This is a genomic window from Cupriavidus mimosae, assembly GCF_023952485.1.
Taxonomy (GTDB): Bacteria; Pseudomonadota; Gammaproteobacteria; order Burkholderiales; family Burkholderiaceae; genus Cupriavidus; species Cupriavidus taiwanensis_C.
Genome location: NZ_JALHRY010000004.1, coordinates 284381 through 341745, shown reverse-complemented (window position 1 = coordinate 341745; position 57365 = coordinate 284381). Strand labels below are relative to the sequence as shown.

Sequence of the window (57365 nt, the reverse complement as noted above, 5' to 3'; positions counted from 1 at the left end):
CCGCTGCGCCAGGCTGCGCAGCATCGTGCAGGCGCGCATTGCCTGCCTGCTGCCGCCGGCCGTGTTCATGCACTGGATGGCCGCGGCCGACCTGGTGGTCATCACCGCGCTGCCCGCGGGCGTGCCCGACCCTGGCCAGGTGGCCAGCCGCGTGGCCGACGACCTGTCCCGGCCTTTTGCGCTGGACGGCTTCGAGCTGCATCTGTCATGCAGCATCGGCGTGGCTAACGACCATGCCGACATTCCGGCCGAGCGCAGCCTGCAGCAGGCATTCGACGCCATGCTGCGGGTCAACCGCCAGGGCGGCGCCGGCCTCGCGCGCGCCGACAAGCCGCTGTCCCCGCCCGCGGCCCCGTTGCTGGCGGCGCTGCCCGACGCACTGCAGCGCGGCGAGCTGAGCCTGCAACTGCAACCGCGCGCCGAGCTTGCCGGCGCCGCCGTCAACGGCTACACGGTGCGGCTGCGCTGGCAGCATCCGGTGCTCGGCCGCGTCGCGCCGCAGGACTTCCTGCCCGGCGTCGAAGCACTCGGGCTGGTCGGCCGCATCGGCAACTGGCTGCTGGAAAGCGTGCTGCCGCTGGTCCGTGCCGCCGAGACCATCGCCCCGCTGCAGTTCACCCTGCTGGCCTCGAGCGCCCAACTGCATCGCCCGCAAATGGTCGAAGCCCTGGCGCAGGCGCTCAATGCGGGCGGCATCACGCCAGAACACTTGTGCATCGAACTGCCGGCCAGCACCGTGCCGACCGACGCCGAACTGATCGACCGCTTTGCCGCGCTGCGCCGGCGCGGGCTGCAGCTGGCGCTGGGAGATTTCGACGACAGCCCGGCCTCCCGCGCGGCGCTGGCGGCGCTGCATCCGGACGCCGTCACGCTGGACGCAAGGGGCCTGGGCCATGCGCGCGAGGCCCGCCGCCGTGCCGACAGCCTGCGCGAAGCCTGCCGCGCGGCGCGGCGCGCCGGCGCCTCGGTCTGCGCCAAGGGCATCGAAACCCGCCAGCAGCTGGAAGCGGTGCGCGCCTGGGGCTGCCACAGCGTGCAGGGCTACCTGCTGGCGCAGCCGTTTCCGGCCGTCTGGCTGCTGCAGACCCATGCGGCGATGCAGCAGCGCGCCCGCGCCTTGCTGGCGCCGCCGGACTGACCAGCAGCCCCGTGCGTGGGGTTGCACGATTTACAAATTGCGACATACCGGCTATCAAAGCCGCGCGCAGCAGCGGTAAAATCTGCGTCAATCCCAAACTCGGAGAATCGCTCGATTCTCAGCCCTATCGAAAGGAGCCCGGCGTGAAGAAAGGTTGGATCTGGTGCGTTTTGTTTGCCACTCTGTTGGCCGGTTGCAACACGATGGCGGGGCTCGGCCAGGACATTCAGCGTGGCGGCCAGAAGCTGGAAAGCTCGGCAGACCGCCACAAGTAAGCCGGCCAGGCTGCATCGACAGCAAAACGGCACGCCCGATGGCGTGCCGTTTTGCTTTGCAGTTTTGCTTTGCTGCGCGCCGGCTCAGGGCTTGTTGCGCAGGGCCCTGGCCTGTTCCGCCAGCGCGCGGATGCGGCCCCAGTCGCCACCGGCAACGGCATCCTTGGGCACCACCCACGACCCGCCCACGCACACCACGTTTGGCAGCGCCAGGTAGGACGGCGCCAGCGCGGCATCGATGCCGCCGGTCGGGCAGAAGCGCAGTTGCGGCAGCGGCCCGCCCAGCGACTTCAGCATCGGTACCCCGCCCGCGGCCTGCGCGGGGAAGAACTTGAGGAAGGTGAAGCCGGCTTCCAGCGCCGCCATGGCCTCGCTGGCGGTGGCAACGCCCGGCAGCAGCGAAATCCCCGCGCCTCGCGCGCCCGCGGCCAGCGTTGGCGTCAGGCCCGGCGAGACCGCAAACTGTGCGCCCGCGTCGCGCACCGCGTGCAGTTGCTCGACGTTCAGCACCGTGCCGGCGCCTACGCAGGCTTGCGGCAGCGCCGCGGCGACGGCCCGGATCGCCTCCAGCGCCACCGGGGTGCGCAGCGTGATCTCCAGCAGCGGCAAGCCACCGGTCACCAGCGCCTCGCTGACATGCAGGGCCTCGTCGACCGAGTGGAATTCCAGCACCGGGATCACCGGCACGTCGGCAAGGCGTTGAAGCAGCGGGGAAGTCTGGTTTGACATGGCGATCTCGCGGTAGGTAGGTTCAGGAAAACATCAGGGTCGGGCAGCGGCTCAGGCGATCACCGATACCGACTGCGCCAGCCGCGCCAGCACGGTCTGCGCATCGGGAATCGGCGCCACCGCGCCATAGCCGGTGGTCGACAGCGCTGCCGCCACGTTGGCATAGCGCGCGGCCTCGAACGGATCGGCGCCCGCCGCCAGCCGCGCGACGAAGCTGCCGCCGAAGCAGTCGCCCGCGCCCGTGGCATCGACCGGCTTGACCGGATAGGCGGGCACCAGGCTGCGGGAGTCGGGCGTGGCGATGTACGAACCCTCCTCGCCCAGCTTCAGCGCGACCAGGCCGATGCCGCAACCGAGCAGGTAGTCGGCGATGGCGTCGCGGTCGTCCAGCCCCGTCAGCACGGTGATGTCGTCCCAGCTGGGCAGGCATACGTCGGTCATCCGGAACGCTTCGCGCATGATGCCGCGCGCGCGCGCCAGCGACCACAGGCGCAGCCGCAGGTTGGTGTCCAGCGTGACCTTGGTGCCGGCCTTGCGCGCATGCTCCATCGCATCCAGGCCGGCATCGCACGCACTGGTGCTGATGGCGAGGCTGATGCCGGACAGATGCAGGTAGCGCGCCGCGGCGATGGCGCCGAGCGGCAGCTGTTCATGCTGGTAGCGACTCGCGGCCGAGCCTTCGCGCAGGTAGTCGAAGCGATGGCCGTGGCTGTCGTGCGAGACAAAGTAGACACCGGTGGGAGCACTGGCGTCGACGTGCACATGCCGCGTGTCGACCCGCTCCTGCGTCCATAATGCGCGCAGGCGTTCGCCGAAGGTATCGGCTCCGACCGCGCAGATATAGCCGGTGCTCGCGCCCTGGCGCGCAGCGGCAATGCAGAAGTTGGAGGTATCGCCGCCAAAGCCCTGCAGGTAGCGCGACGGATCGTCCGGCTGCTGGTTGAATTCGACCAGCGGCTCGCCATAGGCCAGGATGTCGATGCTCATGGGGCCGTTTGCCTCAGAAAAAGGTTTGGACGATGTCGATCACGCGCAGGTCGCGATCCAGCACCGGGATATGGCGCCACTTGTCGAAGGTCAGGCACGGGTGCGAGATATCGAAGGCGATCATGTCGCCGACCTGGATGTCGTCGCCCGGCCGGACCTGCAGGTAGGCATGCTGGTCCATCATGCCGGTGACCTCCCAATGCGCGGGCACGTCCACCGGCGCCTCTTCACCGGGACGGTAGCGGCGCGCCGGGATCGGCATGCCGGCGTCGAAGGCGGCATCGCGCTTGCCCATGCCGATGATGACGCGGTCGGGTTCCGGAATCGACTGGACATAGGCCCACAGCTGCAGCGCCGGCAGCAAACCCTCGCGCATTTTCTGCGCGACCGGGTTGCTCGCCAGGATGCGCTGCTGCGCGGCGCGGTAGATGCCCACATCGTGCGTCAGGTAGCAGCCGGGGCGCAGCACGATGTCGATCGGCGCGCCGATGTCGGTGCGTGCGAATTCCTCGGCCACCACGTCGTACCAGGCCGAGCCCGCGCCCGACATCACCACCGGGCTGCGGCCGAAGCGGCCTTGCGCGGCCAGTTGCTTCGTCACCGCGACGGTGCGCTGGAGGAACTTGCGGATATCGGCTTCTTCCTTGAGCACGCCCTCGTAGATTTCCACGCCGGCCAGCGATAACGCGTCGGGCCAGCGCGCCAGCGCGTCGAGCACGGCTTGCTGCTGCGCGTCGTCGCGCACCCCGGTGCGCCCGCCTTCGACGCCCAGCTCGAGCAGCACCTGCAGCGTCTGTCCACGCTGACTGAAGAACTTGCCCAGTTGGTCGACCAACTCGGCCGAATCCACCAGCGCGAAGAATTCAAAGTCGGGATCGCGCAGCAGGTCCGCGATGATTTCCATATTGCGGCGGCCGACCAGCTGGTTGGCCATCAGCACGCGCTTGACGCCGTGCGCATGCGCCGCCGCGGTCTGGTGCGCGGTGGCCAGGGTGATGCCCCACGCGCCGGCGCCGAGTTGCCGGGCAAACAGTTTGGGCGCCATGGTGGTCTTGCCGTGCGGCGCCAGCTGCACGCCGTACTCGTTCATGAAGCGGCGCATCCACTCCAGGTTGTGCGAGAGCCGGTCTTCATAGAGCACTGCGGCCGGCAGGCTCAGTTCTTCCTGCAACAGGTTCCAGCCGGTCTGGCCGGCCGCATCCGGGGCGATCGGTCCCTCCATCCGGCCCAGCGCCTTGTTGAGCGGATCGATCACACCAGCCTGATACTTTATTTCACGCATGCCTGTCATCACCCTGAAAAAATCTGATTGACGTAATGATAGCCCTGAAAATAAGATATTTCATCCCTGTTATAAAGTAACAAACGGGCTGCGGCCGCAACCGTGCGCTGCCGGGAGGGGCTCTCACCATCAGGTACCAGTCACTGTTATAGCCCCTGCCCGCGCTGACTGCAGATTTCGTCACATAACGATTCGAAGCCGCTTCGCCACTTCGCCCCCATTACCGAACATGACCGCGCCCTTCGACATCCTGACCCGCATCGCCGAGCGCGGGCCCGCCCTGCGGCTGGCCGAGCAGAAGGTGGCGCAGGTGGTGCTGGAAGATTTAGCCGGCGCGGCGGCGGCGAGCATCAACGAGCTGGCCCGCCAGGCCGGCGTCAGCGAGGCCAGCGTGACGCGCTTTGCCAAGGCCATCGGCTGCCGCGACGTGCGCGACCTGAAGCTGCGCCTGGCCCAGGCGGCGGCGGTGGGCGCGCGCTTCCTGCAGCCCGGCAACGTTCCCGCCGCTGAAGCCGCGCCTGCCACGCTTGCCGACAGCATCCATGCCGACATCCTGGCCGCGCTGGACGCTAACCGCGGCCTGCTCGATACGCAGCGCATCGAGCAGGCCGCGCGCCTGTTGCTGGGCGCACGCATGGTCTACGCTTTTGGCATGGGCGGGGGCTCGTCGTTCCTGGCCGATGAGGCGCGCCACCGCCTGGCGCGGCTGGGCCTGCCGGTGGCCAGCTACCAGGATGCGCTGCTGCAGAAGATGGTGGCGGCCACGCTGGACCGCGATGACGTGGTGCTGGCCTTCTCGGCCAGCGGCCGCGTGCCGGAGATGCTGGCCAGCTGCGATATCGCGCGCGAGTACGGCGCCCGCCTGGTGGCCGTGACCGCGCTGGGATCGCCGCTGGCCGCGCGCGCCGACGTGCTGCTGCCGGTGCGCACGCTGGAGACGGATTTCATTTTCAAGCCATCGGCCTCGCGCTACGCCATGCTGATGGTGCTGGACGTGCTGGCCACGCAGTGCGCACTGTTGCAGCCGGACCAGAGCAAGGAGCGCCTGCGCCGGCTCAAGTACGTGCTCGACAGCCATCGCGGCGACAGCGGCCCCGGCAAGGGCCCCGACAGCCGCCAGCCGCTGGGAGACTGACCATGCCACACCTGTTCGATACCCTGATCCGCTGCGTCACGCTGATCGACGGCTCCGGCGCGGCCGCGCGCCTGGCCGACGTGGCCTTGCGCGATGGCCGCATCGCCCGCATCGATGCCCCCGGCGCGATCGACCCCGATGCGGCCGCGCACGTGGTCGAAGGCGATGGCCTGGTGCTCGCACCCGGCTTTATCGACGTGCATACGCATGACGACACCAACGTGGTGCGCCAGCCGGAGATGACGCCCAAGCTGTCGCAGGGGGTGACCACGGTGGTGGTCGGCAATTGCGGCATCAGCGCCGCGCCGGTCACGCTGGCAGGCGATCCGCCCGACCCGATGAACCTGCTCGGCCATGCCGATGCCTTCCGCTATCCGGACTTCAAGGCCTATGTCGATGCGGTCGAGGCCGCGCAGCCCGCGGTCAATGTCGCCGCGCTGGTCGGCCATACCGCGCTGCGCAGCAACCATATGGACCGCTTCGACCGCGCCGCCACGCCGCAGGAAATCGAGGCGATGCGCGCGCAGCTGGAAGAAGCGCTGCGGCACGGCGCGCTGGGCCTGTCGACCGGCCTGGCCTATGCCAACGCCTTCAGCGCGCCGACCGAGGAAGTGCTGGCGCTGGCCGAACCGCTGGCCAAGGCTGGCGCGCTCTACGCCACGCACTTGCGCAGCGAGTTCGCCGAGATCCTCGAGGCCATGGACGAGGCCTTCCGCATCGGCCGCCATGCGCGCGTACCGGTGGTGATCTCGCACCTGAAATGCGCCGGCGTGGCCAACTGGGGCCGCAGCACCGAAGTGCTGGACGCGCTCGACGGCGCGCAGCGCTGGCAGCCGGTAGGCTGCGACTGCTACCCCTACACCGCCAGCTCGTCCACGCTGGACCTGAAACAAGTCACCGGCGACTTCGACATCATGGTGACCTGGTCCGAAGGCGCGCCGGAGATGGGCGGACGCCTGCTCGCCGACATCGCCGCCGAATGGCAGGTCGACCTGCACGAAGCCGCGCGCAGGCTGATGCCCGCCGGCGCGGTCTACCACTGCATGGAAGACGCCGACGTCGACCGCATCCTGAGCCATCCGGCCACGGTGGTCGGTTCGGACGGGCTGCCCAACGACCCGCTGCCGCACCCGCGCCTGTGGGGCGCGTTCCCGCGCGTGCTGGGCCACTATGCGCGCGACCGCGAGCTGTTCCCGCTGACCGTGGCCGTCAACAAGATGACCGGCATGTCGGCCGAGCGCTTCGGCCTGCACCAGCGCGGCTTCGTGCGCGAAGGCTATTGGGCCGACCTGGTGCTGTTCGACGCCGCCACCATCCGCGACGCCGCCAGCTTTACCGATCCCATGCAACCGGCCGAGGGCATTGCCTCGGTCTGGGTCAACGGCGAGCTGTCATGGCAGCAGCGCCAGGGCACCGGCGTGCGCGCCGGCCGGTTCCTGCCCCGCGGTGCGGACTGACCCGCACGCACCGCCGCTTCCCACCCCTATCCAACTCACTCCAGGAGTATCCATGGACATCAAACGATTCGGCGTCGAAGGCGGCACCGGTACCGGCGGCCAGCACATGCCCTTTGCCCGCGCGGTCGCGGCCGATGGCTGGCTCTACGTCTCCGGCCAGGTGCCGATGGTCAACGGCGAGGTCATCGACGGCGGCATCGTGCCCCAGACCCACCAGGCCATCAAGAACGTGCTGGCGATCCTGGCCGAGGCCGGTTACGGCCCCGAGCATGTCGTGCGCTGCGGCGTATGGCTGGACGACACCCGCGACTTCGCCTCGTTCAACAAGATCTTCAAGGAATACTTCGGCGCCAACCCGCCCGCGCGCGCCTGCGTGCAGTCGAGCATGGTGGTCGACTGCAAGGTCGAGGTCGACTGCATCGCCTACAAGAAGCCGGCAGCCTGAGCCGGCTGCCTGCCTGATTCACTGCTTCGCCACTGTTTGCTCCCCTCTCCCGCACGCGGGAGAGGAGCCGGGGGAGAGGGCCGGCGCCATCACAAGGTGAGTCGCCAAAGTGCTTGCCACGCATGTCCTCTTCCCCACCGACTCTCCCGCACTGGGAGAGAAACAAGAAAGCCAAACCTCTGCTGCCGCCACAAGCGGCTCTTTTCCACGCAAGGAGACAATATGGGTGCCGTCACCGGAACCACGCTCTTGGTGTATGCGCTGATCGCAGTGATCGCACTGGTGGTGCTGATCGCGCGCTACAAGCTCAACCCCTTCATTACCCTGGTGGTCGTCTCGGTGCTGCTCGGCTTTGCCGTGGGCATGCCGATGAGCGAGATCGTCAAGTCCTTTGAAGCCGGTGTCGGCGGCACCCTCGGCCATATCGCGCTGGTGGTGGGACTGGGCACCATGCTCGGCAAGATGATGGCCGAGTCCGGCGGCGCCGAGCGCATCGCCAACACGCTAATCGATTTCTTCGGCGCGAAGAACGTGCATTGGGCCATGGCCACCATCGCGTTCATCGTCGGCCTGCCGGTGTTCTTCGAAGTGGGTTTCGTGCTGCTGGTGCCGATCGCCTTCAACGTCGCCAAGCGCACCGGGACGTCGATGGTGCTGGTCGGCATCCCGATGGTGGCAGGACTGTCGGTGGTGCACGGCCTGATCCCGCCGCATCCGGCAGCGCTGCTGGCGGTGACCGCATACGGCGCAGATATCGGCAAGACCATCATGTACGCGCTGATCGTGGGCATTCCCACCGCGGCGCTGGCAGGCCCGCTGTTCGCCCGGCTGATGGACCGCTACGTCAAGCTGCCCGAATACAACCCGCTGGCCGAGCAGTTCACCGAAGAGGATGAGCGCGTCAAGGAATCGCACGAGCTGCCGGGCTTTGGCATCACGGTGTTCACCATCCTGTTGCCGGTGGTGCTGATGCTGATCGGCAGCTGGGCCGACCTGTTCACCACGCCCAAGACCTTCGCCAACGATTTCCTGAAGCTGATCGGCAACTCGGTGATGGCGCTGCTGATCGCCGCGCTGGTGAGCTTCTACACCTTCGGCAAGGCGCGCGGCTTTAATCGCGAGACCATCCTCAAGTTCACCAACGAGTGCGTGGCGCCCACCGCCATCATCACGCTGGTGGTCGGTGCCGGCGGCGGCTTCGGCCGCATCCTGCGCGACTCGGGCATCTCCACCGCGATCGTCGACGTCGCCACCGGCGCCAATGTCTCGGTGCTGGTGCTGGGCTGGCTGGTTGCGGTGATGATCCGCATCGCCACGGGCTCGGCGACCGTTGCCATGACCACCGCAGCGGGCATCGTCGCGCCGATTGCCGCCAGCGTGCCCGGCACCCGCCCGGAACTGCTGGTGCTGACCACCGGCGCCGGCTCGCTGATCCTGTCGCACGTGAACGACGGCGGCTTCTGGCTGGTCAAGGAGTACTTCAACATGACCGTGGCCCAGACCTTCAAGACCTGGTCGGTCTGCGAAACCATCATCTCGGTGGTCGCGCTGCTGCTAACGCTGGGCCTTGCCACGCTGATCTGACGACGGACCGTGACCGGGGGCCACGCCGCGGAGGCTCCGGCACCAGGCCTGCCCGGCCCGGAATGCGACATCTCTCATCGACGCCCTGGTACCGGCAGCCAATACTGCAAGCGTGTCGGCAGCATCCGGACCGCGAGCGATTGCGGCCTTGCCCTGATTCCGTTTTTGATGCATATTGTCATCAAACCTGATTCAAGGAGCCTGCGATGCGCACGACTGTCACGATCGATGACGCTCTGTATGAACAAGCACTGGAGATGGCGGACCCCGGCATGGACAAGGCAGACCTGTTTCGCGAGGCAATCAAGACATTCGTTCGGGTGCAGGCCGCCAAGCGCCTCGCGGCCCTCGGCGGCGCAGCGCCCGGCATGCAGGACGTACCGCGCCGCAATCCCGAACCCGACGTCAAATGAACGTGCTCGTCGACACCTCGGTGTGGGTGGGCCATTTCCGGCAGCGCAATGACGCCCTCATCCGCCTCATGGAGGCGGACCAGGTGCTGACCCATCCCCTGGTTGTGGCCGAACTGGCCTGCGGCACGCCACCGGCGCCGCGGGCGCAGACGCTCGGCGACATCGGGTTGCTGCAGGCCGCCAGGCAGGCAACGCTGGGAGAAGTCATCGCGCTGGTGGAGCGCGAGCAACTGTATGGGCTGGGCTGCGGCCTGGTGGATGTCACCTTGCTGGCTTCGACCCTGATCACCCCCGGTGCCCGCCTCTGGACGCTGGACCAGCGCCTGAGCGCCTTGTCCGTCCGGTTTGGCGTGGGATATCGTCCTCGCCTGCACTAGGGATTGCGCCGCGCACGCAACGGTTTACACGGCCGGGCTCAACGCCTAAGGTCAACCAGTCAGTGACTCGCCGGGAACCCCCATGTCGATCGACCGTCGCTCATTCCTCGGCCTGGCCGCCGGACTGGCCGCCACCGGGATCGGTCCAGCGCCGCCGGCCCATGCCGCCACCGTTGCGGCGCCCCTGCGCCGCACCATTCCCGGCACCACCGAAGCCCTGCCCGTGATCGGCATGGGCACCGCCGACACCTTCGACGTCGGCACCGGCCCCGATGAGCGCAAGCCCCTGGCGGAGGTCATGGGTCTGTTGCTGCAGACCGAAGGCTCGGTGATCGACACCGCGCCCAGCTACGGCAGCGCCGAAGCCGTGACCGGCGATCTGCTGCGCGCGGCCAATGCGCGCAACCGGGTCTTCCTCGCCACCAAGATCTCGGCCCGTTCCGGCACGCCGGCGCAGGCGCAATGGGAACGGTCGCTGGCCGACCTGCAGGTCGACAAGGTCGACCTGCTGCAGATCCACAACCTGATCGACTGGCAGGGCAACCTGCGCTGGCTGCGCCAGCTGAAGGAACAGGGCCGCATCCGCTACCTGGGCATCACCCATTACCGCGACGACGCCCACGAGGCGCTGGAGAGGATCGTGCGCGCCGAGCGTGTGGATTTCGTCCAGATCAACTACTCCGTGGGCGAGCGCAATGCCGAGCGCACGCTGCTACCGCTGTGCGAGGCGCGCGGCGTGGCGGTGCTGGTCAACCGGCCATTCCAGGACGGCCGCCTGTTCCGCGTGGTCAAGGACCGCGCGCTGCCGCCATGGGCCGGCGACATTGACTGCGGCTCATGGGGCCAGCTGTTCCTCAAATTCGTCGTCAGCCATCCGGCCGTGACCGCCGCGATCCCGGCCACCTCCAAGCCGCGCAACATGGCCGACAACCTCGGCGCCGCGCTCGGCCGCATGCCCGATCCCGGCCAGCGCGAGCGCATCGCGGCGCTGCTGCGCTGAGCCGCCCCGCCGTGGATAAGCCCGCTCGCGACGCATCCACCGGTGGCCTGGCCCGCCTGCGGCACGGCTTCGGCGTGCGCAGCGGCGAAGGCGGCGCCGTGGTGGCCGGCTTCCTGTTCTTCTTCTGCCTGTTCGCCAGCTACTTCATGCTGCGTCCGGTGCGCGAAACCATGGGCATCGCCGGCGGCGTAAAAAACCTGCAATGGCTGTTCACCGCCACCTTTGTCGTAATGCTGGTAGCGATCCCGCTCTACGGCGCGGTCTGCGCCTGGCTGCCGCGGCGCCGCTTCGTGCCCTGGGTCTATGCCTTCTTCATTGCCAACCTGCTGGCCTTTGCGATGGCCACGCGCGTCCTGCCCGACAACGTCTGGCTGGCGCGCGTGTTCTACGTGTGGCTATCCGTGTTCAACCTGTTCGTGGTGTCGGTGGCCTGGAGCCTGATGGCCGATGTGTTCCGGCCCGAGCAGGCGCGCCGCCTGTTCGCACTGCTGGCCGCCGGCGCCAGCGCGGGCGGACTGGCCGGGCCGGTGCTGGGCGGCTGGCTGGTGTCCCACATCGGCCTGACCGGCCTGATGCTGCTGTCGGCCGCCCTGCTGGCCGCCACGCTGCCAGGCGTGGGCTGGCTGTTCGGCTGGCGCCGCCGTGCCGGCGCCGGCGTAGAGCCGCCGGACCAGGCTGTTGCCCGCGCGGAGCAGGATCCGGCCGATCCGATCGGCGGCGGGTTGCTGGCCGGGCTTTCGTTGCTGCTGCGCTCGCGCTATCTGCTCGGCATCGCCCTGTTCGTGATTCTGCTGGCCACCGCCAGCACCTTCCTCTACTTCGAGCAGGCCCGGCTGGTCGCCGAGGCCTTCCCCGAGCGCACCCGCCAGACCCAGGTGTTCAGCGCGCTGGATGCCGTGGTGCAGGCGCTGACCATCCTGGTACAGCTGTTCTTCACCGGCCGCATGGCGCGCCGCTATGGCGTCACGGTGCTGCTGACCGCGGTGCCGCTGGCCGTTGCCGCTGGCTTCGTCGTGCTGGCGCTGCTGCCCACCTTCGGCGTGCTGGCCGGCGTCATGATCCTGCGGCGCGTCGGTGAATACGCGCTGCTGCGCCCGGGCCGCGAGATGCTGTTCACCGTGGTCGATGCCGAGACCAAGTACAAGGCCAAGAACGTCATCGACACCGCCGTCTACCGCGCGGGCGATGCGGTCAGCGCCTGGGTCAAGACCGCGATCGATGCACTGTCCGGTCATCCGGCGACGGTGGCATTGGCGGGCGCGTTGCTCGCGGTGGGCTGGGCGGGCCTCGGCTGGTGGCTGGGGCGACGGCATGCGGGCCAGCTTGAGCCGGCAGATGCCAGCCGTGGCCATGCGGCGCGCAATGTGCCGGCACGCTAGCCTCACCATCAAGGGTTTTCCCGGTTGACGCCCCCCCCTGCGAAGTCATACATTGGCCTCGCAGATCCAGATAGAGACCATCTGTAAGATGGTCTCTTCGCGCCTTGCGGTTGCCGCGGCCTCTTACAGAACAAGTAAAAGGAGACCGCCGTGCAATCCTCTGCGATCAAGCTTCGTGGCATCGATGATGTCATTGCCTACATCGATTCCTGCCCCGGGATACGCGGCAGGGCCGGTGTGATCTGGTGGCTCGCCCTGGGCGGGCTGTTCCTCGACGCATTTTCCAATTCCGCGCTGAGCGCGGGCCTCGGGCCGATGACGCGCGACCTCCAGCTCGCGCCCGCCAGGGTTGCGCTGCTGACGTCGTTTGCATCGTGGGTGGCCATTGCCTTCAATCCGATCGGCGGCTGGATGGCCGACCGCTGGGGCCGTGTCCGTCCGCTGATCCTGGCCAAGATCCTGGCGGTGGCCGGCGCGCTGCTGGTGGTGTTTGCGCCCGGATTCGAGGTGATCCTGGCCGGGCGCTTCTTTGTCGGCGCGGCCTATGGCATCGACTTTGCCATCGCCATGGCCGTGCTGGCGGAGTTCACGCCGGTAAAGCTCAAGAGCCGGCTGAACACATGGCAGGGCATGTGGTACACGGCCGTCTGCGCCAACCTGCTGCTGGCGCTGCTGTTCTACTCGTGGGACGTCGGCGATGCGATCTGGCGTTACTCGGTCGCCGCCACAGCGGTGTTCGGTGTTGCCATCCTGCTGCTGCAGGCCTTGTTCCTGGTCGAAAGCCCGACCTGGCTGGCGCGCAAGGAGCGGCTCGAGGCCGCCGCCACCGCCATGACGCGCATCTACGGGCGCGCCTTCGTTGCCGCGCCGCCGGCGGAGCGGATCCGCGTCCTCAACCAGGCGCGCCGCGGCCTGGCCAACGTGCTGCTGATCTTCCGCGGCACCTATCTGCCGCGCACCGTTCTCGCGGCCGCCGTGCAGATCGGGCAGTCGATCCAGTATTTCGCGATCGGCTGGTACCTGCCGCTGATCAGCGCCGCGCTGTTCGGCAAGGACTTCGTCTACGCGACCATCGGCGCGCTGGTGTTCAACGTATGCGGCATTGTCGGCGGCTTCCTGTCGCCGCTGGTCGGCCGCACGCTGGGCCTGCGCCGCGCCTCGGCATTCGGCTTCGCGGCGGTGTTCGCCATGCTGCTGATCCTGGGGCTGTTCAACGGCAAGATGCCGATGTGGGTGGCCGTGGTGGTGCCGTCGCTGTTCATCCTGTTCCACTCTGCCGGGCCCGGCGCCAATGGCAAGAGCCTGTCGTCGCTGTCGTTCCGCAGCGAACTGCGCGCGGGCGCCAACGGCATCATCGGCGCGCTTGGCGCCATCGGCGCGGCGCTGGGCCTGCTGGTGTTCCCGCTATTCCGCGCGCAGTACGGGCTGGAAACCACTTTCCTGATCCTGTCCGTGGTGCCGCTGCTGGCCAGCCTGGTCTGCTTTTCGATCCGCTGGGACCCGACCCGTACCACGATCCATCCCGACAACGAAGCGGATGCGCCGCAGTTCAAGGGCGATATCGCCGACGCGTCCGCCCTGATGCATCCCGTCATCGAAAAGGCCCGGCCATGACCCAGCGCAGCGACGTCATCCTTGCGATCGATGAAGGCACCTCGGGCACGCGGGCCGCGGTGGTGTCTGCCGACGGCCATGTGCAGTGCCTTCATTACGCCACGCTCGAGATCCACAGTCCGTGCCCCGGCGTGGTGGAGCAGGACGCCAACGCCTTGCTCGAGCGCACCCTGGCAGTTTGCCGCGCCACGCTGTTGCAGGCGGCCGGCGAAAACCTGAACGTCGTCGCCCTCGCCGTCGCCACCCAACGCGCCACCGCGGTGCTGTGGGATACCGGCACCGGGCGCGCGCTGGTACCCGCGATGGTGTGGCAGGACACGCGCTATGCGGCGGAACTCAACCAACTTGCGCCGGCATGGGACCCGATCCTGCGCCAGACCGTCGGTCGCCCGACCGGCGTTCGCTCGCCATACCTGTGGGCCGCACGGCACCTGCGCGACACACCTGGGGTAGCCGAAGCGTTCCGTGCGGGCAGGCTCGCCTTCGGCACCATCGACACCTGGCTGCTTTGGCACTTGTCGACAGCGCGCGCGTGCCTGACCACGCCGACCAATGCCACGTCATGCAATGCCTACGTGCTGACGGGACACCGCTACCAGCTGGACTGGGTCGATGCGCTCGGCTTCCCGCGCGAACTGCTGCCGGAACTGCGCCAGGACGCGGACGATTTCGGTCGCACCCGGCCCGAGGTGCTCGGCATCAACGTGCCGATCCTGGCTTGTGCCGGTGACCAGCTCGCCGGCGCCATCGGCCTGGGATGCCTCGATCCCGGGCAGGCGATGTGCCTGCATGGCACCGGCAGCTTCGTCGACCTGATCGTCGGTCCGCAGCTGCCCGCACGCACCGGCATGTCGGACGGCACCCTGACCATGACGGCGCGCCGGCAACAGGGCATATCGCATTTCTCGGTCGAGACCTTCGTCGCGACCACCGGCTCGGCACTCGACTGGTTCTGCGGCAAGCTGGGCTGGTTCGACAACGCCAGGCAGATCAGCGCGCTCGCCGGCACGGTGGCGTCGGCGCGCGGCGTGACCTTTATCCCGGCGCTGACCGGCCTGCGCGTGCCGCGCATGCAGCCCGAGGCGCGCGCAGCGCTGAGCGGCATCTCGATGGCAACGACGCGCGCCGAGATGGCCTTTGCCATCCTGGAAGGCATTGCGCAGTCCGTCGCCTCATGCATCGACGCCAACCAGGACATTGCCGGCGTGCCGGTGTCGGCGCTGGTGGTTGGCGGCGGCTTGTCCGGCAGCGACGCGCTGCTGCAGATGCAGGCCGACCTCAGCGGCATTCCCGTCCAGCGCATGAAAGAAACTGACCGCGCCACCCTGCGCGGCATCGCCTGCCTTGCCGGCGCTTCGGGCCTGTTGTGGGACTCGATGCAGCAGGCGCGCGCGACTACCACGCCCGAGGCGGTATTCGAGCCGGCAATCAGCGCCGATCAGCGTGCCCAGCGGCGCGCGCACTGGCAGGCACGCGTGGCCTCCGAACTCGACCATGCCGATGCGCTCGCGGCCAGGCCGGCCGCGATGCGCACCCAGACCCATTAACCAGGAGCAACCACAGACATGGTGATTTTTCCCTCCCGCAGCGCGAACCGCGAGCGTGCCGCCATGACCGGCACGGAGCCGTTGCGGCTGGTACGCGCAGACCTGCTCGACCGCCTGGGCACGGATGCATTCGACATCCTCGTGGTCGGGGGCGGCGTCACCGGCGCCTACGCCGCGCTCGATGCCAGCCTGCGCGGCTATCGCGTGGCGCTGGTCGAAAAGAGCGACTTCGCCGCGGGGACCTCGTCCAAGTCGTCGAAGATGGTGCACGGCGGCCTGCGCTATATCGAACAGGGCAACCTTGGCCTGGTGCGCCATTCGCTGCTCGAGCGCCAGCGCCTGCGCCGCAACGCGCGCCACCTGGTGCAACGGCTGCCGTTTCTGTTCCCGGTGATGGAGCGCAACGGCGTCTTCGACAAGCGCTTGGCCAAGGCCTTCGAGAGCCTGCTGTGGACCTATGACTTGGCCGGCGGATGGCGCGAGGGCATCCTGCACCAGAAGCTGACCAAGGCGGAGGTGCTGTCCCACTGCCCGACCTTCAACGAGGAACACCTGACCGGCGGCTACCTTTACTTCGACGCGCGCGTCGACGATGCCCGCCTGACGCTGAACCTGGCGCGTACCGCGGCGTTCCACGGCGCGGCCGTGCTCAACCATGCCACCGTCACCGCGATCACGCGCAACGGGCACGGCAAGGCGGATGGCGCCATCGTCCATGCCGGCGAGCGCGAGATCCGCGTGCGCGCGGGCGTGGTCATCATGGCCACCGGGGTCTGGCTGCGCGACTGGACCGGCCGCAATCCGGGCGAAGCCAGGACGCTGCATATACGCCCGGCCAAGGGCGTCCACATTGCCATCCCGTGGCTGAAGATCCGCAACGACTGCACCGTGACGATCCCGGTACCGGGCCGCAGCCGCCGCGCCACCATCACGCGCTGGGGCAATGTGTCCTACCTCGGGACCACCGACGAAGACTATGACGGCGACCTCGACAACGTGCTGTGCACGCGCCAGGAACTGGATTTCCTGCTCGAGGGCGCGCGCTCCGCGCTCAAGGTCGACCTCTCGCCGCAGGACGTGGTGGGCAGTATCGCCGGGTGCCGCCCGCTGGTGGCTCCGCCCGGCGGCAAGACCCTGGAAATCCGGCGCGACCATGAAATCCATACCGCGCACGACGGGCTCGTGACCATTGTCGGCGGCAAGCTCACCACCTCGCGCCACATGGCCGAACAAACCATCGACGCGGCGCAGAAGGTGATCGGCAAACGCGGCAAGTGCCGGACCCGATCGGCCTATCTGCTCGGCGCGGCCGGCTATGATCCGCAGGCGATCGTCGCGTCCGGCGGCATGGCCGCGCACCTGGGCGAGCGCTATGGCACCGAAGCCCGCTTCGTCAGCGACATCCTGCAGGCCGATCCCGCCCTCGCCAGGCCGATCGTCGAGGGCCTGCCCTATACCGAAGCCGAGATCGTCTATGCCGCGCGCCACGAGCTGGCCGGCACGGTCGACGACGTCCTGTCACGACGCATCCGCGCGCGCCTGATGGCGCGCGATGCCTCCGCCCGCGCCGCGGCACGGGTGGGCCAGATCCTTCAGGCCGAACTGGGCCTGTCCGAAGCCGCCGTGGCGCAGCAGGTCAGCCAATACCTCGCCGCCGTCGCGCACGAAAAATCCGTCCTCATGGGAGACTCAGCATGATCAGCAAAGAAGCCATCAAACGCGGCTACAACCGCGGCCACTACGTCATCGGCGCCCATACCCCGCCCGGGTACGCGGCGAATATCCGCGACACCCCGGACGCGCCCGGCCTGCAGCGCGATGCGGTCGTGGTCAGCGCCGCAGATCTCGTGGCCCTGCGCGAGGTGGCCGACGAAGTGCTGACCGCAACCGCCGACGTGGTGGCATGGACCCGTGACTGGTGGGCCGGCTCCATGATCACCGAGACCGCCGGCAAGCCCCCCACGCCGCGCGCTGTCATCGTGCGCGTGTCCTCCGTCGAACAGGTGCAGGCCGTCATGCGCATCGCCAGCGCGGGCGCCATTCCGGTCACCGTCTCGGCCGGACGCAGCAACGTGACCGGGGCTGCCTTGCCCGTGCGCGGCGGCATCGTGCTCGACGTGTGCGCGCTCAACCGCCTGATCGGGATCGACAAGGAGAGCCAGATCGTCGAGGTCGAAGCCGGCATGTTCGGCGACATCTTCGAGCAGACCGTGCAGCGCGAATTCGGCATGACCATGGGCCACTGGCCGTCGTCGTACGCGATCAGCACGGTTGGCGGATGGGTGGCCTGCCGCGGCGCCGGGCAGCTGTCCACGCGCTACGGCAAGATCGAAGACATGGTGTTCGGCATGGACGTGGTGCTGGCCGACGGCAGCCTGGTCACCGTGGGCGGCTACTCGCGCGCGGCCGTGGGCCCGGACCTGCAGCAGCTGTTCATCGGCTCCGAGGGCATGCTGGGCGTAATCGTGCGCGTGCGCCTGAAGCTGCATCGCCTGCCAGACTACGGGCGCGCCATCGCCTATGGCTTCAGCAGCTTCGCGATCGGCCTGGATGCCTGCCGCGAGATCATGCAGCGCGGCGCCAACCCCGCCGCGCTCCGCCTGTATGACGCGCTCGAAAGCGGGGTCCAGTTCGGCCTGCCCGACACCAATGTGCTGCTGGTCGCCGACGAGGGTGCGCGCGAGATGGTCGATGCCGTGATGACCATCAGCGAACGCGTGTGCCGGGAACTGGGCGAGGAACTCGACAGCGCCGCCATCTTCGAGCGCTGGCTCGACACGCGCTACCTGACCGGCAAGAGTGCCGAGGGCTTCAAGCGCAGCCCAGGCTTTGTCGCCGACACGCTGGAAATGTGCGGACCCTGGCGCGACCTGGCTGCGATCTACGCCGACGTGGTCAAGGCAATCAATGCCGTGCCGGGCACACTGGCCGGCTCCGCGCACCAGTCGCATGCCTACGTCGACGGTGCCTGCCTGTACTTCTCCTTGCGCGGCGAGGTGGCGGTGGAGGACCGTCAGAAGTGGTATCGCCAGGCGTGGGATGCCGCCAATGCGGTGCTGATCCAATACAATGCGGCACTGAGCCACCACCACGGGATCGGGCTGCTACGTGCACCCTACATGGCGTCGTCGCTGGACACGGCGCTCCCGCTGCTGGCGGCGGTCAAGCAGGCACTTGACCCGCAGCATCTCCTGAACCCCGGCAAGCTGGGTCTCGGCGACCGGCTCGCCAATGAAGCAAAGTAATCCGCATGGACAGGTCCCTCGGTGCGCGCCTGACGCGGCATCCCGTCATCGGCACGCTCTACGGTGTCGACCAGATCGACGCCATCCTCGCAAGCGTCGCCGAAGTCTGCATCGTCGCCAACGTCGAATTGCGCAAGCTGCAGCGCGTGATCGCGACGCTGGCCGGCGCCGGCAAGTATGTCATCGTCAATATCGACAGCTGCGAGGGCCTGTCGCAGGACAAGGGCGGCGTCGAATACCTTGCCGACATCGGGGTGACCAGCCTGGTCTCCACACGCGTGGCCACCATCCAGCGCGCCAATCGCGCCGGCATGGTGACGATGCAGAAGGTCTTCGTCACCGACCGTTCCACCTGGCCGCGCAGCGTCAAGGCGCTCGAGCAGAGCGACCCGAACCTGGTGCAGCTGATGCCGGCACCGATGCTGTCGCACCTGCCGCAAGCGGACCGCAAGGCGCTGCCGCCGATCGTGACCTCGGGCTTTGTCTGCAACCGCGACGATATCCGCGACGCGCTTGCACATGGCGCCGTCGCGGTCTCGACCAGCGACCGCAAGCTGTGGAGCCTGGACGCGAAGGCGCTCAAGCCGTGAAAGCCCCGTCGCAGCTCCCGGCCCCGGCGGGGCTTCGCTGACCGCTGATCGGCCAAAGCTGCCCTGCCACCGCTGGAAGATCGTATAGTCATGTCCTCGGCCAGGGCTTGCCGGCTTGCGCTGCGTTCGACGCCGCGCCGCCCCGCAAGCCGCCCCATATTCCTGATCCCGGAGGACCTCCCCATGAAAACCAAAGCCGCCATCGCCTGGAAAGCCGGCGCCCCTCTGACCATCGAAGACGTCGACCTTGACGGCCCGCGCGCCGGCGAAGTGCTGGTGGAAGTGAAGGCCACCGGCATCTGCCACACCGATTACTACACGCTGTCCGGGGCCGACCCGGAAGGCATTTTCCCGGCGATCCTGGGCCATGAGGGTGCCGGCATCGTCACCGATGTCGGCCCAGGCGTGACCTCGCTCAAGCCCGGCGACCACGTAATTCCCCTGTACACGCCGGAATGCCGCCAGTGCAAGTTCTGCCTGTCGCGCAAGACCAACCTGTGCCAGGCCATCCGCGCCACCCAGGGCAAGGGCCTGATGCCGGACGGCACCTCGCGCTTCTCGATCGACGGCAAGCCCATCTTCCACTACATGGGCACCTCCACCTTCGCCAACCACATCGTGGTGCCGGAGATCGCGCTGGCGAAGATCCGCCCGGATGCGCCCTTCGACAAGGTCTGCTACATCGGCTGCGGCGTCACCACCGGCGTGGGCGCGGTGCTGTTCACCGCCAAGGTCGAGGCCGGCGCCAACGTGGTCGTGTTTGGCCTGGGCGGCATCGGCCTGAACGTGATCCAGGCGGCGAAGATGGTGGGCGCCGACAAGATCATCGGCGTCGACCTGAATCCGGCGCGCGAGGCGATGGCGCGCAAGTTCGGCATGACCCACTTCATCAACCCCAAGGATGTCGACAACGTGGTCGACCACATCATCCAGCTCACCGACGGCGGCGCGGACTACTCGTTCGAATGCATCGGCAACACGCAGGTCATGCGCCAGGCGCTGGAGTGCTGCCACAAGGGCTGGGGCAAGTCGATCATCATCGGCGTGGCCGAGGCCGGCGCGGAGATCTCGACGCGTCCGTTCCAGCTGGTGACGGGGCGCGAGTGGAAAGGCTCCGCCTTCGGCGGCGCGCGCGGCCGCACCGACGTGCCGAAGATCGTCGACTGGTACATGGAAGGCAAGCTCAATATCGACGACCTGATCACGCACACGCTGCCGCTGGAGCGCATCAACGAGGGCTTCGACCTGATGAAGCGCGGCGAGTCGATCCGTTCCGTGGTGCTGTACTGAGGGCGGCCCCAACATGGAACTGATCTCGCAACACGGCTGCCACGGCGGGGCGCAGCGTTTCTATCGCCATGACTCGGTGGCGGTCGGGCTGCCGATGCGTTTCTCGGTCTACCTGCCGCCGCAGGCGCAGGCCGGCGCACGGGTGCCGGTGCTGTTCTACCTGGCCGGCCTGACCTGCACCGAAGAGACCTTCATGATCAAGGCCGGCGCGCAGCGGTTTGCCGCCGAGCACGGCCTGATGCTGGTGGCACCGGATACCAGCCCGCGCGGCGCGGGCCTGCCGGGCGAAGCGGATGCCTGGGACTTCGGCGTGGGGGCGGGTTTCTATGTCGATGCCACCGAGGCGCCGTGGCACAAGCACTGGCGCATGGAAAGCTACGTCGCCGAAGAACTGTTCGAACTGGTAACCAGCGCGTTGCCGGGCGATGCCGCGCGCGTCGGCATCTTCGGGCATTCGATGGGCGGGCACGGTGCGCTGGTGCTGGCGCAGCGCCATCCCCAGCGCTTCCGCTCGGTCTCGGCGTTCGCGCCGATCGCCGCGCCGTCGCGCTGCCCGTGGGGCGAAAAGGCCTTTACCGGCTACCTCGGCAGCGACCGCGCCGCCTGGGCGCAGTATGACGCGAGCGAGCTGATGGCACGCCAGCCGGGTGCGCCGTTCCCGGCCGGCATCCTCGTCGACCAGGGCCTGGACGACCAGTTCCTGCAGAGCCAGCTGCATCCGGATGCATTCGCCGCGGCCTGCCAGGCCGTGGGCCAGCCGCTGACGCTGCGCCGGCACAGCGGCTACGACCACGGCTACTACTTCATCACCAGCTTTATCGCCGACCACATCCGGCACCACGCCACGCAGCTGTAGCCGCGCACTCAGCCTTCCGCGACGCGGCGGTAGGCTCCCGGGCGCGATCCGGTCCAGCGCCGGAAGGCCCGGTGGAACGCGCCGGGCTCGGCAAAGCCGAGTTCGGCCGCGATATCGGCGACCGGGCGACCGGAATGGCTGAGCGCCTCGATCGCCAGGTCGCGCCGCAGCGCATCCTTCAGGTCCTGGTAGCTCACGCCCTCCTCCATCAGCCGGCGCCGCAATGACGATGCCGACAGGTTCAGGCTGACGGCCAGGTCTTCGAAGGTCGGCCATTGATCCGGACGCTGGTTGCGCAGCAGGCGGCGCACGCGCGCCCCCATGCTGCTGCGGTCCGAATACTTGACCACCACGTTGTGCGGCGCATCGCGCAGGAACGCCTTCAGGCTGCGCTCGTCCTGGCGCACCGGCTGGTCCAGCAGCGCCGCGTCGAACACCAGCGCCGTAGCCGGCTGCGCGAAGGCCAGCTGGCGCGAATACATGACGCGATACTCCGCGCTGTACTGCGGTTCGGCATAGGCGAACGCCGCCAGCCGCACCGGCACGCGCCGCCGCAGCAGCCAGCTCATCAGGCCATGCAGCATGATCAGCATGGTCTCCTGCGCAAACACGCCGGGCTGCCGCCCCAGGTGCGCGCCCGGCGCGGTCAGCACCAGCGCGGCCTCGTCGCCATGGCGCTCCAGCCGCACGCCGATATCGTCGAGCAGCAGCCGGAAGTACCGCGTGATGCGCTCCAGCGCCTGCGCCAGCGTGCGGCTGCCCGCCACCGCATGGCACAGCATGGCAAAGCTGCCGCACTTCATGCTGCGCGAATCCTGGCCGAAGAACTCGTCATCCAGCGCCGCCGCCACCGCCAGCCACAGCTCGCTGTAGCTGGCAGCCGAAACCCGCGCCTGCGGCACCGTCAGCAGCGCCGGCGCAATCCCGGCGCTGCGCAGCACCGGATCGGGGTCGATGCCGCGCGCGCGCAGCCCCGCAATGGCGTGGTGGACGAAACAGATGGCGACACTGCCTTTTTCCATGGCGCTGGCGGGTGGCAAACGAGTTCACGAAGATTGGCGGATTTTGGCATAGGAGCCGGCCCCGGGCGTTCCTACACTGCCCCCAGGTCAAACGCCGAGCGCGCATTCTGCCTGAGTTGCAGCGCGGCTCCAAACGCCAACCCAATCTGCCATGCACAGCGACTACACCGAAGAGCAAACCATGATCCGCGACAGCGCGCGCGCCTTTGCCACCGAGCGGCTGGCCGGCGGCGCCGCGCAATGGGACCGCGACGGCCGCCTTCCCGACGAGATCGTCGCCGAAATGGGCGCGCTGGGATTGCTGGGCATGATCGTGCCCGAGGAATGGGGCGGCACCTATACCGATTACGTCGCCTACGCGCTCGCCATCGAAGAGATTGCCGCCGGCTGCGCCGCCTGCGCGACCATGATGAGCGTGCACAACTCGGTCGGCTGCGGGCCGATCCTGCACTACGGCACCGATGCGCAGAAAGAGCGCTACCTGGCACGGCTGGCCAGCGGCGAGCTGATCGGCGCGTTCTGCCTGACCGAACCGCAGGCCGGCTCCGAGGCGCACAACCTGCGCACCCGCGCCCGCTTCACCGACAACGGCTGGGTGCTCAACGGCAGCAAGCAGTTCGTCACCAACGGCCAGCGCGCGGGCGTGGCGGTGGTGTTTGCCGCCACCGAACCGGAACGCGGCAAGAAAGGCATCTCGGCATTCCTGGTGCCCACCGACACGCCAGGTTTTATCGTCCACGCCCCGGAAAAGAAGCTGGGCATCCGTGCCTCGGACACCTGCGCCATCACGCTGGAAGACTGCGTGGTCCCGCACGACGCGCTGCTGGGCGAGCCCGGCGAGGGCCTGCGCATTGCGCTGTCCAACCTGGAGGGCGGACGCATCGGCATCGCCGCACAGGCAATCGGCATCGCCCGCTCGGCCTTCGAGGCCGCATGCCGCTACGCGTCCGAGCGCATCCAGTTCGGCCGGGCGCTGCGCGAGCATCCTCCCATCGCCAACATGCTGGCCGACATGGCCACCGAACTGAATGCCGCGCGGCTGCTGGTGCATCGCGCCGCGCGCATGCGCAGCGAGGGGGTGCCGTGCCTTTCCGAAGCCTCGCAGGCCAAGCTGTATGCGTCGGAACTGGCCGAGCGCGTGTGCTCCAAGGCGCTGCAGATCCACGGCGGCTATGGCTACCTTGAAGACTATCCGGTCGAGCGCCATTACCGCGACGCCCGCATTACCCAGATCTACGAAGGCACCAGCGAGATCCAGCGCATGCTGATCGCGCGCAGCCTCTGACCCTCTTCCCTTGCACAACAACATCCTCCGGAGACAACCATGACTGCCGTGCCCAACACCGCCACTGCCGCGCCGACCGTTCCGCTGCTGATCAACGGCGAATGGGTGGACTCGTCCGCCACTGAATTCCGCAACGTGGTCAACCCCGCGACGCAGGAAGTGCTGGCGCGCGTGCCGCTTGCCACCGCCAGCGAAGTCGCGGCAGCCGTGGGCGCCGCGCACCGCGCCTTTGCCACCTGGCGCCACACCCCGATCGGCGCGCGGCTGCGCATCATGCTGCGCTTCCAGGCGCTGATCCGCGAGCACAGCAAGCGCATCGCCGCGATCCTGACCGCCGAGCAAGGCAAGACCCTGGCCGATGCCGAAGGCGACATCTTCCGCGGGCTGGAGGTGGTCGAGCACGCCTGCTCCATCGGCACGCTGCAGCAAGGCGGCTTCGCCGAGAACGTCGCCGCCACCGTCGACACCTACACGCTGCAGCAGCCGATCGGCGTCTGCGCCGGCATCACCCCGTTCAACTTCCCGGCGATGATCCCGCTGTGGATGTTCCCGATGGCGATCGTGTGCGGCAATACCTTCGTGCTCAAGCCGTCCGAGCAGGATCCGCTGTCGACCATGGAGCTGGTCAAGCTGGCGCTGGAAGCCGGCGTGCCGCCGGGCGTGCTGAACGTCGTCCACGGCGCCAAGGACGTGGTCGACGCGCTGTGCACGCACCCGGACATCAAGGCGGTGTCGTTCGTCGGTTCCACCGCCGTCGGCACCCACGTCTACAACCTCGCCGGCGCGCACGGCAAGCGCGTGCAGTCGATGATGGGCGCCAAGAACCACGCGGTGGTGCTGCCCGACGCGCACAAGGAACAGACCCTGAATGCCCTGGCGGGCGCCGGCTTCGGCGCGGCCGGCCAGCGCTGCATGGCCACGTCCGTGGTGGTGCTGGTGGGCGCGGCGCGTGACTGGGTGCCCGACCTGGTAGCGCGCGCCAAGTCGCTCAAGGTCGGCGCCGGCGCCGAGCCGAGCACCGATGTCGGTCCGGTGGTTTCGGTCGCGGCCAAAGAGCGCATTCTCGGCCTGATCGCCGCCGGCGAGCGCGAAGGCGCCACGCTGGTGCTGGACGGTCGCGGCGTGGAAGTCCCGGGATATCCGCAGGGCAACTTCATCGGCCCGACCATCTTCACCGACGTGAAGACCGACATGTCGATCTACACCGAAGAGATCTTCGGACCCGTGCTGGTGGTGATCAGCGTCGACACGCTGGACGACGCCATCGCGCTGGTCAACCGCAACCCGTTCGGCAACGGCACCGGTGTGTTCACGCAGAGCGGCGCCGCGGCGCGCAAGTTCCAGAGCGAGATCGACGTCGGCCAGGTTGGCATCAACATCCCCATCCCGGTGCCGGTGCCCTATTTCAGCTTCACGGGCTCGCGCGGCTCCAAGCTGGGCGACCTGGGGCCGTACGGCAAGCAGGTGGTGCAGTTCTACACGCAGACCAAGACGGTGACGGCGCGCTGGTTTGACGACGCCACGGTGAATGATGGGGTGAATACGACGATCAGCCTGAAGTAAGGGTTCATCGCCGCAGCGCTCTCCATCCCGCCGGTTGGCTCCCCTCTCCCGCTTGCGGGAGAGGGGTTGGGGGAGAGGGCAGGCGCTGGCAGTACTGCCACAACAACACACCGCTGCATGCGAATGCCAGATGGCATTGGACTGCAGCAGTAGCCACTTGATCCTCCCGCCCTCACCCCCGCCCCTCTCCCGCAAGCGGGAGAGGGGAGAAAACACGCGGGACGCGAACAACCGTAGCAAGGAGACACCCATGCATATCGCCTTCATCGGCCTGGGCAACATGGGCGCGCCCATGGCGCGCAACCTGCTCAAGGCCGGTCACACGCTGACCGTATTCGACCTGAACGCCGCCGCGGTGGCATCGCTGTGCGCCGAGGGCGCGGGCAGCGCCGACTCGGCGCGCAAGGCGGTGGCCGAGGCGGAATTCGTCATCACCATGCTGCCGGCGGCCGCCCATGTACGCAGCGCCTACCTTGGCGAAGACGGCGTGCTCGCCGGCGTGCGGCCCGGCGTGCCGCTGGTCGACTCCAGCACCATCGACCCCGCCACCGTGCGTGAACTGGCCGCCGCGGCCGAGGCCCACGGCAATGCGCTGGCCGATGCGCCGGTGTCCGGCGGCACCGTCGGCGCGCAGGCCGGCACGCTGACCTTCATGGTCGGCGCCAGCGAAGCGCTGTTCGCGCAGGTGCGCCCCGTGCTGGCCGGCATGGGCCGCAACCTGGTCCACTGCGGCGGCACCGGCACCGGCCAGGTCGCCAAGATCTGCAATAACCTGATCCTGGGCATCTCCATGATCGGCGTCTCCGAAGCGATGGCGCTGGGTGTCAAGCTCGGCATCGATGCCAATGTGCTGGCGGGCATCGTCAATACCTCCACCGGCCGCTGCTGGGCTTCCGATACCTGCAACCCATGGCCCGGCGTGATCGAAACCGCGCCGGCCGGCCGCGGCTACAGCGGCGGCTTTGGCGCCGACCTGATGCTCAAGGACCTGGGCCTGGCCAATGACGCTGCGCGCAGCGTGAAGCAGCCGCTGTTCCTGGGCGCGCTGGCGCAGCAGGTCTACCAGGCCGTGAGCCACGCCGGCGACGGCCATCTCGACTTCTCCGGCGTGATCCGCCAGTACCTGTCCGCCGCGGACAAGGAGCACCAGCAATGATCGAGTTTGCCCTGCACGGCCACGTCGCCACGCTGACGCTGAGCCGCCCGCCCGCCAACGCGTTCACCGCCGAAGGCCTGCAACAGTTGCGCGAGCTGGTGGCACGGATCGATGGCAACCCGGAAGTCCGCGCCGTGGTCATCACCGGAGCCGGCGAAAAATTCTTCAGCGCCGGCGCCGACCTGAACGGCTTTGCCGAAGGCGACCGCGCCCACGCGCGCGTGATGGCGCAGCAGTTCGGCAGCGCCTTCGAAGCGCTGCAGAATGCGCGTCCGGTGGTGATTGCCGCGATCAACGGCTATGCCATGGGCGGCGGGCTGGAATGCGCGCTGGCCTGCGATATCCGCATTGCCGAGGAGCAGGCGCAGATGGCGCTGCCCGAAGCCGCCGTGGGGCTGCTGCCGTGCGGCTGCGGCACGCAGACGCTGCCGTGGCTGGTGGGCGAAGGCTGGGCCAAGCGCATGATCCTGACCAACGAGCGCGTCGACGCGGCCACCGCGCTGCGCATCGGGCTGGTGGAGGAAGTCGTGCCGCGCGGCCAGGCCCTTGCCACCGCGCTGGCAATGGCCGAACGCGCCGGCAAGGTCAGCCCGCGTGCCGCCGCGCACAGCAAGCGGCTGGTACACCTGGCGCACCAGGGCGTGCCGCGCCAGGCCGCGCTGGCGCTGGAGCGCGAGCGCTTTGTCGACCTCTTCGACGATGCCGACCAGCGCGAAGGCGTCAACGCCTTCCTCGAGAAACGCGCGCCGCAATGGCGCAACGCCTAGGAGCGCGCCATGCGCCTGACCGAAGAAACCAAGGCCGCCAACCTGGATGTGGCTGAGCCGGAGGTGCTGTTCCAGGTAGTCAACGGCGTCGGCATCGCCACGCTGAACCGGCCGCGCCAGCTCAATGCCTTGTCGTACCCGATGATCGTTGCGCTGGGTGCGCAGGTCGATGCCTGGGCCGACGATGATGCCATCCGAGCGGTGGTGCTGCGGGGCGCGGGCCCAAAGGCCTTCTGCGCCGGCGGCGATATCCGCGCGCTGACCGACAGCTACCGCGACGGCACGCCGCTGCACCGGCGCTTCTTTATCGACGAATACACGCTGGACTACCGCCTGCACCGCTATCCCAAGCCGCTGGTGGCGATGATGGATGGCATCGTCATGGGCGGCGGCATGGGCCTGGCACAGGCCGCGCACCTGCGCCTGGTGACCGAGCGCTCGCGCGTGGCCATGCCCGAGACCGGCATCGGCCTGGTGCCGGATGTGGGGGCCAGCCACTTCCTGTCGAAGCTGCCGCTGCCGCTGGCGCTCTATCTGGGCCTGACCGGCGTGAGCATCGGCGCGGCCGACGCCTTGCTGTGCGGACTGGCCGATGCGGCGGTGGACAGCGCCACGCTGGCCGGGCTGGAGCAAACCCTTGCCGGCATCGAGTGGGGCCATGACACGCTCGCGGACCTGCGCCGTGCGCTGGTGCGCGAGCCCGTTGCCAGCGCCGCCGACGCTCCGCTGCTGCAAGTGCTGCCGGCCCTGCTGCAGCATTTCGCGGGACACGCCACGCTGCCGGAGATCCTGGCCGGCCTGGCTTGCCAGGACGACCCCGCCTACACCGCATGGGCCACCCGTACCATCGACGTGCTGCGCACCCGGTCGCCGCTGTCCGCGTGCGCCACGCGCGAGCTGCTGCTGCGCGGGCGCAGGATGGACCTGGCCGACTGCTTCCGCATGGAACTGGCGGTGGTGGTCAACACCTTCGCGCAAGGCGATTTCGTCGAGGGTGTACGCGCGCTGATCGTCGACAAGGACAACGCCCCGCGCTGGCGCGTCACCAGCTATGACGCGGTGGACGATGCCCAGGTCCAGGCGCTGTTGCGCCCGTGGTGGGCGCCGGGCGAGCAGCCGCTGGCCCTGCACCGCTGAGCGGATGCGCTGCCGTGAGCCTCGACGCGCTGCTGGCGCGCAGCCCCTGGGCCGCGGCACTGACACCGGAGCAACGCGACCGCGTGCGCGCCGAGGTGCGCGAGCGCGCGGTGCCGCAAGGCGCTTATGTCATTCGCAAGGGCGACCGGGCCGACAGCTGGCTGGGCGTCGCCGAAGGCCTGGTCAAGGTGCATTGCGCCTCGCCGTCCGGCAAGCGTGCCACGCTCACTGGCGTGCCGGCCGGCGGCTGGCTCGGCGAAGGTTCCCTGCTCAAGCGCGAGGCGCTGCGCTATGACGTGGTGGCGCTGCGCGACTCACGCATCGCCTGCATGCCCGGTGCCACGTTCCGCTGGTTGCAGGAAACCAGCCTGCCCTTCAACCGCTACCTGCTCGACCAGCTCAACGAACGGCTCGGCCTGTTTATCGCCACCGTCGAGCATGAACGGCTGCATGGCATCGAGGGCCGCGTCGCGCGGGCGCTGGCGACGCTGTTCAACCCGGTGCTGTGCCCGGGTCTGGGTCCGGCGCTGCACCTGACGCAGGAGGAAGTGGGACTGCTGGCGGGGATTTCGCGCCAGCGTGCCAATGCCGCGCTCAAGGTGCTGGAGGGCGAAGGCTTGCTGGCGGTCGAGCACGGCGCCGTGCGTGTGCTCGACCTGGACGCGCTGCGTCGCTACTGAGAGCGGCGCCGAATCACGGCTGCGCCGCCGAAGCCGGCTTTACCAGCCCGTCCGCCCGGAACATCGCCTTGATGCCGCGCACCGCCTGCCGGATGCGCGATTCATTTTCGATCAGGGCAAAGCGCACGTACTCGTCGCCATAGTCGCCAAAACCGATGCCCGGCGACACCGATACCTTGGCCTTGGCCAGCAACTGCTTCGAGAACTCCAGCGAGCCCAGCGCGCGGTACGGCTCGGGAATCCGCGCCCAGATATACATCGAGGCCTTCGGGATCTCCACCGGCCAGCCGGCCTCGATCAGCCCGCGCGCCAGCACGTCGCGGCGCGACTGGTATTGCGCGGCGATGTCGCTGACGCATTGCTGGTCGCCTTCGAGCGCGGCAATGGCCGCGATCTGCAGCGGCGTGAAGGTGCCGTAGTCGTGATAGCTCTTGATGCGCGTCAGCGCCGCCACCAGGTCCGGGTTGCCGACCATGAAGCCCACGCGCCACCCCGCCATGTTGTAGCTCTTGGACAGCGTGAAGAACTCCACCGCAATGTCCTTGGCGCCCGGCACCTGCATGATCGACGGGGCCTTCCAGCCATCGAAGACAATGTCGGCGTAGGCCAGGTCGTGCACCACGAAGATATCGTGCTTGCGCGCCAGCGCGATCACCCGCTCGAAGAAGTCCAGCTCCACGCATTGCGCCGTCGGGTTGGACGGGAATCCCAGCACGATCATCTTGGGCTTGGGATAGCTGCCGCGGATGGCGCGCTCCAGCTCGGCAAAGAAGTCGATGCCAGGCACCAGCGGCACCGAGCGGATATCGGCCCCGGCAATCACCGCGCCGTAGATGTGGATCGGATAGCTGGGATCGGGCACCAACACGGTGTCGCCGCGATCCAGCGTGGCCAGCATCAGGTGCGCGAGGCCTTCCTTGGAGCCGATGGTGACGATGGCCTCGGTATCCGCATCGATGTCGACGTCATAGCGCTGGCGATACCAGTGCGAGATCGCGCGGCGCAGCCGGGGAATGCCCTTGGATGCCGAATAGCCGTGCGTATCGGGTCGCTGCGCCGCTTCGGTGAGCTTGGCCACGATATGCGCCGGCGTGGCGCCATCGGGATTGCCCATGCTCATGTCGATGATGTCCTCGCCACGGCGGCGTGCGGCCATCTTCAGCTCGGCGGTGATATTGAAAACGTACGGGGGAAGGCGATCGATGCGCGCAAAGCGGCGCTTGCCGGAGGAAGCGGCAGTCATGAGGGAGTCCTTTACGTAAGCGCCCGGAACCGTCCGAGCGACGTCGGCAAACTTTGTCTCGTCTGCCGGGGACTCATGTTAGCGGGGATGCAAAGATTGCACAACGGCCATGTGCAGATTGCCTAGAGCCTGCCGCCCGGCAGACCGGTCGGCCGGTTCGCGGGCAGATGGCGCACGATGCAGTCCAGCGCGGGGGAATCGGAGCGCCCACCCAGCGCCGCACTGACCGAATCGCGGTACTGCTGCGCGGAGATGCGCTGGTAGTACAGGCGCGAGGTCTGGTCCAGCCAGTAGACGTAGTCGTCGTCGCTGCGACTGCCGCTGGTGCGCAGCCACTCGCTGATATTGTTCGTCCCGACGATCATGTTCGGGCACGCGGTCTTCAGCGAATCGAGATAAGCATTGAAGTCGGTGGCCTGGCGGTTGCGCACGGCGTCCGGCGCACAGGCGGCGAGCAGCGCTATGGATGCCGCGGCGGCGCCAGCAGCGCGCAACGGTTTGGATGCAGTCAGCACGGCAGTCCCCTCAGGCAGTAGCGATGCGTGCCATCTTATGGCAACACATCGCCCGCGTACACCGTGCCGCCCGCGTTGCTCAGTCGTCCAGCGTCTCGTGCACCGCCGCGTCGCCGCGCTTCCAGTAGGCCGATACGCGGATGCGCTTCTTGTCGATGCCACGCTCCGTGACCAGGTACTGGCGTACCGCCTTCATCGCCGCACCTTCACCGGCAGCCCACACATAGCCCTCGCCGTGCGGCAGCGCCAGCTTGCGCAGCGCGCCTTCCAGCAGGCTGCCTTCCGGCGCATCGCCACGATGCAGCCAGTGCACGTCCGCCTTGGCGGCGCTCGGCAGCGGGATCTGCGCGGCGGCATCGCCCACTTCCACCACCACGATGGCATGGGTGCCGGCGCCCAGCTCTTCCAGCCTTCGCGCAATCGCGGGCAGCGCCGTATCGTCGCCGACCAGCAGGTGCCAGTCGAACCCCGTCGGCACCACAAACGAGCCACGCGGCCCGCCGACGCCCAGGTACTGGCCCGGCCGCGCCTGTGCCGCCCACGTCGACGCGGGGCCATCGCCATGCAGCACGAATTCCAGGTCCAGCTCCTGCTTCAAGGCATCGTAGCGGCGCGGCGTATAGTCGCGTGCCGCCGGGCGCGGCTGGCCCTCGGGGAACGCGATGCCGTCCGCGGTGACCTGCGGCAGCACCGGCTTGTCATCGCCGGCAGCCGGGAAAAACACCTTGACGTGATCGTCGAACGACGCCGAGACAAAGTCCTGCAGGTCGGCGCCGCCCAGCGTCACGCGCAGCAGTTGCGGCGACACCGGCGTGGTGCGCAGCACCTGCAGCAAGCGCATCTTCAGCGGATGGCGCACGCGCTCGACGCTCAGGTTGCGTGCGGGTTCAGTAGCGTTTGTCGTCATATCGGAATTCCTTGTCTGCGCGCCCTGCGCCTGGCGGGCACGATTGCCGAAGGCCGATGCCAGGGTCAGCGCCATGGTTCAGGCCTGCGGGCCCGCTTCGATCTCTGCCGCCGCGCGCGCCAGGATCGCGGCAATGCGGCGCTGCTCGTCGGCTCCCGCTTCACTGCGCATCACCAGCGCCTGCTTCAGCGCGGCACGTGCCTGCATCAACTCGGGCAGCCAGCCGCCCTGCTCCGGCTCAGGCTGCTGCTCGCCCCGCATCGCCCGGCGCATCCACTCCATCTTGCGCGCCACATGGCGCAGCCGCGCCACCATCACGTCGACCCGCTCACGGTTGGCCGCCAGGTGCGCCTTGCCGGTCTCCGACAACTGGTAGCGCTTCTTGTTGCCTTCGGTGTCGACAGTGGCATAGCCGACTTCTTCCAGGTACGTCAGCGCAGGATAGACCACGCCGGGGCTGGGCTTGTAGAAGCCGTTGGTGCGTGTTTCCAGCGCCTTGATCAGTTCGTAGCCATGGCTGGGCTTTTCTTCCAGCAGCGACAGCAGCAGCAACTGCAGGGCGTCGGCGCTGAACTTGCGGCCGCGGCGCCAGCCTTCCTCGTCGAAGCCGCCGGGGCCGCCAGGACCGAAAGCGCCATCGTCGCGACCGCCCCAGAAACTGCCGTGGCCGCGGCCCATGGCGTGATGACCCACGTGCGGAGCCAGGCGCATCATGAGATGGCAGGCCCGGCCCAGGAAGTCTGGATAGGGACCGACGCCGTGGTGGTGCGGGGGATGGTGATGCATGAGGCTCTCCTTTATGTCGCTAGACATATCTTACGATATATATCGTACGATCTAAAGTCAAGGCTGACCGATTCCGATCAAGCCCTGTCACCCCCGCAGCGGGGCGCAGCGACCCCAGGCCGTCGAGCGTATCGCTCAGGCGACCAGCAGCAGGGCCAGCACGTTCACGGCCGAGGCGATATCCCAGTTACGACCGCTAAAGGCATCCGCTGCTATCAGCCCCATGGCGATTAACAGTCGGACCAGTTTTTTCCTCGGCAGGTCTTTGCGCCAATGCCAAGCTAGCGGCACGAGCATGTCGTCCGCATAAAAAGACGAGTTGATCTGCGACACACGCACCAAGTAGTTGCGAAAGCGCGTATAGAGGCGCATGTCGACTGCGCCAGGATCGTTCCAGAAGGCATTCAGCGTCCCCTGGTAGGTCAGACCCGGCTTGGCATAGAAGCAGCGGCCGAGCGCAATGACGGGAACACGGTGGAACAAGGCCTGCAGACCTGTCGTCGAGTTCACCGTCACGACACCCATGCATCGGTGCAGCAGCGACGGCAGGTGGGCATCGTGGACATAGACAATACGGCTGCGCACACCAAAGCGTTCAGCGCATGTCGCAATCAGGGCGCTGTAGTCGGTATGTCCGCGATCCATCGGATGGTGCTTGAACACCAGCACGCTCTCCGCCGGCGCATGTTCGGCGAATGAATACGCGGTCCATTCGATGAAGTCCTCGATCCGGCTCCAGGGGCTGTGCACCTGGATTTGGCTATCGTTGTAGACCTGCAGTGGAACCAGGAAGAAATGCGGATGGTCGCTCGCCAGCAACTGCGCACGCAGCGATCGTTCTTGCCAGCGATAAACCAGCTTGCGGTATGCCGCCCGCATCCACGGCACCAGTTCATGCATGCCAAACGGCTTGTGATGCTGATAATGCGGATAGCGACGCGTACCCGCCATGCCGGCGGCAAAGTACCAAAACGAGTACAGCGCCATCTTGCGGAACGAATGCCGGAACTTGCGAGGTTTCGCCGGCACCTTGACCGCCGGAATTTCGGCAATGGCAAGCGGCGCAAGGGGGGAATCCGCATTCACGCCGCCGCATTCCAGCGTGATGTAATCCGGACGCACGTAACCCTCCTCGAACGCCCAGAATGCAACGCCTAGCTGCTCGGCCACCCTCGCAGCAATGCGGTGGTGACGACGGCTGGTGCCGAATACCGCGATCACCTCGATCTGGCGCTGTGCGACCAGGCTGCGCAGCATGGATTCCCATTGCACCATCGGCTGCACGAACCGGACAATGTCTCCGCGGCGATAAAAGAAGTCGTCGCCGCCATTGAAATTGATTTTGGTGACCTGGCAGCCCTTGGCTGCCAGCAGGTCGCGCAGGCGCGAGAAGAACGGGCCGTTTGGGCCTTGTAGCAACAGAATGCGCCGATGCCTGGCAATCTGGTCCAGGGATGCCGGTTCCATTGCGACAGGTACGGCAAGATCCTGCGGCGCGGCAGCCCCGGTCCCCGGCGACAAGCCGGGCAGGCCGATGCTTCCCGATGGCTCCCTGAACGACAACATTGCGGCGACCCTCTTGCTGCTTTCGTATTCCGTGATTTGAGATTCTTTCTTTGTGGTGCAGTCGTTTATTGTTCTGACGCAGCATTCCTTCGATGCGCCGCACTTCGCTGTGGCTCAGCGGGGGTGGCATTTTCGGACGCTCGGGGCCGGTAGCTGCCCAGCCGCACAGCGGCGTCACGCCAGCGCATCCACGGACGCAGCAGCAACTGGACCAAATAGCGTCGGAAGCCCGCGGGACGGGCAGGCGCCTCGTTGCGCCAGGACAGGATGTGATCCACTGCAATTTCCGGGGTCGCAAAGCCGTTCCTACCATCACGCAAGACATAACGGGGATACAGAATCAGCGCGCCCGCGACCATCATGTCGAGCGAAAGGCGGCGACGCCGGCGTGGAAGTTCGCAGCGATCGTCCGTGAGACCCCAGCCGGCATAGAACGGCGCACCATGTGCCGTGACCGGTTTGCCACGCAGCAGGGCCTCGAACCCGGCTAGGGACGTCAGCACATGGACGCCATCGACAGCGTCGATGACGCGGTCCATCGGACAGTTCGGCACCACTTCGTCGCATAGAGCGGCAAGCGCCCTCTCCTCGTCACGATTTCCACGCAAGCCACTCATGACATCGGGATGGGGCTTGTATATCAGGTACGCGTCCGGTTCCTCGGCACGCACCGCCGCAAGCAGCGCGCGGTTTGTGCGGATGGCGGGTGCCCCCAAATGCAGCGAGGCATCAGCCTCCACCTGGCCAACCACTAGCATCACCCGGCCAACGCCCGCGGGCCGGCTCCAGCTGCCTGAGCCCACGTTGTACTTGGTCAGGCCGCCGTGAATGATCGATGCGCGCAATCGCGCCGCGCGCGCGAGCATTCCGGCATCGAAATCGAAATTGGCCAGCAATCGTTCGAGGTCGGACTCGCGTGTCGCGTCGTAATAGATGCCTGACCGATCAAACACCCACGACAACGGGCGGGCCAGTTGCGCGCCAAGACCGACAGACCGCAGGAAGCCATCTTCCACCGTGATCACTGCGAGATCGGCGCGCACCGTCGCATCGACACACTGGCCCCAGCGCAGCAGCGTCGCACCTTGCGGCACCGTGCGCAGGTTGCGATGAAAGGTGACTGCGTGGCCTTGGAGGAAATCCTTCAGGATCTTGCGCTTCCACCTGGAAAAGCCTATCGCATGCAAGTACCGCGGAAACTGCTGGCACAGCCGTCGTTGCAGCGCCAGGTATTCGATGGCGTCCTCCACCTCGCAGCGCTCGCCCGTATGCGGCTGGACATAGCGAGCGTATCGGACCAGCGCGGCAAATGCCAGTTGCTCCAAAGAGACGGGATGGCGCCTCCTGGGAGCAGGCAAGGCGTCAATCGTCAGACCCCAGCCGGCATAAAATGGCATGCCAAAGGTGTGAACCGTCTTGCCGTGCAGCAGCGCCTCGAAGCCGACCTGCGAGGTGACCGCGAAGACCGCGAACGCGCTGCGGATCAGCGGCACCACGTGCACATCGCCCTGCAGCCGCTCCACCCGCGCCTCACGGCCTTGGTCCAGTATCTGGCCAAGATAGCCCCGCTTGCGTCCCAGCGCGACTTCGGGATGCTCCTTCACCACGATCCTGCAATTCGGGTAGGTTTTCAACGCAGACTCAAGCATGCGACGGAAACTTTCACTGTCTGCCTGGCCGAACTGTACCGAAGCATCGTTCTCGGTCTGGTCGACGACCAGCACGTAAGGCTGTGCCGGCAGCGCTGACGGGGCCTGCGCATGGTTGTATTTGGAGATGCCGGCGCTGCGCCACCGTTCGATCAGTTGCCGCGCCCTTGGCTGCTCTGCCGGCAGCAGCGGCATGCCGATCATGGCCTCCAGCCCGGAAGGTTGCGAGGCATCGTAATAGATGCCGCGATCATCGACCACAAGCGAGCAGGTCGGGGAGGACGCTCCGGGCCGGAGCGAGCGCAGGAAACCGTCCTCGAGACACAGGAAGCGATCGATGCCGCGCGATTGCGCGAATGCCTGCGCCCTGCGGGCGCTGGGCCGCCGCCCCCAGGCGGCAACGCCGGACAAGGCTACCGCGGCGCCTCGCCACGGATGCACCGGGGCCACTGGTGCGCCCAGGAAGGCGGCCAGGTGTTCAATACGGCGAATGCCGTGGGAAAGAACGCCGATAGCGCCCTCAGACGGCCGGCTCATCACTTCCCAGATCGTGGATTTGCAGAATGCCGACGACCCGGTCCGCATTATCCTTCACCACCAGTGCGCCAATCCTGGCGGCATGGATCCGCGCTTCCGCATCGGCGAAGCGTTCGCCCTGCGATACGGTCTTGGGATCGGTGGACATGATGTGCCTGGCCATGATCGCCTTGTAGTCGCGGTCGGAGTCGAACGCGCGGCGCACGTCGCCGTCTGTGATAACACCCTGCAGGTGCTCGCCCTCCATCACCAGCGCCATGCCAAGGCGGCCACGGTTGATCACATGCACCACGTCTCGGAACGATGCGTCCGGACGACACACTGGCAGGTGTTCCTTGTGCATGACATCCGCCACCCGGGTCAGCAGCTTCCGACCGAGGCTGCCGCCTGGATGGAATCGCGCGAAATCTTCCGGCTGGAAGTGCCGCTTTGCCGAAAGCACCACGGCGAGGGCATCGCCCATTACCAGCGTCGCGGTGGTCGAACTGGTCGGCGCCAGGTTGTTGTTGCACGCCTCGCGCTCGACCGAAATGTCCAGCACCACATCCGCGTGCCGCGCCAGCGTCGAATGCACTTTCCCTGTCATCGCGATAACCGGATTGCTCTGATGGTCGAGAAACGGCAGGATGCGGATCAGTTCTTCCGTTTCTCCACTGTTGGAGATCATCAGCACTACATCGATGGGTTTGATCATGCCGAGGTCGCCATGGAAGGCCTCTCCCGGATGCACGAAAAATGCCGGCGTACCGGTCGACGCCATGGTCGCGGCAATCTTCTTGCCAATCAGTCCAGACTTCCCCATGCCGACCACCACCACCCGGCCGCGTGCCTGCAGGACGGTCTCGACTGCCTTCTCGAATCCGGCATCGAAGCGGCTGGACATTCGGTCCAACGCCTGGATCTCGGTGGCAACGACATTGCGTGCCAGGGCAATGATTTCAGTCATCGTTCTCTCGCGTTCTCACTTGTTATACGTGCCAGTACTGGGTCACGCGCACATATTCTTCGCACGCACGAAGTGGCAGGTCCCGCGACTCCAGGACCTTGACGCCGCCGAACAGCACAAAAGGAAGCGCATGACCGATAGGAACGATATCAATCAAATTATCAACCTAACAATGGCCGGCACCAGTTAATACCGGATCTCAATTTTCTAGCCGGCGCCCCGCCAATCACGAGTCCCGACTCGTGGAATTTTTCGGTCACCACTGACCGTATTGAGACAACGCTGTTGCGGCCGATATGGGCTCCCTTCAAGATCGTGGCATGCGCACCGATCCACACATGGTCCGCAATCACAATATCTGCGGCCGGATTAACTCTCTGGGCGGTCGCGACATCAATGATGGCATGGGAATCGGTGGTTCTGACCTCAAGATTCCATGCCAGCATGCAATCGCGGCCGACTGATATGGCGGTACCTTCGCCACAGATGAAGTTGCAACCGCCAATGGTCGTGCCGGCGCCTATCACAAGGGAATTGTGGTCCACCAGTTTCATTATCACGGAAGCGGTGATCCTACAACTGTCCCCGATTTCCACAAAATTGCCATTGCTCAATAGCTGCATCCTGACGTTGACGAGTGCAGCACCCTTGCCAATGACGATTTTGTTGTTGCTTCCCGTGATCACAATTTCGCTATTCGTGCACGGTCCCGCCTCGGACAAGTCCACTACATTATCGGCACCGCCATCTTTCAGCTCTACTCCGTCCATGACTCACCCCGGGCTATTTGACGATCACGCGGTTGCCGATCGCCCTGAATACCGCGAGCCTGGAATCGCGAAAAAACATGACCGGATTACTCATCAGCTTCTTCGCTTTCCTTTGCCACGCCGGTTTCTGGGTCGCCGGCGCCCGCTTTGCATCAGCGCGGACTGGCTTGGGCGCCTGCGCCGGCGCTTGCTTCGGCGCCTCCGCTCGCACCGGCACAGGCTTCGCGCCCATTTCCTTACCCGCTGTGACTGCGGCAGGCGCCTTCACCGCAGTCGTGGCCCGAGCGGAGGCAGCGCGATAGCGATCAAACAAGACCGAGTCGGATGAGACCTCTACCGCTTCCCGCAGACTTCTGTTCATTTCGGGACGCCCAGGAAAACGAATCTTGTAGAAATCGATCGCGGTGGTAGCCGTCATGAACGAGCCGTCATGCCATTTCACCTTCCTGGTTTTGAACTTGCCGAATGAGTAAAAATCATTAATCAAATAGCTAAGGAACCGTAATGATTTCTCAAAATCCGGCTTGCAACCATTCAATACAGCAACCGCGTCGGATTCATCGCTGACTTGATAAGTGAGGCCGTGGGCGCCATAGAACGCCTGACCACAATGGAGAACCAGCTTGCCAAACGCGAGTCCGAGCACCCCGACACCGGAGTTCACTGCAATCATCGCATCGCTCAAATCCAGCAGATCTTTAGTGTTGTATTGATCTACGTTGATGGCACCGGGAATGTCCACAACGTCCGTCTCTAACGGGTGCTGCTTCACCAGCAATTCCCAATCCTGTCGCAAGGCAAAAGGCAGCCTCGCAAGCAAGCGAAGGAAATTCTCATAGCTCCCCATCGGACCCATGAAGTTTTCAATCACGGTGTCAGTTGGACGTTGAAGAAAAGCCACTAATACCCTCTTGCCGCGCCCGATATTCAGCTTCTTGCGCAGAGATCCGGCGCCTAGCCTGGGCGATTGAGCCTCGAGCGTTTCGTCGTCGCTAATGACACGTTGGATATACAGCAGGGTGGCGGCCCTTTTTTCATTGGAAAGCTCCTTGTCCCATCTTTCTGGCGCATAACTGGAACTGTCCGCATTGAACCCGCACGGATCGAAGAATACTGAATCCGGCAACGCTCCGCGCTCAACCACCAGGAAAGGAAATCGGTTTGTTCGCACCAGGTCATAGAGGACCCTCATCCGGGGATTGGCATACGGGTTGTGAAAGACCACGCGGTCGAACCCGGACTCCCTGAGGAACTCCATGAAGGTCTCGGCAGGCAGATGGTCCTCATCGATATGAACGATCTCGCCAAGAAACGGGGCAACCCAGCGATTGGTTACCCATGGATTGTTTCTCAGTACCAGCGATTTCCCGCTGCCATGCAGGGGTAGCGGATCTGGCTCAAGTTCCTTGTCCCTGAAGTCCGCCAGCTTCTTCTCGAATAGTTGACGGTTCCTGGCTTTCGCGGCCATGTAGTCGCTTTTATGCTCCACCGGATGCCAAGCATGAAACAGGACCATTCCTTTCTGAAAGGTCATATCGCCAAACAGCCGATAAATGCTCTTCCAACCTTTGTATTCGACGATGGACTGAAAATTGCGATAGTCGAGAGCGAACTCGGAAGGCAATGGGAACTTCTTTCTTCGCCGAATGGCCCGGCACGCGTACTCGAGATCCTCATAGCCCCAGCCATTGAAATCCGGATCGTTGCCGCCGGTAGCGAGAAAGTAATCGCGTCGCCAAACGGTAACAGACGTTCCGGTCGAAAATTTTTCGATAGCCGCCTGGTCGTTCTGCAACAGCAGTTGAATATATTTCTGCCGTCGCAACCCGGGGGCCATCCGGCGGAAATCTTGCGTTGCACCCTCGGTCAGGTAAATCACGCCGAACATCAGGAAGTTGTCGGCCGATTCATCGAGCCCGTTGACGACAGCTTCCGCCAATACATCGCGATAGAAGCCGACATACGGCATGAGATCCACATCCTGAAACATGATGTAGTCGGATAGTCCGCACTGAGCCGCCGCGTTTCTCGTACGGCCTATCGAAAATGGGAGATGCTCTGTTTTCAACCGATGGTAGCCATAGCCAAGCTTTCTGCATTCAGCCTCGAGCCGACCGGCAAGATCCAGCGGAGAACCGTCGTCAACAACCAGAATCTCGACCCCATCGGGCAAATCGGCATCCATCCTCGCGAACGTCAGCCGATCGAGCAGATCTGAACGTTCGCTTGCCCAGCGGACCGGAATGGCAACGGTGAGTTTCTTTTCACTGATATGCATTGTTATAGCCCCAGCACAACCTTCGCACTAATCGCAATCTGATAAAGAATCTTAAACACATCCTTAGCAAACTGCCGCGTCTTGAAGTCAACCTTCGGCAACACCATAATCTCGTCGCCCGCCTTCACCGCATCATCCTTCTTGCCATCCGAGAAACTCCCGTCCCGATGCGCAATGATGATTCGCGACGTATCCGCGTTTTGCGAGAAACCGCCCGCCTGCTGGATAAAGTCATCCAGGTCCAGACTCTTGTCATAGGCAACGGCATTGGGGAACAGCACTTCCCCGCTGACAAGCACCAGCCCATCCTTGACGGGAATACGCAGGATGTCCCCGTTTTCCAGCAGCAGATCATTTCGGGTGGTCGATTTCGCGATCAGCGTCTGCCCTGTAGGCTCGATCTTCTTGGCGCGTTCGACCCACTGCAGCACTAGCGCAGCTTCTTCCTTGCGCAATTGGGCTTCTTCGGCCGTACCGGAGCGCGCGGTGAGCACACTCGATTCCAGGCTCTTGAGCGTGGTGCCCAGCAGCGTCTTCTGGCGCGCCTTCACGCTCTGCCGGAAGAGCTGGATGCTTTCGCTGTCAGACTCCTGTGTGAAATGCACCTGGCTGAGCAGCTGACCCATGCGGCTGCCATACGGCAGCACGTATTCCTGCGGGCCGGTGTGCTCGCCTTCGACGCGGACGGTGATGGTGCCGGGCCGCTTGTCGGCGGTGAATTCGATTTCGTCGCCGTTGCGCAGGTCGATCTGGTTGCCCTGCGAGATCGGGAAGTATTCGACGTTGCGCACCGTGCCGGTATTGCGCACCACGCGGACGTTCGTGGCTTCGGGCAGCGGTTTGGCCAGGTGCACGATCTGGTCGAGCCGGGCCTGTTCGCCGAGGAATTCGAAGCGCTTGGCGTTTTCGGCCAGGCCGCTGACCTTGACGGTCTTCTTGCGCGACTGGACGAAGATGACGTCGCCGTTGTTCAACTGCCGCGAGGTCAGGTCGCCCTTGAGCAGGAAGTCATAGAGATTGACGACTTCCAGCGTCTGGTTGCCGCGCTTGATCGCAACGTCCAGGAAGGAGCCGCGGTCAGGATCGATGCCGCCGGCCTGGTCGAGGTAGCGCAGCACGCTGTCGCTGGAGGTGCCGTCGTACATGCCGGGGCGGCGGACCGCGCCGGTAACGTAGACGCGCACCGGCTGCGCGGCCAGCAGGCTGGCGTAGATCGACACCTTGCTCGCGAACACGCGTCGCAGTGCGTTGCCGACGGCGGTCTGCAGATTGCCGTTGGTGATGCCCTGCACGCGGAACGGCCCGATTTCCGGCAAAACAATGTTGCCGCCGGCGTCAACGGTCAGCACGGTATCGACGTTGTATCCGTTCCAGATGCGCAGCTGGATGCGGTCACCGACGGAGATGACATGGCTGGGATTGAAGACGGAAGCGCTGTCGCGGCTGAAGGCGCCGGTGAACAGCTGCGCGCCAAAGGCGTCGCTGGCCATGTTGGCGGTGTAGTCGTTGTTCTGCGGCGCGCTGTCTGGCAGCGGCGTGTCGGCACGTGCCGGGATGGTGGCAATACCGCCGATCGCGCCGGGATTGCCGACCACTGCACCACTGGGCGTGGTAGCGCCCTGCGCAGCCAGCGCGGCGTATTCAATCGGGCCGACGGCCGACGACTGCGGCAGGCGCATGCCACCCTGGGCATGCGCGCCGTGCGCGCCGGCCAGACTGGCCGCGGCTACCGCGATAGCAAGGATTCTTCGAAGCATGGATTAGTCTCGGTGGTCGCGGATAATGGCGCTGAGCAGTTGCACGACGCCTGCCAGCATCAGCGTCATCAGGACGAACACCACGATGTTGTAGATTCGCCGGGGCTGGAGCGGATACTCCGGCCGGGTCGGGCTTTGCACGACCGCTACGTTCTTGAGCTTGCGCGTGGCCTCTATGCGCGCCTTTTCCAGTGCGCCGATCGCGGTCTTGTAGATGTCGAAGGCAAACTCAGCGGCGGCCTGCAGGCGGTCGTGTTCTTCCACCACTCGGTTCAGGCCGCGACCCTTGGTCGAGACCATGCGGCCGCGTTGCTCCGCCATCTGGCGCTCGACTGCGGCGATCTGCGCATCGATTTGCTGGATTGCCGGCGACTGCGGCGTAAAGACGTCCTTGAGCGAGTTGCGCTTGACGTGCAGTTCGGCCAGGGTGGCCTCGGCGTTGGCGACCACGGTGGACAGACTTTCCACCTCGCCGCGCGGCGACACCAGGCCGTTGGCGTTCTGGTAGGCCACCAGCGCCTGGCGGGCTGCCTTCAGCCGCTCGCCCTGGTCATGTACCTGCTTCTCGATATAGACGACCTGCTCGCTGGCGATGCGATGCGTCATCTCGTTCATGAAGCGTTCGCCGTCGGCGACCAACTCCTGCGCGATGGCATGCGCCATCTCGGAGGTGTAGCCCTGCACCCGGATCACGAGGACGCGCGCGAAGTCATCGTATTCGACGCTGACGCGTTTCAGGTAGTAATCATGAAAGCGCTCCAGCGAAGCATCCTCGAACCACAAGCGCGACAGCGGATCGCGGCCGCTGTCGGCGTAGTGCTTGCGCAGCCCCAGCTTGGCGTCCAGCTTCTTGAGCATGTCGGCCGACAGCAGGTACTCGCGCAGCAGCAGCAAGTCCTGTGGAGCGGTATTGCCGACCAGCAACGACGTGAAATCCGCGGCGCTGGCACCCACACCGTCGCTGCGCTCCACCACCACGCGGGCTTCGGACACATACAGGTCGGACGCGATCACGCTCCAGTACACAACGGCAAGCAGGCAGGCCGCCACGGCTACCTGCCAGATCCGGTTCAGGGTGTTCACTCGTGTCAGTCGCCCGATCTGCCCTGCGGCGCCCGACGTAATCGTCTTCATCATGCTGGAATGCTGTCCCTGTACGCGTGCAGGGCCTCTTCAACGGAATCGAACCAGTGCGCCTGGCCCTGATGCAGCCAGACTGCCGACTGGCAGAAATTTTTGAGGGTGGATTCGCTGTGCGAGACCATCACCAGGCCTGCACGGCCTGCCAGGTCTTCGAAGGCTTTCTGCGACTTGCGCTTGAACGCGGCGTCGCCGACGGCCGTCAGTTCATCTACCAGGTAAGTATCGAAATCGAAGGCGAGCGACATGGCGAATGCCAGCCGCGAGCGCATGCCCGACGAATAGGTCTTGACGGGATCCTCGAAGGCGTCGTGCAGCTCCGAGAACTCGCGCACAAATTCGAGCTTCTCCGCAAGCGCGCCGTGGATGCCGTGGATGCGGCAGACGAACTTGGTGTTCTGGCGCCCGCTCAGCGAGCCCTGGAATCCGCCGCTCAGGCCCAGAGGCCACGACACGCGGCAATTGCGGACGATGCTGCCCCGGTTGGGCTGGTCGATGCCGCCCACCAGCCGCAGCAGGGTCGACTTTCCCGCGCCGTTCGCGCCGATCAGCGCCACCCGGCTCTTCTGTGGAATCCGGAGCGTCACGCCCTGCAGCACCCACTTCGAGCCGTGGGTGGTGCGGTAGCGCTTGTGAACATCGGTGATCTCGATCATTGCGCGGTCAGCCGGGTTGCGTACCGCATGTGCATGGCCAGGCCAAGGAACACCGTGGCCAGCGCGCAGAAGGCCAGGTAGCCCAGGCTGATATGCGCTTCGCCGTGGTAGGCGGCAAACCAGCCGCTGCGCATGGCTTCAAGGCCGTGCGTGATCGGGTTGACCAGCACCACTTGGCGCATCGCCCGCGGCATGCTCGAGACCGAATACATGACCGCGGAAAGAAAGTAGAGCGGCGTGAAGACGATGCGTATGAGCTTGCCCAGGCCCGGCAGCAGCGTGCCGATGACGGAGAACATCAAGCCCAGGCCCAGCCCGAACGCCCACAGCAGGAACGCCGACCACATGACAAGCAGTGGATCTGCGGGTCGAACATCGATATCACGCAGCGCGAGGGCGGCCAGCAGCACGGCCCCGACAATGACATACAAGAAGGCCTCGACCGTGGCGCGTACCAGCACCGTGTCGACCGGCTGTACCTGCCGGTACGAGAACAAGGCCTGGTTGGCGTTGATGGCTTCCATGCCCCGTTGCGCGATATTGCGCACCAGGAAGAAGCCCCACACCCCGACGAGGATGAACATTTCGATGTTCGCATCCCGCCTGACCTGGTGTCTGACCACGCCGAAAACCACCATCAGGAAAATGATGTGTGTCGCCGGCTCAAGCAGGATCCAGATCCAGGCCGCGCGCGGTGCGGCCACACGGGCACTTGCCTCGCGAAGGAACAGTGCTTGCCAGACGGACAGTGCGATGGAGACGTCCGACCGGACTGGAGTCCGGTTCATTGCGGGACGACATTGCGGCGAGGAATACCACAGCGGCCGCAGATCCCCATGGTGACGTCCTTATGAGAGCCACGTGGGGCAATAGCAATGCCATGGATGAACGTGATCTGGGCAATGTCCACGGCGCAACCAAGGATATCGGGGGTACAGCGAAGCGATCGAATTGCCATGCGGCCATCCGCCACGCGCGTGTCACTGTTGCCGTCTATTGCGCTCATTGTTGGATTGTCGTGCAGGAGGTGAAGGCCGCTCGCCATTTTTGCGAAGCATTTATATTAGCGCGCCATAGTAAGCGGCACGAACACCGCTCACAATATCCAACACAAAAATCAGAATTGCCTTAAAAACTCAGTTGCATTCCCAGCACAATCGCGGCATCGGAGTCGCGGGAACGAAGGCATTTCACGCATTCCAGTGAACCAAAGTCCCCTAGTTCTTCCTCGCTTTGAATGCAAAAGGGAAAATCAAATGGCGGAAAAAATGCTTTGCTTTGCGCCGCCTCAAGGTTTTTTAAAATACTTCAAGCGCTTATAGAATCCCGGCCTGTCACGCCTTGCCCTCGAGGTATTCCCCTACCCCGCCAAGGTGAATATCACCCCCAGCATCCGCCGTTTTCGCAGAGTGGCCGACCGCATCCATGCGGATCGTTCCCGCACATCAATCGAATCGCGCCATGGGTTGCACCCTCCGCCTGGGGCGGCGCAGGGCATGTAGGATCAGGTTGGGGAGCTTCTGGACTCGCCGCTATGAGGTCAAGCCATCCGGTACCAATAGCATCCGTCTGCCCCAACCTCCCGCACCGCCTCCCCCCGCGCCAGCAAGTAGTTCAGATGCGCAACACTCTCCCCCGTCGCCATCCCCAGCAGCCCGCCACTCCCCGTAATCGGCCGCGAGAACAATTCCCCAAACACATCCACCGCCCGCCTGGGTTCAGCCAGCGCGCCGCGCAGGCGGTCCAGCGCCTGCATCTGGCTGGCGCGCAGATAGTCGATCCGCGCATGCAGGCCGCGGAACGGCTCGTTGTGCGCCGGCAGCACCAGCACGTCGTCCGGCACGGCGGCGCGGACTTTGTCGAGCGAGGCTAGCCAGTCGGCCATCGGGTCGGCGTCGGGTTCGGTGGGGAACACGGATACATTGGACGAGATGCGCGGCAGCACCTGGTCGCCCGATACCAGCAGCTTCAGCGCCGGGCAGTACAGGCAGGCATGTTCGGGGGAATGGCCGGTGCCGACGATGACCTGCCAGTCGTGTGCGCCGATGCGGACGGTATCGCCGTCGGACAGCCGGCGGAAGCTTTCCGGCAAGGCGTGCACGTATTTGCCGAAGCCGCCGAAGCGGGTGCGGTACACCTCGATCGCCTCCTCGTCCCAGCCGGCCTTGCGATAGAACGCGATGGCGTCGTCAGGCGCGGCGCGGCCGGTATCGGCGGCCAGCACGCGGCACATCAGGTATTCGAGCCGCGTCATCCACAGCTGGCAGTCGAACTTGCCGGTCAGCCAGCCGGCCATGCCAATGTGGTCGGGATGCATATGGGTGACGAACAGGCGGGTCAACCCGCCGTCTAGCGCGCCGCCTTCGGCGAACAGCGCGCGCCAGGCCTGAGCGGTTTCCGGGGTCTGCAGGCCGGCATCGACCGCTGCCCAGCCACTGCCGTCGCGGATCGCCCACAGGTTGATATGGTTCAGGCCGAGCGGCATCGGCATGCGCAGCCACAGTACGCCGGGTGCGACTTCACGCGCACGGCCGGGTTCGGGGGCGTCGCCGCAGGGGTAGTCGAGTTCGGGCTTTTCGAGGGAGATGGGGGCAGCTGCGAGCGCGATGTCGGGGGATTGGGCGGTCATCGGTGTCTGGGCCGGTGGGCCGGCCGTGCTGTGCGCCGTGGCCGTGGGCTGCGATGCCCCGGCCCGGCGGCGTTCTGGATAGCTGACACCTTAGCCCAGATGGGCGATTCCTGCTACGCGCGCCCTGCCCCGCTTTGCACCGCTGGCCACGCCAGTAAGCTAGCGCCCCGGGGCCGGCAGCACCTTGCCCGGGTTGAGCAGGTTCAGCGGATCCAGTGCCTGCTTCACTTGCCACATCAGTTCCAGTTCCACCTGCGACTTGTAGCGCGTCAGGTCGTCGCGCTTGGCCACGCCGATGCCATGCTCGGCGGAGATCGAGCCGTTTTCCGCGTGGGCCATGCCGTCAACCAGCGCGGAGACCGGTTCATACCATTGCGCCAGGAAGTCCCGCGCGGGCTGCTCCTTGGGCCGCAGCGGATTGAAGTGGACGTTGCCGTCGCCCATGTGGCCGTAGATCACCATGCGCGCATCGGGCACCAGTTCCCGCACCCGTGCCGACGCCTCTTCCACGAACGCGGCGATGCGCGACAGCGGCACCGAGACATCGCACTTGATGCTGCCGCCGGTGCGGGTCTGGGCGTCGGAAATCTCTTCCCGGATGCGCCAGAAGGTCTGCGCGTCGGACAGGCTGGCAGCCACGGCGGCGTCCAGCACCAGGGCCTGGCTGAAGCCCGATTCGAGGATCTCCATCAGCGTGGCGTTGAGGCTTTCGGCGTCGCTGCCTGAGGTCAGCTCGACCAGCACCATCCAGTCGTGCCGGTCCTGCAGTGGCGAGGCGACGTTGCCGAGGTATTCCAGCACCAGCTCCAGCGCCGGGCGGGAGACCAGTTCGAACGCGGTCACGGCCTGGCCGGACAGGCACTTCGCCTCACCGAGCAAGGCGACGGCAGCGGCGGGATCCGGCACCGCGACGAAGGCCACGGCGCTGCTGCGCGGCTGCGGCATCAGCTTGAGCACGGCGCCGGTAATGATGCCGAGCGTGCCTTCCGCGCCGACGAACAGCTGCTTCAGGTCGTAGCCGGTGTTGTCCTTGCGCAGGCCACGCAGCGATGAATATATGCGGCCGTCGGGCAGCACCACCTCCAGGCCCAGCACCAGGTCGCGCATATTGCCGTAGCGCAGCACCGCGGTGCCGCCGGCATTGGTCGACAGGTTACCGCCGATCTGGCACGACCCTTCCGAGCCGATACGCAGCGGAAACAGGCGCTGCTCCGCTTCTGCGGCGCTGCGGGCCGCGCTCAGCGTGACGCCGGCCTGCACGGTCATGGTGTCGTTGACCGGGTCGATGCCCAGCACACGGTTCATGCGGCTGAGGTTGACGACCACGGCGGTGCCGCTGTCATCCGGCACGGCGCCGCCCATCAATGAGGTATTGCCGCCCTGCGGCACCACCGGCACGCGCTGCGCATGGCACCACTGCAGCACGCGACTGACTTCCTCCGTCGAAGCCGGCAGCACCACCACCTGGGCCTGGCCGCGATAGATGCCGCGATAGTCGGTGACGTAGGCTTGCGTATCGGCGTCGCCGCTGCGGCAGGCGTGGGCGCCGACAATGGCCTGCATCGCGCGCAAGGTGGTGTCTGGGGTCGGTAGCTCGGCGGTCATGGCGATAAGGCGAAGAAAAGTCGGATCAGTACGCGGCGGAAGGCTTGCTGGCAGCAGCGTCTGCCAGCGGCTCGCGGAACGAAGCGGCAAGCTTGCGCGCGGCATTGGCGTACAACATCACGTCCACGCCCGTGGCCACGAAGGTGCAGCCCAGGTCGAGGTAGCGGCGCGCGAGCACCGGGTCTGACGTCAGCGTACCGGCGGCCTTGCCGCTGGCGATGATGGTGCGCATTGCGCCTTCGATGGCGGCCTGCACGTCGGGATGGCCGGGGCGGCCGCGGTGGCCCATCGAGGCAGCCAGGTCGGCCGGCCCGATGAAGACGCCGTCGACGCCGTCCACCGCGCAGATCGCTTCCAGGTTCTGCAGCGCGGTGACGGTTTCGGCCTGCACCAGCAGGCAGATTTCGTCGTCGGCCACATCGAGGTAGTCGGTGCGCGCGCTCCACTGCGATGCGCGCGCAATGGCGCTGCCCACGCCGCGGATGCCATTGGGCGGGTAGCGCGTGGCACTGACCAGCGCGCGCGCCTGCTCCGGCGTATCCACCATCGGCACCAGCAGGCTGCGCGCGCCGATATCCAGCAGTTGCTTGATCAGCGGGACTTCGCCGGCCACGGCGCGTACCACCGGCTGGACCGGATATGGCGCGACGGCCTGCAAGGCGTGCAGCGTCGAGCGCAGGTCGTTGGGCGCGTGCTCGCCGTCGATCAGCAGCCAGTCGAAGCCTGCGGTGGCCGAGACTTCGGCAAGGTACGGCGTCGCCATCGACAGCCACAGGCCGATCTGCGCCTGGCGCGCGGCCAGTGCGGTCTTGAAAGGGTTGTTTGCGGGCATGGGGATTTCCTGGTGCGAAGAGGATGCGCCGGGCGCTTCAGCCTAGCAGGCCCTGGCAAAGGTACTTGGTATGCATGTAGTCGTCCAGGCCGTGGCGCGAGCCCTCGCGCCCGTAGCCGGATTCCTTGACGCCGCCGAACGGCGCCGCCTCGGCCGCGATCGCGCCTTCGTTGATGCCGACCATGCCGGTCTCCAGCGCCTGCGCCACGCGCCAGATGCGGCGGATGTCGCTGGAGTAGAAATAGGCGGCCAGGCCGAAAGGGGTGTCGTTGGCGTCGCGGATCACCTCGGCTTCGTCGCGGAAGCGGAAGATCGGTGCGACCGGGCCGAAGGTCTCTTCGCACGACAGTTCCATCGCCGGCGTGGCATCGACCAGCACCGTCGGCGCGTAGTAGTGCGGGCCGTCGGCGCTGCGCACGCGCTTGCCGCCGGTCACTACGCGCGCGCCCCTGGCGACCGCGTCCTCGACATGGCGCGCAATCTTGTCGACGGCGCGCGCATTGATCATCGGGCCGATCTGTGCGGCGTCCTCGGTGGCGGGGCCGACATGGAGCGCGCCGACGCGCTGCGCCAGGCGTTCGACGAAGGCGTCGTGCACGGCGTCGTGCACGTAGACGCGGTTCGGGCACACGCAGGTCTGCCCGCCATTGCGGAACTTGGATGCCATCAGGCCATCGACCGCGGCATCGAGGTCGGCATCGTCGAAGACGATGAACGGCGCGTTGCCGCCCAGTTCCAGCGAGAGCTTCTTCAGCGTCGCCGCGGATTCGCGCGCCAGGTGCTTGCCGACCGGCGTGGAGCCGGTGAACGTGACCTTGCGCACGCGGCTGTCTGCCAGCCACGCGTCGACCACGCCGGGCGTGTGCTCGCGCGAGGCGGTGACGATGTTGATCACGCCCGCCGGCACGCCGGCCTGCTGTGCAAGCCATGCCAGCGCCAGCGCCGTCAGCGGCGTGTCTTCCGCGGGCTTGGCCACCACCGTGCAGCCGGCTGCCAGCGCGGGCGCGATCTTGCGGGCGATCATCGCCAGCGGGAAGTTCCATGGCGTGATGGCCGCCACCACGCCCACTGGCTCCTTCAGCACCAGCAGCTTGCGGCCCGGCACGGCCTCGGCGACGATGTCGCCGCAGATGCGCGTGGCTTCCTCGGCAAACCACTCCACGTACGAGGCGCCGTACTGCACCTCGCCGCGCGCCTCCTTCAGCGGCTTGCCCTGTTCGGTCGAGATGATGCGCGCCAGGTCTTCCTGGTGGTCAAGGATCAGCGCATGCCAGCGCTTGAGCAATTGCGCGCGTTCGCGCGCGGGCCGTCGGCTCCATGCCGGGAACGACGCCGCCGCGGCGTCGGCGGCAAGGCGCGCATCGCCGGCATCGCTGTCGGCCACGTTGGCAAAGGCCTCCGCAGTGGCCGGGTCGGTCACGGCAAGGCGCGCGCGCAGGCCGGCATCGCGCCACTGGCCGTCGATCAGGTTCTGGCTGCGCAGCAGCGTGGGCTCGGAAAGCGTCAGCATCGATGTGTGTGCAAAGGGATTGGTGAAACGCGGCTCAGCTGACTATGCCGAGGTGCCACGGTACGAACTCGTTGTCGCCAAGCCCGAGGAGCTCGCTTTTGGTGGGCTCGCCCGAGGCCGCGCGCAAGATGTGTTCGAAAATCCGCTGACCCATCTGCGGCACGCTCAGCTCGCCGTCGAGCACCAGGCCGCAGTTGATGTCCATGTCTTCTTCAAGCCGGTGGTACATCGCGGAATTCGACGCCAGTTTGATCGTCGGCGCCGGCTTGGAGCCGAACATCGAGCCGCGCCCGGTGGTAAAGCAGATCAGGTTGGCGCCGCTGGCGATCTGGCCAGTGACGGCGACCGGGTCATAGCCGGGCGAGTCCATGAAGACAAAGCCGGCCTGGTCGATCGGCTCGGCGTACTCGTACACCGCCTGCAGCGGCGTGGTGCCGCCCTTCATGGCCGAGCCCAGCGACTTCTCGAAGATATTGGCCAGGCCGCCCTGCTGGTTGCCGTGACCGACCACGCCGTTGAACTGCGCGTTATGGCCCGCCGTGTAGCGCTCCCACCAGGCAAGCCGGTCCAGCAGCTTCTGGCCGACTTCCGGCGTGACCGCGCGGCGCGTCAGCATGAATTCCACGCCGTGGATCTCCGGGGTCTCGGACAGGATCGCGGTGCCGCCATGGCGCACCAGGATATCCATGGCCGCACCCAGCGCGGGGTTGGCGCTGATCCCGGAAAAACCATCCGAACCGCCGCACTCCAGCCCAATCTTCAGGTGGCTGGCGGGCACGGGCTGGCGCACCGCGGCGTTGGCCGCCGGCAGCATCGATTCGATCGCGCGGATCCCCGCCGCGATGGTGGCGCGCGTGCCGCCGGTATCCTGCATCACCAGCGTATGCACCGCGGGCCCCGGCTCCAGGCCTTGCGATGCCACCAGCGAGTCCACCTGGTTGCGCTCGCAGCCCAGGCCCACGATCAGCACGCCGGCCAGGTTGGGATGGCGCGCATAGCCGGCCAGCGTGCGGCGCAGCACGTCGAAATGCTCGCTCGGCGACGACATGCCACAGCCGCTGGTCTGTGCAAAGGCGACCACGCCGTCGACATTCGGAAAATCGGCCAGCCGTTGCGGCGTGAAATACGCCGCAATCTGGCGGATCACGGTGGACGAGCAATTGACCGACGACAGGATGCCGATGAAGTTGCGCGTGCCGACGCGGCCATCCGCGCGCACAAAGCCGTTGAAGGTGGCGCGCTGCGCCTGCGGCACGTAGTCGACCGGTCGCACGTCCTGGCAGAAAGCCGGATCGCGATAGAAGTCGACCAGCGTCAGGTTGTGCGCATGCACGTGGTCGCCCGGCGCGATATCGCGCGCGGCCACGCCAATGACGGTGTCGAACTTGCGCACCGGCGTGCCGGCCGCGATAGCGCAGGCAGCGATCTTGTGGCCGGCCGGCACCTGTGCGCGCACGCGCACCACGGGATCGGCCAGCTGCTGGCCCAGGCCGAGGTCGCTGCGTGCAACCAGCACGTTGTCGTTGGGATGCAGCCGGATGACGGGATTGGATTTCACTGGGTCTTGGGCTTCTCGGGCCATCAGCTTTGCTGCAGCAGTTCTTTCAGCTTGAGGCGCTGGATCAGCTGGGTTTCCTGTTCATAGACGCTGGCGACGTACTTCTTGTAGTCGGGCCCGTCCAGGTACATCACGGGCGCGTCCAGGCGCGCCGCGACCTGCTTGAACTCATTGCTGGCAACCGCGGCGCGGAAGGCGTCGCGCAGCTTTTTCTCGACGGCAGGCGGCAGGCCCTTGGGCGCGCCGATGCCGTTGGGGGCTTCCACCACCACGTTGTAGCCCAGCTCCCTGAGCGTGGGCGTGTCCTTGAAGCGGCTCGCACGCTGTTCGCCCCAGGTCGCCAGCAGCCGCAGCTTGCCGGCTTCGACGTGCGGCGCCCATGAGCTGGAATCCGCCAGCAGTTCCACCTGCCCGGCCAGCACATCCTGCAGTGCTGCCGCCCCGCCCTTGTAGGCGATGGCATTGAACTGGATGCCCGCGGCCAGCGCGAACTGCTCCATGCCGACATGGGTGGCGCCGCCGATGCCGGCGTGCGCATAGGTGAGCTTGCCCGGACTGGCCTTGGCGGCGGCCACCACGTCCTGCAGCGTCTTGTAGCGCGAGTTGGCCGGCACCGCGATGCCGAAGGTCTGTCCTGAAGTGCGGGCCAGGTAGGTCAGCTCCGTGCGCGGGTCGAGCTGCAGCATGCCGAGCTGGGAGAACCGGGTGACCGAGATCGGTATCTGGCCGATGGTATAGCCGTCCGGATTGGCGCGCGCCAGCGCCTTGGTGCCGATCATGCCGGAGGCGCCGGCGCGGTTCTCCACCACGATCGACTGCTTGAGGATGCCGCCGGCCACCTGGCACAGCGCGCGCATCGACTGGTCGGCGGTGCCGCCGACCGGCCACGGGCAGATAAAGGTGATGGGACGCTCGGGGTACTGGTCGGCCAACGCGCGCGCGGCTGGCAACAGTACGCCGGCGGCACCCGCGGCGGTTCCGATGAGCAGGCGGCGGCGCTTGGCATCGATGGGGAATGCTTGAGTCATTTGCGGGTGTCTCCGATGTTTTGATTATCGGCGCGGCCGGCGCTGCCGGCCTCGTCATGCCCGCATTCTGTCGGCGCCCAGCATAACAATCCAATCGCAAATTGGCATTGCTTCATAACCTTCTGGTTAGCTAGACTGCGGGCATGGTACAGATCGATCGCGCGTTGCGCTCCAATATCAAGCTGCGTCACCTGCAACTGCTGGTGGCGCTCGACGAGTTCCGCCATCTCGGGCGCACCGCGGAGTTCCTGTCGGTGAGCCAGCCGGCGGTGTCCAAGGTGCTGACCGAGGTCGAGAAGATGCTGGGGCTGACGCTGTTCACGCGCTCCACGCGCGGCACCGAGCCCACGCCCGCCGGCGAGTCGCTGGTGCGTTTTGCGCGTTCGGTGCTGGCGCAATACGAGCAGACCCGCGACGAAATTGCCGCGGTGCAGAGCGGCGCTTCCGGGCGCATCCGCGTGGGCTCGATGGGTGCGGCGCTGCCAGTGCTGCTGGCGCAGGCGGTGAGCGCGCTCAAGCAGCGCCACGCGCACGCCACCGTGCTGGTGGAGGAAGGCGACCTGACCCACCTGCTGCCCAAGCTGCGCCTGCGCGAGCTGGACCTGATCGTGGGCCGGCTGGAGCCCGGCTATGCCGCGCCGGACCTGCTGACCGAAGCGCTTTATGAAGAGCGCATGGTGGTCGTGGTGCGGCGCGGCCACAAGCTGGCACGCAAGACACGGCCAGGCTGGGGCGACCTCGCCGCAATGCCATGCGTGCTGCCGCCGCCGTGGGCTTCGCTGCGGGTAAAGATCGAACAGGCCTTCTTCCGCTACGGCCTGCACCCGCCGCAGGACGTCATCGAGACTTCGTCGTACCTCGCCCAGGCTACCTTCGTCGATCAGCGCGGGGCCGCGGCTTTCATGGCGGAATCGGTCGCACTGTCGATGCAGCAGGAAGGCCGGCTGCAAGTGCTGAAGATGGAAGTGCCGGTCGACCTGCCACCGGTAGGCCTCATCACGCTGCGCGAACGCGCGCCATCGATCGGCACCGACCAGTTGGTGGCGTGCCTGCGCCAGGCGGCTCCGGCGAAGCCCTAGCCCCCACGCGCCACCAGCACCGGCACCGAAGTAACCAGCAGCGCCACGCCCGACACAGTCAGCAGCGACAGCACGATCTTGCGGAAGGCGGCCTCGCTGATACCAAGGTAAAGCCGGGTGCCCAGCAGCGTGGGCACCAGCATCGCCGGCGCCACCACCAGGAACATGGGCAGCATGTCGCGCGTGACGATGCCCTTGCCGACATAGGCGGCCATGGTCATGGCCAGCGTGGCGAGGTTGAAGTTCTGGATCACGGCGCGCTGCTCGTCCTTGTCGAAGCCGCGCAGCGTGCACCACAGCGTGGGAATCACGCCGGTAAAGCCGCCGATGCCGCCCATCACGCCGCCGGCGGCGCCGGCCATGCCGTCGGCCACGCGCCCGCCCACGCCGATATGCGGCAGCCGCCGCGCCATCAGCATTACCGGGCACCACAGTGTCAGGAACGTGCCCAGCACCGCCTTGAACCACTGCGCGTCGAGCAGCGGCAGCACCGCCACGCCCAGCGGGATGCCGGCCACGCCGCCGGCAACGAATGGCCACAGGCGCCGCCACGACAGGCCGCGCCGCACCGACGCGGCCGCCAGCAACTGACCCGTGAGCGCACCGAACACCGTCATCGCCGCGGCCAGCCGAGGTTCGATCGCCCAGGCCCAGAACGACATCGCCACCATGCCGAAGGCAAAGCCGGACAGGCCCTGGACGAAACCGGCCACGGCGGCGCCGGCAATGACGATCAGCAAGGTGGAATCGAAGGGCACTGGGAAGGACGCTAGAGGCGGACGATGCAGGGCGCATAACTATGCACTTCCCTGCCCGCGTTGTCAGCCCTCATCCCTGTTGCAACGCGCCAATCTGATACGGTGTTTTTACCCGGACTTGATTCTGTTTCGCCTGCCGTGGGTCCGCTACGATCTGTGCATCGGCAATGGCCAGCGCGGCGCAACGACGGTCGCGCGCCCCGAAGGTGCGGCGATATGTCGCCCGGCTGCCACCGGGCCTGACGCTGCCCTTTGCGGCTCGCGCGGCGTACACTACGCTTACCGCACGCGCCTACGCCCCCGCGCCCCCGGCGCGCTCCTGCCCACGTGTCGAACTGCCAAGGCTTCAGGCAGCCCGCACCCGTCCAAGGCATGCGCCAGGCCAGCGCCACGGAGAACACACATGTTTGGTTTGACCGCGCTCGACCTCGCCCGCATCCAGTTTGGCTTCACCATTTCCTTCCACATCGTCTTTCCCGCGATCACCATTGGCCTGGCCGCCTACCTGGCGGTGCTCGAGGGCTGCTGGCTGCGCACGCAACGGCCGCTGTACCGCGACCTCTACCACTTCTGGTCCAAGATCTTTGCCGTCAACTTCGGCATGGGGGTGGTGTCTGGCCTGGTGATGGCCTACCAGTTCGGCACCAACTGGAGCTTCTTCTCCGAGTTTGCCGGCAGCATTACCGGACCGCTGCTGACCTATGAAGTGCTGACCGCCTTCTTTCTGGAAGCGGGTTTCCTCGGCGTGATGCTGTTCGGCTGGAACCGGGTCGGCCCGGGGCTGCATTTCTTTTCCACGGTGATGGTGGCGCTGGGCACACTGATATCGGCCACGTGGATCCTGGCCTCGAACAGCTGGATGCAGACGCCGGCGGGCTTCGAGATCATCGACGGCCGTGTGGTGCCCACCGACTGGTTCGCCGTCATCTTCAATCCGTCGTTCCCGTACCGCCTGGTGCATATGAGCGTGGCGGCCTTCCTTGCCACGGCGCTGTTCGTCGGCGCGTCCGCGGCCTGGCACTTGCTGCGCGGACGCGACAATCCCGCCATCCGCAAGATGCTGTCGATGGCGATGTGGATGCTGCTGATCGTCGCGCCGATCCAGGCGGTGATCGGCGACTTCCACGGCCTCAACACGCTCAAGCACCAGCCCGCCAAGATCGCCGCGCTGGAGGGGCATTGGGAAAACAAGGGCAACGAGGCCCTGCCGCTGCTGCTGTTCGGCTGGCCCGACATGGAGCGCGAAGAAACCCGCTTTGCGGTCGAAGTGCCGCACCTCGGCAGCCTGATCCTGACCCACAGCTGGGACGGGCAGATCCAGGGCTTGAAGGAGTTCGCGCCCGAGGATCGGCCCAATGCCACGATCCTGTTCTGGTCGTTCCGGGTGATGGTGGGCCTGGGGCTGCTGATGATCCTGCTGGGCGTATGGAGCCTGCTATTGCGACGTCGAGACCGTATCTACCGCGTACGTCCGTTCCTGCATATGGCCTTGTGGATGGGGCCCGCAGGCGTGATCGCCATCCTGGCCGGCTGGTACACCACCGAGATCGGCCGCCAGCCGTGGGTGGTGTACGGGCTGCAGCGCACCGCGGATGCGGTGTCGCCGCACGGCGTGCCGGAGCTGGCGACCACGCTGGCGATCTTCGTGGTTGCGTACTTCTTCGTGTTCGGCGTCGGCATCGCCTACATGATGCGGCTGGTGCGCAAGGGCCCGCTGCTGGAAGAGCCCAAGCCTCATGGCGGCCCTGGCCGCGAGCATACGCCGGCGCGGCCCTTGTCGGCCGTGGATGACGATGAAGTGCTCGCCCCCACCCCCACCGCAAGCACCCGGAGCTGACACCATGGGCATCGATCTCTCGCTTCTCTGGATCGTCATCATCTTCTTCGGCGTGATGATGTATGTGGTGATGGACGGCTTCGACCTGGGCATCGGCATGCTGTTCCCGTTCGTGCCTGACCGGCATGACCGCGACGTGATGATGAACACCGTCGCGCCGGTCTGGGACGGCAACGAGACCTGGCTGGTGCTGGGCGGCGCCGGGCTGCTGGCGGCGTTCCCGCTGGCGTATTCGGTGGTGCTGAGCGCGCTCTACCTGCCGCTGATGCTGATGCTGCTGGGCCTGATCTTCCGCGGCGTGGCGTTCGAGTTCCGCTTCAAGGCCAATGACCGGGAGCGGCCGGTGTGGGATGCCGCCTTCATCCTCGGCTCGGCCACGGCCGCCTTCTTCCAGGGCGTGGCGCTGGGCGCCTATATCGACGGCATCAAGCTGGAGGGCCACCGCTTTGCCGGCGGGCCGCTGGACTGGCTGACGCCGTTCCCGCTGTTCTGCGGCGTGGGGCTGATCGTGGCCTATACGGTGTTGGGCAGCACCTGGCTGATCATGAAGACCGAGGGCGACCTGCAGCAGCGCATGATCCGCCTGACCGGCACGCTGGCATGGCTGCTGCTGGCGGTGATCGCCGTGATCAGCCTGTGGACGCCGCTGACCCATCCCGAGATTGCGCAGCGCTGGTTCAGCCTGCCCAACCTGTTCTGGTTCTCGCCAGTGCCGATCCTGGTAGCGCTGTGCATGTTCATGCTGATGCGCGCGCTGCGGCGCGAGCCCGATATCTCGCCCTTCCTGTATGCGCTGGGCCTGGTATTCCTGGGCTACAGCGGGCTG

50 protein-coding genes and 1 pseudogene (2 of these 51 running past the window's edge) are annotated in these 57365 nt (G+C 66.4%); 26 read left to right on the top strand and 25 right to left on the bottom strand.

Annotation, left to right across the window (positions count from 1 at the left end; genetic code table 11):
- Nucleotides 1-1138: the 3' portion of a GGDEF domain-containing protein gene (locus MKD50_RS10140; protein ID WP_252667049.1), read on the top strand. The gene continues 179 nt to the left of window position 1, outside the view; only the last 1138 of its 1317 coding nucleotides appear in the window; the start codon falls outside the window, past its left edge; it ends in the stop codon at nt 1136-1138.
- 143 nt (nt 1139-1281) lie between these two features.
- Nucleotides 1282-1413 carry an entericidin A/B family lipoprotein gene (locus MKD50_RS10135; RefSeq protein ID WP_010814145.1) on the top strand — a complete coding sequence of 44 codons (132 nt, stop codon included), beginning with the start codon at nt 1282-1284 and terminating at the stop codon, nt 1411-1413.
- An 84-nt stretch (nt 1414-1497) separates the two neighbouring features.
- On the opposite strand, the gene MKD50_RS10130 is transcribed toward MKD50_RS10135, so the two are convergent.
- From MKD50_RS10130 to MKD50_RS10120, 3 genes are read right to left on the bottom strand one after another with little or no spacing between them, the layout of a single operon-like run.
- Complete coding sequence (locus MKD50_RS10130; RefSeq protein ID WP_252667048.1) at nt 1498-2142, bottom strand: bifunctional 4-hydroxy-2-oxoglutarate aldolase/2-dehydro-3-deoxy-phosphogluconate aldolase; 645 nt, start codon at nt 2140-2142, stop codon at nt 1498-1500.
- 51 nt (nt 2143-2193) lie between these two features.
- On the bottom strand, nt 2194-3129 hold the full coding sequence (locus MKD50_RS10125) for a sugar kinase (protein WP_252667047.1): 936 nt from the start codon (nt 3127-3129) through the stop codon (nt 2194-2196).
- 13 nt (nt 3130-3142) lie between these two features.
- Complete coding sequence (locus MKD50_RS10120) at nt 3143-4411, bottom strand: amino acid deaminase (RefSeq protein WP_252667046.1); 1269 nt, start codon at nt 4409-4411, stop codon at nt 3143-3145.
- 229 nt (nt 4412-4640) lie between these two features.
- Between MKD50_RS10120 and MKD50_RS10115 the strand changes: the two genes are divergently transcribed.
- From MKD50_RS10115 to fghA, 15 genes are all read left to right on the top strand, one after another.
- Nucleotides 4641-5546 carry a MurR/RpiR family transcriptional regulator gene (locus tag MKD50_RS10115; protein WP_115700360.1) on the top strand — a complete coding sequence of 302 codons (906 nt, stop codon included), beginning with the start codon at nt 4641-4643 and terminating at the stop codon, nt 5544-5546.
- 2 nt (nt 5547-5548) lie between these two features.
- Nucleotides 5549-7003 carry an N-acyl-D-amino-acid deacylase family protein gene (locus tag MKD50_RS10110; RefSeq protein WP_252667045.1) on the top strand — a complete coding sequence of 485 codons (1455 nt, stop codon included), beginning with the start codon at nt 5549-5551 and terminating at the stop codon, nt 7001-7003.
- A 52-nt stretch (nt 7004-7055) separates the two neighbouring features.
- Nucleotides 7056-7448, top strand: coding sequence for a RidA family protein (locus tag MKD50_RS10105; RefSeq protein WP_012355941.1), 393 nt, complete (start codon nt 7056-7058; stop codon nt 7446-7448).
- Between the two features lie 222 nt (nt 7449-7670).
- Entirely contained in the window at nt 7671-9032 is a 1362-nt protein-coding gene (locus MKD50_RS10100) for a GntP family permease (RefSeq protein ID WP_025581515.1), read from the top strand.
- 206 nt (nt 9033-9238) lie between these two features.
- On the top strand, nt 9239-9445 hold the full coding sequence (locus MKD50_RS10095) for a type II toxin-antitoxin system VapB family antitoxin (protein ID WP_012355939.1): 207 nt from the start codon (nt 9239-9241) through the stop codon (nt 9443-9445).
- Nucleotides 9442-9822, top strand: a complete 381-nt coding sequence (locus MKD50_RS10090; protein WP_115700354.1) for a type II toxin-antitoxin system VapC family toxin — start codon at nt 9442-9444, stop codon at nt 9820-9822. The genes MKD50_RS10095 and MKD50_RS10090 overlap by 4 nt, the downstream gene beginning before the upstream one ends.
- Before the next feature lie 82 nt (nt 9823-9904).
- The gene (locus tag MKD50_RS10085; RefSeq protein ID WP_252667044.1) at nt 9905-10822 is read left to right on the top strand and encodes an aldo/keto reductase; all 918 of its coding nucleotides are present in this window, start codon (nt 9905-9907) and stop codon (nt 10820-10822) included.
- Between the two features lie 11 nt (nt 10823-10833).
- Nucleotides 10834-12201 (top strand): NTP/NDP exchange transporter, encoded by a 1368-nt coding sequence (locus MKD50_RS10080; protein ID WP_115700350.1) that lies wholly within the window; start codon nt 10834-10836, stop codon nt 12199-12201.
- A 150-nt stretch (nt 12202-12351) separates the two neighbouring features.
- The gene (locus MKD50_RS10075) at nt 12352-13815 is read left to right on the top strand and encodes an MFS transporter (RefSeq protein ID WP_115700349.1); all 1464 of its coding nucleotides are present in this window, start codon (nt 12352-12354) and stop codon (nt 13813-13815) included.
- Nucleotides 13812-15362: an FGGY family carbohydrate kinase gene (locus tag MKD50_RS10070; RefSeq protein ID WP_252667043.1), complete on the top strand. Its 1551-nt coding sequence runs from the start codon at nt 13812-13814 to the stop codon at nt 15360-15362. The genes MKD50_RS10075 and MKD50_RS10070 overlap by 4 nt, the downstream gene beginning before the upstream one ends.
- A gap of 18 nt (nt 15363-15380) precedes the next feature.
- Complete coding sequence (locus MKD50_RS10065) at nt 15381-17060, top strand: glycerol-3-phosphate dehydrogenase/oxidase (protein ID WP_252667042.1); 1680 nt, start codon at nt 15381-15383, stop codon at nt 17058-17060.
- Nucleotides 17057-18607, top strand: coding sequence for an FAD-binding oxidoreductase (locus tag MKD50_RS10060; protein WP_252667041.1), 1551 nt, complete (start codon nt 17057-17059; stop codon nt 18605-18607). The genes MKD50_RS10065 and MKD50_RS10060 overlap by 4 nt, the downstream gene beginning before the upstream one ends.
- A 5-nt stretch (nt 18608-18612) precedes the next feature.
- Nucleotides 18613-19197: a glycerol-3-phosphate responsive antiterminator gene (locus tag MKD50_RS10055; protein WP_115700342.1), complete on the top strand. Its 585-nt coding sequence runs from the start codon at nt 18613-18615 to the stop codon at nt 19195-19197.
- Nucleotides 19198-19380: 183 nt separating this feature from the next.
- A complete protein-coding gene (locus MKD50_RS10050; RefSeq protein WP_115700340.1) occupies nt 19381-20487 on the top strand; it encodes an S-(hydroxymethyl)glutathione dehydrogenase/class III alcohol dehydrogenase in 1107 nt (368 codons plus the stop codon).
- Nucleotides 20488-20500: 13 nt separating this feature from the next.
- Complete coding sequence (fghA, locus tag MKD50_RS10045) at nt 20501-21343, top strand: S-formylglutathione hydrolase (protein ID WP_115700338.1); 843 nt, start codon at nt 20501-20503, stop codon at nt 21341-21343.
- An 8-nt stretch (nt 21344-21351) separates the two neighbouring features.
- Here fghA and MKD50_RS10040 read toward each other — a convergent pair whose 3' ends face one another.
- Nucleotides 21352-22365, bottom strand: a complete 1014-nt coding sequence (locus MKD50_RS10040; RefSeq protein WP_252667040.1) for an AraC family transcriptional regulator — start codon at nt 22363-22365, stop codon at nt 21352-21354.
- Between the two features lie 151 nt (nt 22366-22516).
- On the opposite strand from MKD50_RS10040, the gene MKD50_RS10035 reads away from it, so the two are divergent.
- The 6 genes from MKD50_RS10035 to MKD50_RS10010 all read left to right on the top strand — a co-directional run bounded on the left by MKD50_RS10035 (nt 22517) and on the right by MKD50_RS10010 (nt 28953).
- The gene (locus MKD50_RS10035) at nt 22517-23650 is read left to right on the top strand and encodes an acyl-CoA dehydrogenase family protein (RefSeq protein ID WP_115664645.1); all 1134 of its coding nucleotides are present in this window, start codon (nt 22517-22519) and stop codon (nt 23648-23650) included.
- Nucleotides 23651-23689: 39 nt separating this feature from the next.
- Nucleotides 23690-25213: a CoA-acylating methylmalonate-semialdehyde dehydrogenase gene (locus MKD50_RS10030; protein ID WP_252667039.1), complete on the top strand. Its 1524-nt coding sequence runs from the start codon at nt 23690-23692 to the stop codon at nt 25211-25213.
- Between the two features lie 250 nt (nt 25214-25463).
- Nucleotides 25464-26369, top strand: coding sequence for a 3-hydroxyisobutyrate dehydrogenase (gene mmsB, locus MKD50_RS10025; protein WP_252667038.1), 906 nt, complete (start codon nt 25464-25466; stop codon nt 26367-26369).
- Nucleotides 26366-27136, top strand: coding sequence for an enoyl-CoA hydratase (locus MKD50_RS10020; protein ID WP_252667037.1), 771 nt, complete (start codon nt 26366-26368; stop codon nt 27134-27136). Before mmsB ends, MKD50_RS10020 begins: the two co-directional genes overlap by 4 nt.
- A 9-nt stretch (nt 27137-27145) precedes the next feature.
- On the top strand, nt 27146-28273 hold the full coding sequence (locus MKD50_RS10015; RefSeq protein ID WP_252667036.1) for an enoyl-CoA hydratase/isomerase family protein: 1128 nt from the start codon (nt 27146-27148) through the stop codon (nt 28271-28273).
- Between the two features lie 14 nt (nt 28274-28287).
- Nucleotides 28288-28953 carry a Crp/Fnr family transcriptional regulator gene (locus tag MKD50_RS10010; RefSeq protein ID WP_252667035.1) on the top strand — a complete coding sequence of 222 codons (666 nt, stop codon included), beginning with the start codon at nt 28288-28290 and terminating at the stop codon, nt 28951-28953.
- Nucleotides 28954-28966: 13 nt separating this feature from the next.
- Here the strand turns inward: MKD50_RS10010 and alaC are convergent, their stop codons facing one another.
- The 20 genes and pseudogenes from alaC to MKD50_RS09910 all read right to left on the bottom strand — a co-directional run bounded on the left by alaC (nt 28967) and on the right by MKD50_RS09910 (nt 52865).
- Nucleotides 28967-30196: an alanine transaminase gene (gene alaC, locus MKD50_RS10005; protein ID WP_115700326.1), complete on the bottom strand. Its 1230-nt coding sequence runs from the start codon at nt 30194-30196 to the stop codon at nt 28967-28969.
- 122 nt (nt 30197-30318) lie between these two features.
- The gene (locus MKD50_RS10000; RefSeq protein ID WP_115700324.1) at nt 30319-30711 is read right to left on the bottom strand and encodes a hypothetical protein; all 393 of its coding nucleotides are present in this window, start codon (nt 30709-30711) and stop codon (nt 30319-30321) included.
- A 79-nt stretch (nt 30712-30790) separates the two neighbouring features.
- A complete protein-coding gene (locus MKD50_RS09995) occupies nt 30791-31618 on the bottom strand; it encodes a siderophore-interacting protein (RefSeq protein ID WP_252667034.1) in 828 nt (275 codons plus the stop codon).
- A gap of 78 nt (nt 31619-31696) precedes the next feature.
- The gene (locus tag MKD50_RS09990; protein ID WP_252667033.1) at nt 31697-32404 is read right to left on the bottom strand and encodes a PadR family transcriptional regulator; all 708 of its coding nucleotides are present in this window, start codon (nt 32402-32404) and stop codon (nt 31697-31699) included.
- A gap of 135 nt (nt 32405-32539) precedes the next feature.
- Nucleotides 32540-33970: a capsule polysaccharide biogenesis protein gene (locus MKD50_RS09985; RefSeq protein WP_252667032.1), complete on the bottom strand. Its 1431-nt coding sequence runs from the start codon at nt 33968-33970 to the stop codon at nt 32540-32542.
- A gap of 65 nt (nt 33971-34035) precedes the next feature.
- The gene (locus MKD50_RS09980; RefSeq protein ID WP_252667031.1) at nt 34036-36156 is read right to left on the bottom strand and encodes a capsule polysaccharide biogenesis protein; all 2121 of its coding nucleotides are present in this window, start codon (nt 36154-36156) and stop codon (nt 34036-34038) included.
- Complete coding sequence (locus tag MKD50_RS09975) at nt 36140-37102, bottom strand: KpsF/GutQ family sugar-phosphate isomerase (RefSeq protein ID WP_252667030.1); 963 nt, start codon at nt 37100-37102, stop codon at nt 36140-36142. Before MKD50_RS09975 ends, MKD50_RS09980 begins: the two co-directional genes overlap by 17 nt.
- Before the next feature lie 37 nt (nt 37103-37139).
- Nucleotides 37140-37259, bottom strand: a pseudogene (locus tag MKD50_RS09970) (3-deoxy-8-phosphooctulonate synthase); the annotation flags it as partial.
- Between the two features lie 4 nt (nt 37260-37263).
- Nucleotides 37264-37872: an acyltransferase gene (locus MKD50_RS09965; RefSeq protein WP_252667029.1), complete on the bottom strand. Its 609-nt coding sequence runs from the start codon at nt 37870-37872 to the stop codon at nt 37264-37266.
- 13 nt (nt 37873-37885) lie between these two features.
- Nucleotides 37886-40150 carry a capsular polysaccharide export protein, LipB/KpsS family gene (locus MKD50_RS09960; protein WP_252667028.1) on the bottom strand — a complete coding sequence of 755 codons (2265 nt, stop codon included), beginning with the start codon at nt 40148-40150 and terminating at the stop codon, nt 37886-37888.
- Nucleotides 40151-40152: 2 nt separating this feature from the next.
- Nucleotides 40153-41907 (bottom strand): polysaccharide biosynthesis/export family protein, encoded by a 1755-nt coding sequence (locus MKD50_RS09955; RefSeq protein ID WP_252667027.1) that lies wholly within the window; start codon nt 41905-41907, stop codon nt 40153-40155.
- A 3-nt stretch (nt 41908-41910) separates the two neighbouring features.
- The gene (locus MKD50_RS09950) at nt 41911-43044 is read right to left on the bottom strand and encodes a KpsE/RkpR family capsule polysaccharide export protein (protein ID WP_111520271.1); all 1134 of its coding nucleotides are present in this window, start codon (nt 43042-43044) and stop codon (nt 41911-41913) included.
- Nucleotides 43041-43703, bottom strand: a complete 663-nt coding sequence (locus MKD50_RS09945) for an ABC transporter ATP-binding protein (RefSeq protein WP_111520272.1) — start codon at nt 43701-43703, stop codon at nt 43041-43043. Before MKD50_RS09945 ends, MKD50_RS09950 begins: the two co-directional genes overlap by 4 nt.
- Nucleotides 43700-44491, bottom strand: coding sequence for an ABC transporter permease (locus tag MKD50_RS09940; RefSeq protein WP_252667026.1), 792 nt, complete (start codon nt 44489-44491; stop codon nt 43700-43702). The genes MKD50_RS09945 and MKD50_RS09940 overlap by 4 nt, the downstream gene beginning before the upstream one ends.
- A 752-nt stretch (nt 44492-45243) precedes the next feature.
- Nucleotides 45244-46332, bottom strand: coding sequence for an MBL fold metallo-hydrolase (locus MKD50_RS09935; RefSeq protein ID WP_252667025.1), 1089 nt, complete (start codon nt 46330-46332; stop codon nt 45244-45246).
- A 159-nt stretch (nt 46333-46491) separates the two neighbouring features.
- Nucleotides 46492-47937: an FAD-binding oxidoreductase gene (locus tag MKD50_RS09930; protein WP_252667024.1), complete on the bottom strand. Its 1446-nt coding sequence runs from the start codon at nt 47935-47937 to the stop codon at nt 46492-46494.
- A 25-nt stretch (nt 47938-47962) separates the two neighbouring features.
- Nucleotides 47963-48769 (bottom strand): 4-hydroxy-2-oxoheptanedioate aldolase, encoded by an 807-nt coding sequence (hpaI, locus tag MKD50_RS09925; RefSeq protein ID WP_252667023.1) that lies wholly within the window; start codon nt 48767-48769, stop codon nt 47963-47965.
- A 37-nt stretch (nt 48770-48806) separates the two neighbouring features.
- Nucleotides 48807-50279, bottom strand: a complete 1473-nt coding sequence (locus tag MKD50_RS09920) for an NAD-dependent succinate-semialdehyde dehydrogenase (RefSeq protein WP_252667022.1) — start codon at nt 50277-50279, stop codon at nt 48807-48809.
- Nucleotides 50280-50313: 34 nt separating this feature from the next.
- Nucleotides 50314-51861, bottom strand: a complete 1548-nt coding sequence (locus MKD50_RS09915) for a UxaA family hydrolase (RefSeq protein WP_252667021.1) — start codon at nt 51859-51861, stop codon at nt 50314-50316.
- Nucleotides 51861-52865 (bottom strand): Bug family tripartite tricarboxylate transporter substrate binding protein, encoded by a 1005-nt coding sequence (locus tag MKD50_RS09910; protein ID WP_252667020.1) that lies wholly within the window; start codon nt 52863-52865, stop codon nt 51861-51863. Before MKD50_RS09910 ends, MKD50_RS09915 begins: the two co-directional genes overlap by 1 nt.
- 143 nt (nt 52866-53008) lie before the next feature.
- Here MKD50_RS09910 and MKD50_RS09905 point away from each other — a divergent pair, with 143 nt between their 5' ends.
- Entirely contained in the window at nt 53009-53944 is a 936-nt protein-coding gene (locus MKD50_RS09905) for a LysR substrate-binding domain-containing protein (RefSeq protein ID WP_252667019.1), read from the top strand.
- Here the strand turns inward: MKD50_RS09905 and MKD50_RS09900 are convergent.
- The gene (locus MKD50_RS09900; RefSeq protein ID WP_252667018.1) at nt 53941-54702 is read right to left on the bottom strand and encodes a sulfite exporter TauE/SafE family protein; all 762 of its coding nucleotides are present in this window, start codon (nt 54700-54702) and stop codon (nt 53941-53943) included. The genes MKD50_RS09905 and MKD50_RS09900 overlap by 4 nt on opposite strands.
- Before the next feature lie 403 nt (nt 54703-55105).
- Here MKD50_RS09900 and MKD50_RS09895 point away from each other — a divergent pair, with 403 nt between their 5' ends.
- Nucleotides 55106-56539: a cytochrome ubiquinol oxidase subunit I gene (locus MKD50_RS09895; RefSeq protein ID WP_115700292.1), complete on the top strand. Its 1434-nt coding sequence runs from the start codon at nt 55106-55108 to the stop codon at nt 56537-56539.
- Nucleotides 56540-56543: 4 nt separating this feature from the next.
- On the top strand, nt 56544-57365 hold the 5' portion of the coding sequence (gene cydB, locus MKD50_RS09890; RefSeq protein WP_115700290.1) for a cytochrome d ubiquinol oxidase subunit II. 186 nt of this gene lie beyond the right edge of the window; the window shows 822 of its 1008 coding nt (coding positions 1-822); the start codon lies at nt 56544-56546; its stop codon lies off the right edge, out of view.

Coding starts and splice junctions, on each gene's coding strand:
- MKD50_RS10085 (WP_252667044.1), top strand. CDS start 9,905: ATGTCGATCGACCGTCGCTCATTCCTCGGCCTGGCCGCCGGACTGGCC.
- MKD50_RS10055 (WP_115700342.1), top strand. CDS start 18,613: ATGGACAGGTCCCTCGGTGCGCGCCTGACGCGGCATCCCGTCATCGGC.
- fghA (WP_115700338.1), top strand. CDS start 20,501: ATGGAACTGATCTCGCAACACGGCTGCCACGGCGGGGCGCAGCGTTTC.
- MKD50_RS10110 (WP_252667045.1), top strand. CDS start 5,549: ATGCCACACCTGTTCGATACCCTGATCCGCTGCGTCACGCTGATCGAC.
- alaC (WP_115700326.1), bottom strand. CDS start 30,196: ATGACTGCCGCTTCCTCCGGCAAGCGCCGCTTTGCGCGCATCGATCGC.
- MKD50_RS09985 (WP_252667032.1), bottom strand. CDS start 33,970: ATGTTGTCGTTCAGGGAGCCATCGGGAAGCATCGGCCTGCCCGGCTTG.
- MKD50_RS10050 (WP_115700340.1), top strand. CDS start 19,381: ATGAAAACCAAAGCCGCCATCGCCTGGAAAGCCGGCGCCCCTCTGACC.
- MKD50_RS09940 (WP_252667026.1), bottom strand. CDS start 44,491: ATGAACCGGACTCCAGTCCGGTCGGACGTCTCCATCGCACTGTCCGTC.
- MKD50_RS09980 (WP_252667031.1), bottom strand. CDS start 36,156: ATGAGCCGGCCGTCTGAGGGCGCTATCGGCGTTCTTTCCCACGGCATT.
- MKD50_RS09920 (WP_252667022.1), bottom strand. CDS start 50,279: ATGCTGACGCTTTCCGAGCCCACGCTGCTGCGCAGCCAGAACCTGATC.
- MKD50_RS10115 (WP_115700360.1), top strand. CDS start 4,641: ATGACCGCGCCCTTCGACATCCTGACCCGCATCGCCGAGCGCGGGCCC.
- MKD50_RS09930 (WP_252667024.1), bottom strand. CDS start 47,937: ATGACCGCCGAGCTACCGACCCCAGACACCACCTTGCGCGCGATGCAG.
- MKD50_RS09905 (WP_252667019.1), top strand. CDS start 53,009: ATGGTACAGATCGATCGCGCGTTGCGCTCCAATATCAAGCTGCGTCAC.
- MKD50_RS10070 (WP_252667043.1), top strand. CDS start 13,812: ATGACCCAGCGCAGCGACGTCATCCTTGCGATCGATGAAGGCACCTCG.
- MKD50_RS09975 (WP_252667030.1), bottom strand. CDS start 37,102: ATGACTGAAATCATTGCCCTGGCACGCAATGTCGTTGCCACCGAGATC.
- MKD50_RS10090 (WP_115700354.1), top strand. CDS start 9,442: ATGAACGTGCTCGTCGACACCTCGGTGTGGGTGGGCCATTTCCGGCAG.
- MKD50_RS10035 (WP_115664645.1), top strand. CDS start 22,517: ATGCACAGCGACTACACCGAAGAGCAAACCATGATCCGCGACAGCGCG.
- mmsB (WP_252667038.1), top strand. CDS start 25,464: ATGCATATCGCCTTCATCGGCCTGGGCAACATGGGCGCGCCCATGGCG.
- MKD50_RS09945 (WP_111520272.1), bottom strand. CDS start 43,703: ATGATCGAGATCACCGATGTTCACAAGCGCTACCGCACCACCCACGGC.
- MKD50_RS09895 (WP_115700292.1), top strand. CDS start 55,106: ATGTTTGGTTTGACCGCGCTCGACCTCGCCCGCATCCAGTTTGGCTTC.
- MKD50_RS10100 (WP_025581515.1), top strand. CDS start 7,671: ATGGGTGCCGTCACCGGAACCACGCTCTTGGTGTATGCGCTGATCGCA.
- MKD50_RS10020 (WP_252667037.1), top strand. CDS start 26,366: ATGATCGAGTTTGCCCTGCACGGCCACGTCGCCACGCTGACGCTGAGC.
- MKD50_RS10015 (WP_252667036.1), top strand. CDS start 27,146: ATGCGCCTGACCGAAGAAACCAAGGCCGCCAACCTGGATGTGGCTGAG.
- MKD50_RS10120 (WP_252667046.1), bottom strand. CDS start 4,411: ATGCGTGAAATAAAGTATCAGGCTGGTGTGATCGATCCGCTCAACAAG.
- MKD50_RS10130 (WP_252667048.1), bottom strand. CDS start 2,142: ATGTCAAACCAGACTTCCCCGCTGCTTCAACGCCTTGCCGACGTGCCG.
- MKD50_RS10030 (WP_252667039.1), top strand. CDS start 23,690: ATGACTGCCGTGCCCAACACCGCCACTGCCGCGCCGACCGTTCCGCTG.
- MKD50_RS09995 (WP_252667034.1), bottom strand. CDS start 31,618: ATGACGACAAACGCTACTGAACCCGCACGCAACCTGAGCGTCGAGCGC.
- MKD50_RS09965 (WP_252667029.1), bottom strand. CDS start 37,872: ATGGACGGAGTAGAGCTGAAAGATGGCGGTGCCGATAATGTAGTGGAC.
- MKD50_RS10095 (WP_012355939.1), top strand. CDS start 9,239: ATGCGCACGACTGTCACGATCGATGACGCTCTGTATGAACAAGCACTG.
- MKD50_RS09915 (WP_252667021.1), bottom strand. CDS start 51,861: ATGGCCCGAGAAGCCCAAGACCCAGTGAAATCCAATCCCGTCATCCGG.
- MKD50_RS10065 (WP_252667042.1), top strand. CDS start 15,381: ATGGTGATTTTTCCCTCCCGCAGCGCGAACCGCGAGCGTGCCGCCATG.
- MKD50_RS10105 (WP_012355941.1), top strand. CDS start 7,056: ATGGACATCAAACGATTCGGCGTCGAAGGCGGCACCGGTACCGGCGGC.
- MKD50_RS10060 (WP_252667041.1), top strand. CDS start 17,057: ATGATCAGCAAAGAAGCCATCAAACGCGGCTACAACCGCGGCCACTAC.
- MKD50_RS09950 (WP_111520271.1), bottom strand. CDS start 43,044: ATGATGAAGACGATTACGTCGGGCGCCGCAGGGCAGATCGGGCGACTG.
- MKD50_RS10125 (WP_252667047.1), bottom strand. CDS start 3,129: ATGAGCATCGACATCCTGGCCTATGGCGAGCCGCTGGTCGAATTCAAC.
- hpaI (WP_252667023.1), bottom strand. CDS start 48,769: ATGCCCGCAAACAACCCTTTCAAGACCGCACTGGCCGCGCGCCAGGCG.
- MKD50_RS09910 (WP_252667020.1), bottom strand. CDS start 52,865: ATGACTCAAGCATTCCCCATCGATGCCAAGCGCCGCCGCCTGCTCATC.
- MKD50_RS10040 (WP_252667040.1), bottom strand. CDS start 22,365: ATGGAAAAAGGCAGTGTCGCCATCTGTTTCGTCCACCACGCCATTGCG.
- MKD50_RS09955 (WP_252667027.1), bottom strand. CDS start 41,907: ATGCTTCGAAGAATCCTTGCTATCGCGGTAGCCGCGGCCAGTCTGGCC.
- MKD50_RS09960 (WP_252667028.1), bottom strand. CDS start 40,150: ATGCATATCAGTGAAAAGAAACTCACCGTTGCCATTCCGGTCCGCTGG.
- MKD50_RS09935 (WP_252667025.1), bottom strand. CDS start 46,332: ATGACCGCCCAATCCCCCGACATCGCGCTCGCAGCTGCCCCCATCTCC.
- MKD50_RS09990 (WP_252667033.1), bottom strand. CDS start 32,404: ATGCATCACCATCCCCCGCACCACCACGGCGTCGGTCCCTATCCAGAC.